Consider the following 52,397-nt stretch of genomic DNA (forward strand, 5'->3'; position numbering starts at 1 on the left):
AATACGATGTGCATTTTGTGAACGACGACGTTGATGCCGGATCGCTAATGACCAAGACGCTGCAACGCCAGGTGACGCCGCCGCGTATCAAGCGCAGGGCGTTGTCGATCCCCGCAGAGTTCGACAGCGATCCTGTCGTATGGGCGGCGTGGCTCTATTACGAAGAGGGCATGACGCAGGAGGAGGTCGCCGATCAACTCGGCGTCTCGCGCGCCTCGGTCGTGAACTTCCTTCAGGAGGCCCGCGACCGCAACATCGTCACGATCGCGGTGTCGTCACGGCATTTGCAAACCATCGGCCTCGCGCGCGAACTGGCCGACGCATATGGGCTCACCAGCTGTCTCGTCGTGCCCGATGACGGCGGCCGCCTGCCGGTGCATGAACGGATCGGCATGGCCGGCGCGAAACTTCTGATCGAGCGGCTGCAGCCCGACGATGTGCTGGGCGTATCGTGGGGCCGCACGGTGCAGGCGCTGTCGACGTCGTTGCCCGAAATGAAGCTTCCGGGCGTCACCGTCGCCCAGATCACCGGCTGCTCGATCGGCACCACGGAATTCTCGCCGGAATTGTGCACCTCCAACATCGCCAACCGGCTTGGTGCGCGCTGCGTCAATCTGCATGCGCCGGGTATCGTTTCGACCGCCCAGATCAAGCGCCTGTTCATGCAGGAGCCGGCGCTGGTCGAAACCTTCAAGATCATTCGATCGAGCAACAAGGTGCTGTTCGGCGTCGGCAGCGTCGACGACGCCGGCACCGCGATGCGCAGCGGCTACATGTCGCCCGAGAATATTGGACCGTATCTGGCGCGTGGCGCCGTTGGCGTGGTCAGTGGACGTTTTATCGGCAGGGAAGGCGAGCCGATCCTCGGCGCGCTCGACAACCAGATGATCGGCCTGACGCTCGACGAGATCGCGAAGGTGCCGGAGCGCATCTGCATTGCCGGCGGCAGCGACAAGGTCGATGCGGTCTACGCCGCGCTCAACAGCAACTACGCAACAATTCTGGTCACCGACGTGGCAACGGCGCGAGCGCTGGTGCCACGCGCGGCCCGGCCTCACCGATCCGGAGTATCACGCCGGCCCTGAAACAAGACAGCGAACTGGGCCGAAAGAGCCCGGCGCCGAGAGAAAAGCGATGCGCGAGGAAACGTCAATGGTGTCGCACCATGCGCGGAGTCTGGCTGTCGACGTGCCGGTATCGGGCACGACGCGGCACAGCGTCTGGCCACGGTTTCTGACCTCGGAACATCCGTTCCCGTGGCTGGCGCCGATCACCGCGCTGCTGCTGGCGTTCGGTGTCTATCCGCTGCTCTATGCGTTGTGGCTCTCGTTCTTCAAGCGCAACCCGGTCACCCGGATGAACGTGTTCAACCCGACCTGGAATTGGGGGAAGCTGTTCGCCGACGATCGGGTGTGGGGTGCGATCGGCCACACCTATATGTACACGATCACCGCGCTGCTGATCGAACTCTGCCTCGGCCTAGCCATCGCGCTGCTGCTCGACAGCGACCGGAAGGGCTACGGATTGCTCCGCGCGCTGATGACGCTGCCCCTGGTGGTGCCGCCCGCGGTCACCGGCATGATGTTCCTGCTGATGCTGGACGGCTCGTTCGGCGTGCTCAGCATGGGGCTGGTCTCGCTCGGGCTGTGGCCACCGCAATATCCGATCCTCGCTTCCAGCAACTCGGCGCTGGCCGGCGTTCTGCTCGCCGACATCTGGCAGTGGACGCCGTTCATGGTGCTGATCATGCTCGCGGGGCTGCGCGCCCTGCCGAAGGAGCCGTTCGAGGCCGCCGCGATCGACGGAGCAACCCCAAGGCAAGCCTTTTTCCGCCTGACGCTGCCGATGCTCTCCAGGATCATCGCGCTCGCGGTTCTGATCCGCGGCGTCGACCTGTTCCGCATCTATGACTACGTCAAGGTGATGACCGACAGCGGACCGGGCACCGCCACGGAGACGCTGACCTCCTACGCCGGCACCATCTACTTCAAGAATGCCGACTTCCCCTACGCCTCGACGATCTCGCTGTTCACGCTGCTCCTGGTGATCGTCACCTCGACCATCTTCATCAAGCTGTTCAAGGTGCGGTTCTGATGCAGGAAACCTTCTGGCAGAAGCGATTGCGCGACGTGGCCGCTGTGCTCGTGGTCGGCATATTCATGTTCCCGCTGTTCTGGTGGGCGCTCACCTCGTTCAAGCCCACGTCGGCGATCTTCGACAAGGACGAGATCGTCTGGTTCAACTTCAAGCCGACGCTGGTGAACTATGCCGTAACCATGCTCGGCAAGTCGCGGGCGGAGCTCGCGATCGAGTCTGGCAATACCTTCGGCGTCGGCGGCGCAAGCTCCTATGACAGCCGTCAGACCATCATCGACTCGCTGCTGATTGCGGTCGGCGCGACCGCGTTGACCCTGCTGCTGGCGGTGCTGGCGGCCTATGCGCTGTCGCGGATGCGATTCCGCTGGCGGCAGGCCTATCTGAACTGGATCCTGTCGCAGCGCTTCATGCCGCCGATCGCGATCATCGTGCCGGTCGTCTTCATGTTCCACTACATGTCGCTGCTCGACACCCGGCTCGGGTTGATCATGGTCGACACGCTGATCAACCTGCCGATCGCCGTCCTGCTGATGAAATCGTTCTACGACGACGTCCCTGTCGATGTCGACGAGGCCGCCATGATCGATGGCGCCACGCGGTTGCAGATCTTCTGGCGCGTCGTGCTGCCGATGGTGAAGGGCGGTGTCGCCGCCACCGCCGTGCTTTGCTTCATCTTCTCGTGGACCGAATTCCTGCTGTCGCTGTTCCTGACCAATTCGATCCGCACATTGCCGGTCAAGATCACGACCTTCGTCACCTCGACGGGCTCGGAATGGGGCTTCATCGCGGCGCTCGGCACCACCGCCGTGATCCCGAGCTTCATCTTCATCTTGCTCGTTCAGAAGCAGCTTGTCCGCGGCCTGACCCTCGGGTCACTCAAGGAGTAGGCGCGCAGACCGAGACCAGAAAGTCAACAAACGTTGGGAGGAGGTATCAATGAGTTTCAAGAAATTCGACCAGCAGACATTCATCGTCGATAGTGCGAACGCATATACCAACCGGCAGATCTCCAAGCGCGAATTCCTGCGCAGGATGGGATTGGCGGGCGTCGGCTTTTCAGCCTTCGGTCTCGGCATGCTCGGCAATCCGCGCGGCCTGCGCCGGGGCAGCAGTTTGATCGGCACCGAGGCCTATGCCGACGGCCTGCCGGACAACCAGGCCAAATGGCTGAAGGATGTCGGCAGCAAGTTCAAGGGCGCCAAGATCCGCTACTCGACCGAATCGACGCCGCCGTCGGTGGTGCTCAACCAGATCAAGAAGGAGTTCACCGATCCGACCGGCATCGAGGTCGAGGTCGAGATCGTGCCGCTCGAGCAGGTGCTCGCCAAGGCGACGCAGGACGTGCAGGGCCAGCTCGGCTCCTACGATCTCTATTATCTCGATCAATCCTGGATTTCGATGTTCCAGCCGGATTGCATCGATCCGGTCGCCTACTACAAGGACAAGCCCGAGCTTGCGATGCCCGATTTCGATTGGGACGATTTCTCCAAGCCGCTGGTCAAGAATGTCGCCCAGGTCGACGGGCAGTGGATGGGCATCCCCTTCGACATTCCGATCTTCACCCTGATGTACCGCAAGGACATCCTGGAGAAGCACAAGATCGCGGTGCCGACCACCTACGAAGACTTCCTGGTGGCCGCGAGGCAGATCAGCGAGGCCGAGAAGAGCAACGGAATCTTCGGCACCGGCTTGCAGGCGAAGTCGGGCCACTATTCGCTGGAATGCGACTGGAGCCAGGCCGTGTGGGGCCATGGCGGCTCGATCTTCAACAAGAACAAGAAATTCTCGGGCAATGATGAGCAGGGCGTTGCCGGATTGAAGTGGTACCAGGAGCTCCTGAAGGTGTCGCCGCCGAACTCCACGGCATCGACCTGGGATGGCCAGTTCGAGATGATGCATTCCGGCCAGGTGGCGCTGGTGCAGAGCTGGGACGAATTCTTCCCGGGTCTCGATGCGGACGACTCCAAGGTCAAGGGTCTGTGGGAGCCGGCCAAGCCGCTGACGGCGAAGAAGCTGCGCGCGCCGGCCGATGCCGGCTTCAACGAGCAACCGAATCTCGGCCATCAGGGCGGCTCGTGCATCTCGCTGTCGAAATACTCCAAGAACAAGGAAGCGGCGTGGATCTTCATGCAGTGGGGTTGCTGCAAGGAGATCATGACACGCTGCACGCTGCTTGGCGGCTTTGCGCCGATGCGGAACTCGTCGTTCGCCGATCCGCGCGTCAAGGCCAAGGCCAAGGTCGGCCCGGGCACGACGCGGCATCTCGAAACGGTGAAATGGGTGATCGACAACGCCATGGCCACCGAGCCGCACATGGCGCTGTGGGCCGGCCTGTCGACCAACGAGATCCCGACCGAGCTCGGCAAGCTGCTCACCGGCCAGGCCTATGGCGGCGATCCGCAGAAATGCATGGACGCCTTGGCGAAGGACATCGACGCCAAGGTGAAGGACGCCGGCCTGCTCTGAGGCCCGCGGTGCAAAAGTTCGCGAAGGCGGCGCAGCTCGCCTTCGCTTCTTTTGAAGCGAGATGGAATGACCCAGGATCTGGTGATCGGTATCGACAGCTCGACCTCCGCGACCAAGGCGATCGCCTGGGACCGCAGCGGCCGTGCCGTCGCGGAAGGACGCAAGGCCATCGGCCTCGCCAATCCGCATCCGGGATATTTCGAGCAGAACCCGGATGACTGGTGGGACGCGGCGGCGGCCGCGCTGCGCAGCATCACCGATCAGGTCGATGCCAGACGGATCGCCGCCGTGGCGATCTCCAATCAGCGCGAGACCTTCAGCGCGTTCACCGAAGACGGGGCCGCGATCAGGCCCGGCATGACCTGGCTCGACGAGCGCGCGCGCGCCCAGGTCGTTCGGTTCGGCCAATCATTTGGGGCCGAGCGCGTTCATGCGATTTCCGGCAAGCCGCTCGATGTTCTGCCATGCCTCTATCGCATCATCTGGATGGCGGAACAGGAGCCCGAGATCTTCGCGCGCGCGGCGCGGTTCGCCGAAGTCCACGGCTATCTGACGCATTGCCTGACCGGCCAATGGCGGACATCGACGGCATCGGCCGATCCGACCGGCTTGCTCGACATGACGAGCGGTCTCTGGTCAGAAGCTATCCTCGATGCCGCGGGTATCGCGATCGGGAAATTGCCGGCGCTGGCCCGGCCCGGAGCCCGGATGGGAGAGGTCACGCACGCGGCGGCCGCCTTCACCGGCCTGTCGGCGGGTACAGCCGTCATCGCCGGCGGTGGTGACGGTCAGTGTGCCAGCACCGGCGCCGGCGTGACGTCTCCGGGAAGCGCCTACATCAATCTGGGTACCGCGGTGGTCTCAGGAAGCTACGGCCGCAACTACGCTTACGACCGCGCGTTTCGTACCGAGAAGGCGGTGTGCGACGATGGCTACATCTACGAGCAGTGCATCCGCACCGGAACGTTTCTGATCGACTGGATGGCGCGGGAGATGCTCGGTGCCGATCCGGCGGCGCAGCGAAACATTTTCAAGGCGCTGGAGGCTGAGGCGGCGGCGTGCCCGATCGGAGCCGGCGGCGTCGTGGTGCTGCCGTATTGGCTCGGTTGCATGACGCCCTATTGGGATCCCTATGCACGTGGCGTGATCGCCGGATTGTCGGGCTCGACCCGGCGCGGCGCGATCTATCGTGCCTTGCTGGAAGGGATCGCGCTCGAGGTCGCCGGCCAGATCGAACGGATCGTGGCGGTGACCGGAGGCGAGATCAGCCAGCTCGCGGCTATCGGTGGCGGTTCGGACAGCGACCTCTGGCTACAAATCCTGGCCGATGCGTCGGGGCGTCCGGTGTGCCGTTCGCCGGCGCGGGAAGCGTCGTCGCTTGGCGCTGCGATCGCGGCCGCCAAGGGAGCGGGCTGGTACGGCACGATCGCCGAAGCCGCCGCGGCGATGACCAAACCGCCGGCAAGGATATTCCAGCCCGAACCGAGGAATGTTGCGCGTTATGCCGAGTTTCGCGCCATCCATGCCGACCTCTGGCCAAAACTCCTCGACTGGAACGCCCGTCTGGCGGCGTTTGCGGAAGACGTGCCGTCATGAAGCCGATTGCAAGTTTTCCTGACGAAGCCGCCCGCCGTGCCGTCTGCGTGCTGACCGACATCGACGATACGCTGACCACCGATGGTCAGCTTCCTGCGGCCTCCTATGCCGCGCTGGAGCGGTTGCGCGGTGCTGGCCTCGCGGTGGTCCCGGTGACCGGCCGGCCTGCGGGCTGGTGCGACATGATTGCGCGGTTCTGGCCGGTCGACGGCGTGATCGGCGAGAACGGCGCGTTCTACTTCCGGCACGATCCGGTGGCGCGGAAAATGGTTCGCAAGTTCATCGCGACCGAGGCGGAGCGCGCCGCCAATCGCCGCAGATTGCTGGCGCTCGGCGAGCGGATCCTGTCCGAGGTCCCGGGTGCGGCGATCTCCGCCGATCAGCTCTACCGCGAGGCCGACCTTGCGATCGACGTCTGCGAGGACGTGCCGCCGCTGCCGCGCGCTGCCGTCGACAAGATCGTCTATCTGTTCGAGAACGCCGGCGGCATCGCCAAGGTCTCCTCGATCCATGTCAACGGATGGTTCGGCCGCTATGACAAGCTGGCGATGACCCGGATATTTCTGCGCGAAAGGCTCGGCCTCGATCTCGACGAGGCGAGGGATCGTATCGTGTTCTGCGGCGACAGCCCGAACGATGCGCCGATGTTCGGCTTCTTTCCCTACGCCTGCGGTGTTGCGAATGTGCGGGATTTCGAGGGCGCGATGGCCGCGGCTCCGGCCTTTGTCGCCAGCAAGCGGGGTGCCGAAGGCTTCGTCGAGATTGCCGAGCGGATATTGTCGGCGAGGGCAGCCGCATAGCGGGAAGGTCAAGGCATGGCATCGGTCACAATCAGCAATGTGCGCAAGTCCTACGGCGGCTTCGAGGTTCTCCACGGCGTCGATCTCTCCATCGCCAATGGCGAATTCGTCGTGCTGCTGGGCCCCTCGGGTTGCGGCAAGTCGACCCTGCTGCGGATGGTCGCCGGCCTCGAGGCGATCACCGCGGGCGAGATCAGCATCGGCAACGTCGTGGTCAACGACCTGCATCCGAAGGATCGCAACATCGCGATGGTGTTCCAGAACTACGCGCTCTACGCGCACCTGACCGTGTTCGACAACATGGCGTTCTCGATGCAGCTCAAGAAGCGCCCGAAGGAGGAGATCCGGCGCAAGGTGGAGTGGGCGGCATCGATCCTCAATCTCACGCCCTATCTGGATCGCCAGCCGAGGCAGCTGTCAGGCGGCCAGCGTCAGCGCGTCGCGATGGGGCGCGCGATCGTGCGCGACCCTTCCGTGTTCCTGTTCGACGAGCCGTTGTCGAACCTCGACGCCAAGCTGCGCGTGCAGATGCGCACCGAGATCAAGGAGCTGCATCACAAGCTTGCGACCACCACGATCTATGTCACGCACGACCAGATCGAGGCCATGACGATGGCCGATACGATCGTGGTCCTGCGCGACGGCATGATCGAGCAGATCGGCAAGCCGCTCGAGATCTACGACCGCCCGGCGAATCTGTTTGTCGCCGAGTTCATCGGATCGCCTGCGATGAACTTCCTGTCCGGCGAGGTTGCCGTGGAGGCGGGACGGCCGGTCGTGCGTGCCAACGGCGTCACGCTGCCGCTGCCTCCCGGCGCGAACGTCACCGCGGGGCAGGTCGTCAAGTACGGGATTCGGCCCGAGCATCTGCGGCCCGGCACCGGCAGCGAGGGCATCCCCGCCAAGGTTTCCGTGGTCGAGCCGACCGGACCCGAGATTCACATCTATGCCGATCTCGGCGGGCAAGAGGTCTGCGCCATCACGCAGGATCGCCTTGAGCTGTCGCCGGACGACGTGATCAGGCTGGTGCCGGCGCTCGACAGGATCCGCCTCTTCGATCCCGCGACAGGCAAGGTCATCAACGGCTCCGACGAGTCCAAGCCACGGACCCTGATGCGAGCCTAGCTCGCCGGGTCGCCTCGCAGAAACGCGAAGAAGAAGATGGAGGAGACCATGGTGGATTACGTCATTGTGGGCGCCGGCTCTGCCGGATGCGTCCTGGCAAACCGCCTGTCGGAGGTTCCCGAGAATCAGGTCGTGCTGCTCGAGGCAGGCGGCAAAGATAGCAATCCCTTCATCCACATGCCGGCGGGATACCTCGCGCTGATGAAATCCGGCAGCGTCGATTGGCACTACCACACCGATCCGCAGCCGCATCTCGACAATCGGGTGCTGTTCTGGCCGCGCGGCAAGGTGCTGGGCGGATCAAGCTCGATCAACGGCATGGTCTACATCCGCGGCCATGCCTCCGACTATGACATGTGGGCGCAGCTCGGCAATCGCGGCTGGTCCTATGCCGACTGCCTGCCGTATTTCATCCGCTCCGAAGGCCGCCAGTTGGGCGCCGACGATTATCATGGCGCCGACGGCCCGCTGCGCACCAGCCGGCTGCCGGAATTGACCCATCCCCTGACCAGGGCCTGGTTCGAGGCAGGCAAGCAGGCCGGCTATCCCGCGACCGATGATTTCAACGGTGCCGAACAGGAAGGCTTTGGTCCGGTCGATTCGACGATCGCAGATAACAAGCGCGCCAGCGTTGCGCGCTGCTATCTGCATCCGGTGATGAACCGTCCCAATCTCACGGTGATCACCAAGGCGCTGGCCTCGCGCATCCTGGTCGAAGGCGGGCGCGCCGTCGGCGTCGAATACATCAAGGGCGGCCAGGTCCACACGCTGCGGGCCGAACGCGAGGTGATCCTGGCCGGCGGCGCGATCAACTCACCGCAATTGTTGCAGCTGTCGGGCATCGGCGACGGCGATCAGCTGCATTCGCTCGGCATCAAGGTCGTGCACGAGCTCAAGGGCGTCGGGCAGAATCTGCAAGATCACCTCGCCTGCGGCGTGAAGCAGCGTTGCACCCAGCCGATCTCGTTCCTCAAGCATACCAAGCCGCTCGGCGCCACCGCGGCCTTCATCCAGTATGTGCTGACCAGGACCGGTCCTGCGACATCGCACGGGCTGGAGGCAATGGCGTTCCTCAAATCGCAGACCGATCTAGTGGCGCCGGATCTGCAATTCTTCTTCGTGCTGCTGATCTATGGCGACCACGGCCGCAAGATCGTCAACGAGCACGGCTTCATGGCCTATTTCAACATCGCGCGGCCCGAGAGCCGCGGCTCGATCATGATCACCTCGGCCGATCCTCTCAAGCATCCCGCGATCCGCCCGAACTATCTTCAGGCGCCGGAGGACGTGCGCAACATGCGCGACGGCATCAGGGTCGGCCGCGAGATCATCGCGCAGAAGGCGTTCGATCCCTATCGCGGCGAGGAATACGCGCCGGGTTCGCGCGCAACGTCGGATGCCGCTATCGACAGCTACGTCCGGCAAAGCTGCGAAACCATCTATCATCCAGTCGGCACCTGCAAGATGGGCTCCGATCCGCTCGCCGTCGTCGACGACCAGCTTCGCGTGCACGGCCTCGAGGGCCTGCGGGTGATCGACGCCTCGATCATGCCGCGGCTGGTGTCGGGCAACACCAACGCGCCGACGGTGATGATCGCAGAGAAGGGCGCCGACTTCATCCTCGGCCGCCAGCCGCTCGCGGCGGCGGCGAACGCCACTATCGCCGGTCCCCGGCAGGCGAGCCTGTAGCCGCACTCAGCGGCTGGCGGTGAGTTGCTGGCGGTAGCGTTCGGCGTCCCAATTGAGGAGGGCGTTCTCGTTCTGCTCGGTCAGATAATGGATCGGAGCGTTCGGCGGCAGGCGGCAGGTCACCAGCGCGAGGCAGCTCAGCATCGCTTCGGCGCCGGCGCTGGCATCCTTGCGGATCACGCTGCCGATCCCGGGGATCAGGACAGCGACCGGCGGCGGCGCATCGGTCTTCTTCAAGTCCGCTGCGCGGAGACTGTCGCCGTGCCCGAGGGTCGGCATCGCCCGCCCCAGGAACACGACATGATCGGGATAGAGCGAGCCGCCGGTGGCGACCGCGAGATTGTGCCGATCGGTGGCGATGCCATGGCAGCGCGGATCGGATGGCACCCGATAGTCGGTGCCGGCGCAGATGCTGCGCAGCGCGTCGCTGTCGGCTGCCAATGCCTCACGCGGTATCAGCGCGAGGCGCTGCTCGACGTCGGCCACCATGGCTTCCGCGGCTTCGCAGGTCGTGGCGCCGACGACGAGGCCGTGATTGCCGAGGATCAGGACATCGACGGGTTCGCGTGCGATCGCCGCGCTCACCGCCTGGGCCAGCGGCAATCCCGGATGACAATAATCGAGATAGCGCCAGTTGAGGCCGGCGAGCCGGCGTGTGAGCTCGGCAGGCGCGTCGGTGCGCACCGCCCAGGCGATCGTGTTGACGGAGTGGACGTGCAGCACCACCGGGTGCGGCATCAAGGCATGCAGCGAGGTCTCGATCGAGGCACGCAATGTCGTCGTGGCGCCCGGCGCGAGCGGCACGCGTTCGTCGCCTTGGTCCAGCGCGGCGAGGGCAGCGGACAGCGCGACCGGGACGAAGATGTCCTTGTCGGTGGCATCGGACAGCCATGTGCCGGAGGCCTTCACCCACAGCGTATCGCCATCCTTTGCCGATGAATTGCCGCCGGCGCCTTGCACCAGCAGCATGTTCCTGCCGACACGCGCCGACATCTCGCGGAGGTCATTGATCTGAGCGGGCTGTTGCATGGTGTGGATCTCACCAGATGAACTGCGTCATGGTCCAGTGCGGCGCGCGTGAATCGTGGTCGGATGATCGTCCGGTATCGTCGCGGTGCACGCCGGCGCGCAGGAACAACGTCAGCATTCCGGCTGCGCGTCCGCCGGCGACGTCGTGGTCGAGGGAATCGCCGACCATCAGCACGCGCGCCGGCGCCGGATGGCCGAGCTGATCGAGTGCAGCGGCGAAGATCGGCGCGTGCGGTTTGCCGACAAAGCTGACGCGGCCACCGAGGCTCGCATAGAAGCGCGCCAGCGCGCCGGGCGCGGGGATCAATCCATGCGCGCCGAACATGGTCAGATCGGGATTGGCGCACAGCATCGGCAGCCCGCGGGTGGCTGCACGGGCCAGGCACTCCCGCCACTGTTCCGGTTCGGCCGCGGCATCGTCGAGGCCCGCGAGCAGGATGAAGTCGGCGTTCTCGACGTCGTCCGCGACGGCAAGATCGAGCCCGTCGATGATGGTGCGGTCACCGCCGCGCGTGATCAGGAAGCAGGTGCGGCCCAACTCGTTGAACGGCGGGTGCGCCCGCGTCTTCAGTCCGATCCAGGTGGCTTCGCCCGACGTGAGGATGCCGTCGTAAGCGTCCGCTTGCAGGCCAAGGGCGGCGAGACGTTTCGCATTGCCATCCGCGCGCTTGCCGGAGTTCGACAGAACCATCACGCGCTTGCCGGCCTGGCGCAGCCGCACCACGCAGTCGAGCGCGGCCGGGAAGATCGCCTGTCCCTCGTGCAGCGTGCCCCACTGGTCGAGCAGCACATGATCGAACCGATCGATGATGCTGTGAAGGCCGTCGATGTCGATCGGACCTTGCTTCATGCCGGACCGCCCCGCAGCGCCAGCAGTGCTGCGCCATAGCTCGCCTCGGTCTGTTCGGCGACCGTCACGGGTACGCCGAGCGCATGGTGCCTGATCTCGGTCCATGCCTCGTTCCTTGCGCCGCCGCCGATGCTGATGACGCGGCGCAGCGCCGGCGCGCCGAGGCGGCCTAGCTGCTGATAGGCCAGCGCCTCGACCGACGCGATGCCCTCCAGCAGCGCCTGAAAGAAGCGATGGTCCTCCGCCGGTCGCGGTGTAACCCGCGGCGGCATCGCCGGATCGGCGATCGGAAAGCGCTCGCCGGGCTTGGCCAACGGATAATAGTCGAGACCGGTCGGTGCCTCCGGTTGCAATCGCGGCGTCAGGCGCTCCATCTCGGCGGCGCTGAAATGGGCCAGCAGTGCGCCGCCGCCGGTGTTGGAGGCGCCGCCGGCAAGCCAGCGCTCGCCGAGCCGGTGCGAATAGACGCCCTGGCTCGCGGCAAAGATCGGCTGTGTCGCCAGCAGCTTCACCACCAGCGTGGTGCCGAGCGAGGTGACGGCGTCACCCGGCGTGTCGGCGCGGATGGCGATGAAGGCTGCGACGCCATCGGTGGTGCCGGCCGCGATCCGAGCCGACGGTGGCAGGCCGAGCGTGGCCGCAATTTTCGGATCGATCTCCGCAAACGTTGCTCCCGGCACCAGCACCTTCGGCAGCAGGTCGCGCGGCACCGCGAGGCGATCGAGCCAGGCCGGCCATGTGCGCGTCACCGGATCGTAGCCGAGCTTGAGCGTGTTGTTCTCGTCGCTGACGCCGTGTTGTCCGGCCAGCCGGCCGGCGATCCAGTCGGCCTGATGCACGGCAAAGCGTGCGCCGCGCGCGCTGTCTTCGTTCAACAGATGCAGCAGCTTGGCCAGCGCGCTGCTCGCGCCATGCGCGCCGCTCTCGGCAGGTGCTATGGCTGCGATGCGGGCAGCTTCCGCCGTGGCGCGCGCATCATTGTACATCAGCCCCGTCGTCAGCGGCCGGCCGTCTTCATCGATCAGCAGCAGCGTGCCCGAGGTTCCGTCGACGGATATGCGCTCGACGTCTGCGAGATCGATCTTGTGGCCGAGCTTGCCGATCGCGGCAATTGTCGCCTGCCACCACAGCTCCGGCTCCTGATCGATCGCGTTGCCGTCCTGTCGCGGCGGCGGCAGCGCAGTCGATTCCATGCCCTGGATATTTCCGCGCGCATCGATCGCGCAGGCGCGCACGCCACCGGTGCCGACGTCAATTCCGAGGAACAAGCCTGCCATCAGACCTCACCACGATCGCTTCGTAACACGGCGCCGGCAGCTTCGTTCGCGAGCAGCGCTGCACTGCAATACGTTTGGGGGATTGACGTCCCGATCTGCGTCTGCAATTTTTTGCAGCATCTGAAGAATTTTGCAAGCAGGCTTTTGCGGCGTGGTGACCTCCTCCGACAGGGTGCCGATGATTGACGGCGAAGCCTCGCTGGCGACCCGCGCGGCGTGGCTGTATTTCGCCGCCGGCCTGACCCAGTCCGAGGTCGCGGAGCGGCTCAACATCCAGAGCACCAAGGCGCACCGGCTGATCGCGCGCGCGAGCCGCGAAGGCATGATCCGCGTCTTCGTCGAGGGGCCGGTGGCCGAATGCGTGGCGCTGGAGAACGTGCTGGCCGAGCGCTTCGGCCTGGGCTTCTGCCGCGTCGCGCCCGATCTCGGCGAAGGCGACTGGCCGCTGAAGGCGCTCGCACTCGAAGGCGCGAGCTTCCTGCGGCAGATTCTCGAGCGCGGCGAGCACAAGATCATCGGCGTCGGTCACGGCCGCACGCTGGCGGCGGTGGTCGAGCAATTGCCGCAGACGCCGGCCCGCGACGTGCAATTCGTCTCGCTGCTCGGCGGCCTGACGCGCAAGTTCGCCGCCAACCCGTTCGACGTGATTCATCGGTTGGCGGAGCGGACGGGAGCCGAGGCCTATCTCTTACCGGTGCCGGTGTTCGCGAATTCGGTCGCCGACCGCGCGGTGCTGATGCAGCAATACGGCATTGCGGAGGTGTATGCACTGGCGCGCGAGGCATCGCTGCTGTTCGTCGGCATCGGGCAGATCCACAGCGACGGCTTCCTGGTCTCGAGCGGAATGATCAAGCCGGACGAGGTCGTCGAGTTGAAGCGGGCGGGCGCATGCGCCGACCTGCTTGGGCGCTTCTTCAGCGCCGACGGCCAGGTGCTCGACCTCGATCTCTCCGCGCGCGCCACCTCGATGGCGCCCGCAGACCTCAGGGCGCATCGCATCGTCGCGATCGGCGGTGGGCTCGCCAAGGTGGCCGCTTTGCGCGCGGTGCTGCGCAGTGGCCTGCTGCACGGCCTCATCATCGATGAAGTGACCGCGCAGGCACTCGTGACCGATAAGCCGGAGACAACATCCGGCAAGACCAAGACCAAAGGTCGTAAGGGAAAGTAAACGCGCACAATGGGAGGTTACAATGTTCGATCGAGAGAAGAACCTATTCGACTCCTACGCCGCCAAGCGCATCAGCCGGCGTGACCTGCTCGATGGCGCTGCCAGGCTCGGCATCGTCGGTGCTGCCGCCAATGCCGGTTTCGCATCCGCAGTGTCACGGGCGATGGCGGCGGATTTCAACTGGAAAGCCTATAGCGGCAAGTCGGTCAAGCTGCTGCTGAACAAGCATCCCTATGTCGATGCGATGATCGGTGACCTCGAAGCGTTCAAGACGCTGACCGGGATGAACGTCACCTACGACATCTTTCCGGAGGACGTCTATTTCGACAAGGTGACGGCGGCGCTGTCGTCCAAGTCGGACCAGTACGATGCCTTCATGACCGGCGCCTACATGACCTGGACCTACGGTCCGGCCGGCTGGATCGAGGATCTCAATGCCTACATCAAGGATCCCGCCAGGACCAATCCGGCGTTTGCCTGGGACGATGTGCTGCCCGGCCTGCGCGCCTCGACGGCCTGGGACGGCGTCGCCGGCTCCGAGCTCGGTTCGGGCAAGGCCAAGCAGTGGTGCATTCCATGGGGCTATGAGCTCAACAACATCACCTACAACCGCAACATCTTCGACAAGGTCGGCGTCAAGCCGCCGAAGAATCTCGACGAGATGCTCGAGGTCGCCGCGAAGGTTACCAAGGACGCCGGTGGTCCCTACGGCATCGGCGTGCGCGGCTCGCGCTCCTGGGCGACCATCCATCCCGGATTCCTGTCGGCCTATTCGAATTTCGGCCAGAAGGACTTCGTGATGGAGGGCGGCAAGCTGAAGGCCGCTATGAACACCAAGGCATCGAAGGATTTCCACGAGAAGTGGGTCAAGATGATCCAGGGCTCGGGCCCGAAGAACTGGTCGACCTATACCTGGTATCAGGTCGGCACCGATCTCGGCGCCGGCGCCTCGGGGATGATCTTCGATGCCGACATCCTTGGTTATTTCATGAATGGCGGCGACAACAAGGAGAAGGGGCATCTCGGCTACGCGCCGTTCGCCGCCAACCCGGCGGCCAAGGCGCCAACGCCGAATGTCTGGATCTGGTCGCTCGCGCTGTCGAGCTTCTCGAAGCAGAAGGATGCGGCGTGGCTGTTCATGCAGTGGGCGGCTTCGACCGAGCACGGCCTGTTCGGCGCCCGCAAGATGGACTTCGTCAACCCGGTGCGCGCTTCGGTGTGGAAGGACAGTGAGTTCCGCGATCGTATCGCCAAATCATATCCGGGCTATCTCGAGCAGCATGACGTCTCCTCGCCGGGCGCCAAGATCTACTTCACGGCGCAGCCGCTGTTTTTCGACCTGACCACCGAATGGGCGGCCTCGCTGCAAAAGATGGTGGCCAAGGAAGTCAGCGTCGACGAAGGCCTCGACAAGCTCGCCGAGAGCATCAACCGCCAGCTCAAGCAGGCGGGCCTCGGGTGAACACCTTGCGTGGTGCCCTGATTCCTCCGCACCACGACAACCCGCCGGTTCGGATCGTACTCCGATCCGAACCGGCGATGTTGCAGCGAACAAGTGAGCTCCCGTTGTCATGAGCATGGCCCAGCTTTCCGAGACCAACACGGTCCCACGCCGCAACCCCCGGCCGCGCGGGCGCCTTCTGCCATATCTGCTGAGCCTGCCGGCACTGCTGGTCTGCATCGCGATCCTGGTGCCGTTCGTGACGGCGGCGGTCTACTCGTTGCAGCGCTACCGGCTGAATCTGCCCTATCTGCGCGGCTTCATCTGGGCCGACAATTACATCGACTTCCTCACCGATCCGGCGTTCTGGAACACGCTGAAGATATCGCTGATCTATACGGCCGTGACCGTGGTGGTGGAGCTGCTGCTTGGCCTCGGCATCGCCCTGCTGTTGCGGCGTCCGACCCGCTTCCACAATGCGGTGTCGATCATGCTGTTGCTGCCGCTGATGACGGCGCCGGCGATCGCGGCGCTGATGTGGAAGCTGATGACCAATCCGAGCTTCGGCATCCTGTCCTATCTGGTCAGCCTGTTCGGCATCCACGATTTCAAATGGGCGTCCGATCCGTCGACCGCGCTGTTTACGGTGGTGTTGGTCGATGTCTGGGTCTACACGCCCTTCATCATGATCCTGCTGCTGGCCGGCTTGCGCTCGCTGCCACGGCAGCCGTTCGAAGCCGCCGCGCTCGATGGCGTGCCGGCGAGCTTCGTGTTCTTCCGCATCACGCTGCCGATGCTGGCGCCCTATATCATCACCGCGTCGCTGTTCCGCCTGCTCGACTCGATCCAGCAGTTCGACATCATCTACGCGATGACGCAGGGCGGGCCCGGCGACCGCTTGATGGTGTTCCAGGTCCAGGCCTATCTCGAATTCTTCCAGTACACCAATGTCGGACGTTCGGCGGCGCTGCTGATGATCCTGTGGCTGATCACCAACATCCTGTCCAACATCTTCATCAAGAACTGGCTGCGGCTGCGGGCGCGCGCCCATAGTCACGCGTGAGCGGCGGGAGGCGACGATGGATCATTCCAGTCTTGCGGGTCGCATCTTCCGGGGTGTCGCGCTGGCGCTCGTGCTGGTGTTCTTCATGTTTCCGATCGTCTGGATCTTCCTGATGTCCTTCCAGACCAACGAGCAGATCCTGCGGATTCCACCGCGCATCCTGTTCGAGCCGACGCTGACCAATTACCAGGCCTTGATCTCGGGACAGTTGCGCACCACGGCCGGCAATCTCGAAATCTCCTTCATGCGCAATTTGATGAACAGCTTCGTGCTGTCGAGCGCGGCGGTGATCCTTGCGCTGCTGCTCGGCGTGCCGGCGGCCTATGCGTTCGCGCGCTTCAAGTTCAGGCTCGGCGAATCCATCGCCTTCACGCTGCTGTCGTTCCGCTTCGCGCCGCCGCTGCTGGTGCTGCTGCCGCTGTCGCTCTACTATCAGCAACTCGGTCTCAGCGACACGTATTTCGGCATCGTCTGGGTCTATCAACTGATCGCGCTGCCTTTGATCCTGTGGATCGTGCGTGGCTATTTCGAGGATATCAGCCCGGACATCGAGCATGCCTACCGCCTGGCCGGGCATTCCTGGCGCGAGACCTTTGCCCGCATCGCGGTGCCGCTGGCCGGTCCAGGCATCGCGGCCGCCGGGCTGTTGTCGTTCATCTTCTGCTGGAACAATTTTGTCTTCGCGCTGATCCTGGCTTCTGCCGACAAGCAGCCGGTGACGGTCGGTGCGCTAGCCTTCGTCACGGCCTCGGGAATCCAGTACGGGCAGATCGCGGCGGCGATCGTGCTGTCGGTGACGCCGACCTTGCTGCTCGCGCTCTACGCCCAGCGCTATCTGGTCGAAGGGCTGTCGCTCGGCGCGGTGAAGGGCTGAACCATGGCGCGTCTCGACATCAACGCTCTCGGCAAGTCGTTCGGCCCGATCCGCTGCGCCGACGGGCTGTCGTTCACGGTCGAGCCCGGCGAGATCGTCGCGGTGTTCGGTCCCTCGGGCAGCGGCAAGACCATGTTGCTGCGCATGGTCGCCGGCATGTACGAGCCCGACGAGGGCGACATTCTGGTCGGCGGTCGCTCGATCGTCGGCGCCCCGCCGGAGCGGCGCGGGGTCGGCATGGCCTTCCAGAACTTCGCGCTGTTCCCGCACATGACCGCACGCGACAACATCGCGAGCGGCGTGCGCGCGGGAGCCGGTGGCGGCGACGTCGCGTCGCGGGTCGCCTCAGTCAGCAAACTCCTGAAGATCGAGCATGTCCTCGGCCACATGCCGCGCGAATTGTCGAACGGGCAGAAGCAACGCACCGCATTGGCGCGCGCGCTGATCGGCAATCCCGACGTGCTGCTGCTCGATGACCCGCTTCGCAACGTCGATGCCAAGCTGCGCTACGAGATGCGGCTGGAATTGCCGAGCCTGCTGCGCAGAAGCTCGGCCGCGGTGCTCTATGTCACGCAGGATTATCGGGAGGCGATGGCGATCGCGGACCGGATCGCGGTCCTGGTCGGTGGCCGGCTGGTGCAACTGGCGCGACCTGAAGAGGTCTATGCGAAGCCGGCGTCCGTGGCCGTCGCGCGGCTGTTCGGCGATCCCAGCATCAACCTCGCCGAGGTCGCGCTTCAGGCCGGGCAGGGCGGCCTGAGTGCCGAGGTTGCGGGGACGCGGGTGCGGCTGGACTCGATCGATCCGTCGACCTCACACGGTCCGTACTGGCTCGGGGTTCGTCCCGGCGACCTCGTGATCGGCCGCAATGCCGGAGATGACGCCATTCCCGCCCGCGTCGTCGCCATCACGCCGATGCATGAGCGCGCCGTGCTGTTGCTGCGGTTCGCCGATGGTTCGGAATGGCTCGCGGCACTGCCGCCGGATGCGCCGGTGGCGAGCGCGGATGACGATGTGTTCGTTCGGTTCGCGCCGCAGGGCGCACTGCTGTTCGATCGCGCAACCGGGCTCCGTGTCGGTCAGCCGGACCGGCGGCAGGCGGCATGAGGCAGGCGAGGTGACTATGGGCATGCTCGAAATCCGCAATGTCGACAAGGTCTATCGCAGCCGCGGCAAGCCGCCGGTTCATGCCGTGCGCGCGCTGGATATGGCGGTCGGACGAGGTGAGATCGTTGCACTGCTGGGATCGTCAGGGTGCGGCAAGACCTCGACCTTGCGCATGGTCGCGGGTTTTGAAAGCGTCAGCTCGGGTCAGATCGCATTGGGCGCGCGGCGGATCGATGAGCTGCCGCCGGCGCGGCGCAAGGTGGCGATGGCGTTCGAAGGCTATTCGCTCTATCCGCCGCTCACGGTGCGCGAGAACATCGCCTTCGCGCTGAAGGCGCAGCAACTATCGCACGCCGAGGTCAATCGCCGTGTCGACGAGATCGCGCGGCTCGTGGAGATCGAGGATACGCTCGACAAATATCCGCGCTCGATCTCGGGCGGCCAGCAGCAACGAGTGTCGCTGGCGCGGGCGCTGGTGCGCGACGCCGATCTCTATCTGCTCGATGAGCCGATGGGACAGCTCGAGCCGCAGCTCCGCGCCGTGCTGCGCGGGCGGATCAAGGGCCTGCTGGCCGAGCGCGGCATGACGGCGATCTTCGTCACCCATGACCAGACCGAGGCAAGCGCGCTGGCCGACCGGATCGCAGTTATGGAAGACGGTGTGCTGCAACAGTTCGCGAGCGAGAAGGAGCTGAAGAACCGACCGGCCAACCTGTTCGTGGCGAGCTTCATCGGCGAGCCGCCGATGAACCTGCTGGAGACCGATGTTGCGGCCGCGGACGGCGATTTCCGCCTGTCCGCGGGGCCTGACATCGCGTTCCATGTTCCGAGTGGCACGCTCGATCCGGCCGCACAGCGAGCGCTGGCGCAGAGCAAGCGTGTTCGTGTCGGGATCCGACCGCAGAAGGTCACGGTCGGGAGCGGCGACGTGCAGGTGCGGGTGATGTCCAATCAATGGCTCGGCGACCAGGCGCATGTTGCGGGCGAATGCGCCGGCAATCAGCTGATCGCGGTGACGTCGAGCCGGGTCGCCGCGCGGCCGGGTGACGTCATCCCATTCGCGCTGGACTCACGGCACCTTCATATCTTCGGCGCCGACGGGGCCTGCATTCGCCATGCGGAGGGGGGCTGACATGTCGATGCCGCAGAGCCGCGATGTGATCATCGGCATCGACGCCGGAACGTCACTGATCAAGACGGTGGCGTTCACGCGCGATGGCCGCCAGCTCGCCGACTTCTCGCTGCCCAACAGCTACAGCACCGCGCCCGGCGGCCGGGTCGAGCAGGATATGGCGCGCACCTGGACCGACACCGTGGCCGCGGTGCGTGGTCTTGTGGCCGCGGTGCCGGACGTCGGATCGCGGGTGGCGGCCGTGGCCGTCACGGGGCAGGGCGACGGCACTTGGCTGATCGACGATGATGGCCATCCGGTTGCGCCGGCGCTGCTCTGGCTCGACTCGCGGGCCGGCGACCTGGTCGAGAGCATCCGTGCCAGCGATCGGAATGTACCGCTCTATCAACGCACCGGCTCGGGGCTGAGCGCCTGCCAGCAGGGCCCGCAGCTCGCCTGGATGCAAACCCACGCGCCACAGGCCCTGGCACGCGCACGGACTGCATTCCACTGCAAGGACTGGCTGTATTTCCTGCTCACCGGCCAGCGTGCCACCGATCCGTCGGAAGCGAGCTTCACCTGCGGGAATTTCCGCAGGCGCAGCTTTGATGCGGAGACCGCAAAGCTGATCGGCATTTCCGACTGCATGCCGCTGTTTCCCGATGTGGTCGACGGCGCGGTGACGACGCATCCGTTGAGCGCGGCCGCGGCGCTGGAGACCGGGCTGCCCGAGGGAATTCCGGTGTCGCTCGGCTATGTCGACGTGATCTGCAACGCGCTCGGTGCGGGACTTTACGATCCGGCGCCCGACGTCGGCTGCACCATCATCGGCTCCACCGGCATGCATATGCGGCTGGCGCCAAGCGCGGATGCGGTGGTGCTCAATCCCGAGGCGACCGGCTACACCATGCCGTTCCCAGTTCCCGGCCACTTTGCGCAGATGCAGTCGAACATGGCGGCAACGCTCAATATCGACTGGTTGATCGATCTGGCGCGAGACCTGCTGGCGGTCGAAGGCGTGACGCGATCGCGGGCCGATCTGATCCGCGGGCTCGACGCGCGCGTGCTCGCGGCGCGGCCGGGCGATTTGCTGTTCCATCCCTTCATCTCCGATGCCGGAGAGCGCGGTCCGTTCGTGTCGCACGAAGCCAGTGCGCAATTCCTGGGGCTGCGCACGCGCCATGGCTATTGGGATCTGATGCGGGCGGTGATGGAAGGGCTCGCCTTTGCCGCACGCGATTGCTACGCCGCGATGGGCTCGCTGCCGCGTGACCTCCGGATCACCGGTGGTGCGTCGCGAAGCCGGGCGCTCGGCGCCATCCTCGGCGCCGCACTCGAATGCAATGTGCGGGTTTGCAGCCGGAGTGAAGCCGGGGCGGCGGGCGCTGCGATGATCGCCGCGGTGGCGACCGGGATCTATCCCGACATGACGGCCTGCGCGGAGGATTGGGTGAGGCCGTGCCTGAACGCGCCGCAGGCGCACGATCCGGAGCTCGCCACGCGCTATTCGCGCCTGTTCCCGGCCTATCTCAATGCCCGCCTCGCGGCGCGGCCGGTCTGGAAGCAACTCGCAGCGTTACGTGCAGGAGGTGGCCATGTCTGATGCCATCAGGTCTGATGCCATCGCGTCTGACACCATTGCCATCATCGGCGATCGTTTCATGCTGCCGTCGGTGTTTGCCGAGCGGATCGTGGCGGCGTGCGGCAAGGATGTCGATATTCGTATGCTCGAGCAGCCGTGGCCGGACCAGCCGATGGAGCACGGCTACGCCGGCTCCAAGCTCGACGGGTTGAAGGAGTTCATGGGCGATCCGGATCAGATCGCCGGCTTCATCGGCGACGCGCCGATGCTGGTGACGCATCTGGCGCCGATCTCGCGGTCGATGCTGGAACGGCTGCCGAACCTCAAATTCATCGCGGTGTCGCGCGGCGGTCCGGTCAATATCGACATGCAGGCCGCGCGCGACCACAAGGTGCTGGTCGTCAACACACCGGGCCGCAACGCCAGCGCGGTGGCCGAATTCACCATCGGCGCCATTCTTGCCGAGACGCGGCTGATCCGCAGCGGCCATGAATCGCTGCGCGCCGGCGAATGGCGCGGCGATCTCTACCGCGCCGATCGCACTGGGCGCGAGCTCGGCGAGATGACGGTCGGGATCGTCGGCTATGGCGCGATCGGCAGCCGCGTGGTGAAGCTGCTCAAGGCGTTCGGCTGCAAGATCCTGGTGGCCGATCCCTATGTCCAGATCAGCGCCCAGGACCGCAATGACGGCGTCGAGCATGTCGGCCTCGCCGATCTGCTCGCGCGCGCCGACGTGATCAGCCTGCATGCCCGGGTCACCGCCGAGACCACCCGGTTCATCGATCGCGCGGCGCTGGTGCGGATGAAGCCGGATGCCTTTTTCATCAACACCGCACGCGGCCCGCTGGTCGACTATGACGCGCTCACCGAGGCCTTGTCGGCGGGGCGGCTCGGCGGCGCGATGCTCGACACTTTCGCGGTCGAGCCGGTGCCGCCCGACTGGCCGCTGCTGCAACTGCCCAATGTCACGCTGACGCCGCATATCGCCGGTGCCTCCGTGCGTACGGTGACCTTCGCCGCCGACCAGGCGGCGGAGGAGGTTCGCCGCTTTCTGGCCGGCGAGCCGCCGCTCAATCCCTGCTGAAGACGAAAGGTGCCTTGATATGACCCGTGAGGAACGACAATTGCGCGAGGCGATCATCGCCAAGTGCCGCTGGATGAACGCGTCGGGTCTCAACCAGGGAACGTCGGGCAACATCTCCGCGCGCTACAAGGACAGGATGCTGATCACGCCGTCGGCCACGCCTTACGATGCGATGAAGCCGGACATGATCGCCTCGATGCCGCTGGAGGGCGAGTATGGCTCATGGGATGGGCCGTTGCAGCCATCGACCGAATGGCGCTTCCATCTCGACATCATGCGCGCCCGGCCCGATGTCGGCGGCATCGTGCACACCCATTCGACCTACGCCACCGTGCTGGCGATCGCGCGCAAGCCGATTCCCGCCTGCCATTACATGATGGCCGCGTTCGGCGGCCACGACATCCGTTGCGCGGGCTATGCGCGCTACGGCACCGCTGAATTGTCGGAGCATGCGCTGGCCGCGCTCGAAGGCCGCAACGGCTGCCTGCTGGCCAATCACGGCATGATCGCCGTCGGCGCCAATCTCGACAAGGCGATGTGGCTTGCGGTCGAGCTCGAAACCATCGCGCGTCAGTACTATCTCTCGCTCGCGCTCGAGACCCCGCACATTCTGAGCGAGGAGCAGATCGCCGAGACCGCGCAGGGCTTCTCCAGCTACGGCTTGCAGGCGCCGAAGCCCAAGGCGGCAAAGGCCGCGAAGAAGGCCGCGAAGAGCCGGTCGACACGAAAGGCCGCGGCACACAGGCGGGTCGAGAAGAAGCGCAGCAGGACGCGATGATTGCGGCTGCACCGGGCGCCGACCACGGGCTCGTCGACATCGCCATCATCGGCGGCGGCATCAACGGCGCCGGGATTGCGCGCGATGCGGCCGGTCGCGGTCTCAAGGTGCTGCTGTGTGAGAAGGGCGACTTCGCCGAGGGCACCTCGTCGCGTTCCGGCAAGCTCGTGCACGGCGGATTGCGCTATCTCGAATATTACGAGTTTCGCCTGGTCCGGGAGGCGCTGATCGAGCGCGAGGTGCTGCTGGCATCTGCGCCGCATATCATCTGGCCGATGCGCTTCGTGCTGCCGCATTCACCCGAACAGCGGCCGGCCTGGCTGATCCGGAGCGGGCTGTTTCTCTATGACCATCTTGGCGGCCGCAAGCAGTTGCCGGCGAGCCGCGGCCTCGATCTGTCACGTGCGCCCGAAGGCAAGCCGCTCCGCGAAGAATATCGCCGCGGCTTCGAGTATTCGGATTGCTGGGTCGACGATGCTCGGCTCGTGATCCTCAACCTGATCGATGCGGCGCGCAACGGCGCCATCATCTTGCCGCGGACCAGCGCGGTGAGCGCGAGGCGGGAGCAGGGCGCCTGGCGTCTGGAGATGCAAGGCGTGGGCCCGCAGGTGGTGCGCGCGCGTGCGCTGGTCAATGCGGCCGGCCCCTGGGTGAGTGATGTCGTGCAGGGCGTCGTGGGATTGAACTCGTCGCACAACGTGCGGCTGGTCAAGGGCAGCCACATCGTGGTGCCGAAATTCTGGAGCGGGCCGCAGGCCTATCTGCTCCAGAACGAGGATCGCCGCGTGATCTTCGTCAATCCCTATGAGGACAGTCTGGCGTTGATCGGCACCACCGACATTCCCTATGACGGCCGGGCGGAGGACGTCGTGATCGATACCGACGAGACCGCCTATCTGCTCGGCATCCTGCGGCGCTACTTTCGCGCGTCTCCGGGGCAGCACGACATCGTGCATGCCTTTTCCGGTGTGCGGCCGCTCTACGACGACAATTCGGACAATCCATCGGCGGTCACGCGCGACTATGTGTTCGAGGTCCACGGCACGCCGGAAGAGCCGCCGCTGCTTACGATCTACGGCGGCAAGATCACGACCTACCGCCGGCTCGCCGAGCACGCGCTTGGTCGCTTGGCGCCCTGGTTTCACAAGATGTCGGCAGCCTGGACGGCGGGGAAGCGCTTGCCCGGCGGTGACATCGGCGGCACGTTCGAGGGCTTCGCGACAGAGCTCGCGCGAGCCTATCCCGATCTGCCCGGCACGCTGACGCATCATTATGCGCGGCTCTACGGCACCCGCGCGCGCGACCTGCTTGGATCGGCCCGCAGCGTCATCGACCTTGGCCGTCACTTCGGCGGAGATTTCTATGAATGCGAGGCGGACTTTCTCCGGGCGACGGAGTGGGCGGAGAAGCCCGCGGATTTTCTCGAGCGGCGCACCAAGCACGGCTTGCATTTGACGCGCGCGCAACGTGACGCCTTCGAAGCCCATCTGTGAGCAGGAGCCAACCTTGATGGGATGCCGTTAGGTGGCAAGCGCGAGCGGGAATCCTCTCATCCGCTTACCGAGTGAAGCTGACCATCCAGTTCGTTGAGCGATCGTCGCACGGTCTCGACCAGGTCCAAGGCCACCGGCGAGGGGCTCCGTTGCGCTGGAAAAACCGCTGCAAACTGGAAGTCGATCCGCGGCAGGAAGCGACGCACCACGACGCCGCGGGTCGCGAACTCCTGTGCGGTGAAAGGATCGCAGAGCGCGACCCCAAGCCCGGACGACACCATGCCGCACATGATCTCCGACAACGCGGTCTCGACCCGCAACACGCGGTGGACGTCGTCGCGTTGGAAGATCTGGTCGATCAGATGCCGGCTGGCCGATCCGGCCGAGAGTGAGATGAACGTCTCTCCCTCGAAGTCGCGCGACTGCAAAACCTCCTTCGCCGCCAGGTGATGGCCGGTCGGGAGAACCGCGACGCGTGGCAAGGCTGGCAGGCGCATGCTTGGCAAGGCGGAATGGGCGATCGGAAGCTCGGCGAAGCCGATGTCGCACTGGTTGTTCAACACCCAATCGATGACGATCGGCGAGATCACGCCGAAGAAGGCAAGGTTGAGGTTGGGGCGTTGCTTGAGGAAATGTCCTGCAAGCCGCGGCAGGTAACCATTCGAGATCGCGGGCAATGCGGCAATCCGCAGCGTGCCGATGCGACGGCCGCGGATCTCCTCGGCTGCCGCGGTGATGCGTTCGAGGCCGACGAATGAACGTTCGACCTCGGTATAGAGCGCAATGGCTGCGGCGGTCGGCACCAGCCCGGTGCCGCGCCGCTCGAACAATTCCATCTTCAACAGCGCCTGGAAGTCGCGCAGCAGCCGGCTCACCGCGGGCTGCGTCACCGCCATCAGCTTCGCCGCTTCAGTGACGCCACCGGTCAGCATCGTCGCCCTGAAGGCTTCCACCTGTCGCGGGTTGATCCGCGGCATCTCGTATCCTTTTCATAACATTTAGGCATACAGAGGTTGCCATTATTCATTGGACGATGGAAGCGTTGGTTGCGATCTTTTTCATCAGCGCTGGAGACAGCCCGTTTTTTCGGCAGATTGGAGGGGTTCAAAGCCCTTCTTGCTAATAGCGACACCCGCTGAGCAGGGGCCGGAGCCCTGATCGAGCGGAATTGGCGCCGATCGAATGCGGATGGCTCCCGCCGGCACGTCACCCCATCCCGGTATTGGAGATCGGTCCCATGAAGAATTTCAGCCTCCTGACTGCGGTCGGCATCGCGGTACTGGCCGCGCTCCCGTCGGTCGCCATGGCCCAGCAGAAAACGCTCTACGTGGCCGGCTATGGCGGCTCGTTCGAGAAGACTATCCGCGAACAGGTCATCCCGGGCTTTGAGAAGGAGAACGGCGTCAAGGTCGAATACGTCGCCGGCAACTCGACCGATACGTTGGCAAAGCTCCAGGCGCAGAAGGGTAATCAGCAGATCGACGTGATCATCGTCGACGACGGCCCGATGTATCAGGCGATCCAGCTCGGCTTCTGCGGCAAGCTCGACGGACTTCCGGCCGATATCTACGACACCGCCCGCTTCAAGGATGATCGCGCCGTGGCGATCGGCATCGTTGCGACCGGCCTGATGTACAACACCAAGGCATTTGCGGAGAAGGGCTGGGCGCCGCCGACCTCCTGGAACGACCTGAAGGATCCGAAATACCAGAAGCAGCTCGTCATCCCGCCGATCAACAACACCTACGGCCTGGAGGCGTTGCTGATGCTCGCGAAGATGAACGGCGGCAGCGAAGCCAATGTCGATGCCGGCTTCAAGATCTTCAAGAACGACATCAATCCGAACGTGCTCGCCTACGAGCCGTCGCCGGGCAAGATGACCGAGCTGTTCCAGTCCGGCCAGGCCGTCATCGCCGTATGGGGCTCCGGACGCGTGCAGAGCTTTGCCAATACCGGCTTCCCCGTCGACTTCGTCTATCCGAAGGAAGGCGCGGCGACGCTATTGACCACCGCCTGTCCGATCGCCAAGCCCAACGCCTCGCCGCTTGCCTCGAGCTTCGTCAAGGGGCTGCTAGATCCGAAGATCCAGCTCGTGATGCTGAAGGACTATGGTTACGGACCGGTGCTGAAATCGCTCGTGATAGCGCCGGAACTCGGCAAGATGGCTCCGCTCGGCGAGCGTGCGGCGAAGCTTTACAATCCGGACTGGACGGTAATCAACGACAAGCGCGAGGAGTGGACCAAGCGCTGGAATCGCGAGGTCGAGCGTTGATCTGATCGCCGCACCGGAGTCAGTCCATGGCCTATCTCGAGCTCGATCGTGTCGCCAAGCAGTTCGGCGCGCAGACTGTCGTCGACGACTTCAGTCTCGCAGTCGGCAAGGGGGAGTTCATCTCCTTCCTCGGCCCCTCCGGCTGCGGCAAGACCACGACGCTACAGATGATCGCAGGCTTCCTCGACCCGACGCGCGGCGCGATCCGCCTCGAGGGCAACGACCTGACCGCCGTGCATCCGGCCAGGCGCGGGCTCGGCATCGTGTTCCAGAGCTATGCGCTGTTTCCGCACATGACCGCGGCGGAGAATGTCGGCTTCGGTCTGGAGATGCGGAATGTGGCGCGAGCGGAGCGCGCCGAACGGGTCCGTGCGGCGCTCGCGATGGTCGGCCTCGCGGGTTACGAGGAACGCCATCCGCGCCGCATGTCCGGCGGCCAGCAGCAGCGTGTGGCGCTGGCGCGTGCGCTGGTGATCCGGCCGAGCGTGCTGCTGCTCGACGAGCCGCTGTCGAACCTCGACGCCAAGCTGCGCGAGGAGATGCAGATCGAGCTGCGCCAGATCCAGCGCACGCTCGGCACCACGACGATCCTGGTCACCCATGACCAGAACGAGGCGATGTCGCTGTCCGACCGTATCGTGGTGATGAGCCAGGGCCGCATCGAACAGATCGGCACGCCGCAGCAGACCTATGAGCGGCCAGCCTCGGCGTTCGTTTCGCAATTCCTCGGCAAGACCAACGACTTTGCCGCGACGATCGACCGCACCAGCACGCCCGCGCGATTGCTCGCGGGGTCGTGGAGCGCGCCGGCGCCTGCCGGGCTCAGCGGTCCCGTGACGATCAGCGTTCGTCCCGAACGGATCGGCTTCGGCGATACCGGCCTCTGTGCAAAAATCGTCACGCGCATCTTCCAGGGCAATCACTGGCTGTTCCAGTGCGAGAGCGAATGCGGCCCGGCGATCGTGATCCGCCAGAACGACGGCCAGACCCAGCCGGCCGAGGGCGACGCGGTCCGCCTCGCCTGGCGTCCGGAGGACATGAGTGCGCGCGCCGGAGCTGCCGCATGAGGACGGCAACGGAGCAACCCAGCATCCGCGCACCCTGGGCGCTGACGGCGCCGGCCCTGATGCTGTTCGTCGGCGTGCTGCTGATTCCGCTGGCGATGACCGTGCTGCTGTCGTTCCACGATTGGGGCCAATACAAGGGCATCGAGCCGGTCTTCATCGTGAAGAACTGGCACGAGATCGTGAGCGATCCGTATTACGCCGAGATGTTCTGGCGCACCTTTCGCATCGCGATCCTGACCACCGTGCTCACGGCCGTGCTCGGTGCGCCCGAGGCCTACATCCTCAATCGCATGAGCGGGCGCTGGAAGAGCTTCTTTCTGCTCGTCATTCTCGGCCCGCTGTTGATCTCGGTGGTGGCGCGCACGCTCGGCTGGGCGCTGCTGTTCGGCGGCAATAACGGGGTGGTCAACAAGCTATTGATGTCGCTCGGACTGATCGGCACGCCAATTCCCTTCATGTTCACCGAAACCGGCATGGTCGTCGCGCTCGCGCACGTGATGATGCCGTTCATGGTGCTCTCGGTGTGGGCCGCCTTGCAGCGGCTCGATCCGCAGATCGAGAACGCCGCGATGTCGCTCGGCGCCGGTTCGCTGACCATCGTCCGCCGTATCATCATGCCGCAGATCATGCCCGGCGTGCTGTCGGGCGCCATCATCGTGTTCTCGCTCTCGGCAAGCGCCTTCGCGACGCCGGCGATCATCGGCGGACGCCGGCTCAAGGTCGCGGCGACGCTCGCCTATGACGAGTTTCTGAACACGCTGAACTGGCCGCTGGGAGCCGCCGTCGCCACGCTGCTGCTGGTCGCGCTGGTGCTGATCGTCGTCGGCAGCAACGCGCTGATCGAGCGGCGCTATGCGGAGGTGTTCCGATGAGACAGAACGGCCCGCTGGCGCTGATCTTCCACACCATCTTCGTGATCGTGATGGTGGCGCCGATCCTCGTCGTCTGTCTCGTCGCCTTCACGCCGGAGGGCTTCCTGTCGCTGCCGACGGGCGGCTTCTCGCTGCGCTGGTTCCGCGCCATCGCGAACTATCCGGAATTCATCCACGCCTTCTGGGTCAGCCTCGGCCTCGGCGCACTGTCGTCGTTCGTGGCGCTGTTGTTCGCGGTGCCGGCGGCACTCGCGATCGCGCGCTATCGTTTCCGCGGCCGCGATGCGCTCGCCGCGCTGTTCCTGTCGCCGCTGATGATCCCGCATGTCGTGCTCGGCATCGCCTTCCTTCGTTTCTTCACCTCGGTCGGAATGGGCGGCAGCTTTGCGGCGCTGATCATCGCACATGTCGTCATCGTGTTTCCGTTCGCGCTACGGCTGACGCTGGCGGCCGCCACCGGCATGGACCTCTCGGTCGAAATGGCGGCGGTCTCGCTCGGCGCCGGCGGGTGGACGCTGTTCCGCCGCGTTACGCTGCCGCTGATCCTGCCTGGCGTGATCAGCGGCTGGGCGCTTGCTTTCATCCAGTCCTTTGACGACCTGACCATGACCGTCTTTCTTGCCGCGCCGGGCACCGAAACGCTGCCGGTGCGCATGTTCCTCTACATCCAGGACAACATCGATCCGCTGGTGACGTCGGTGTCGGCCTGCGTGATCGGAATCACCATGACCGCCCTCATTCTGCTCGACCGCTTCTACGGGCTCGACCGCGTGCTCGCCGGCAAGAGCGACACGGGACGATAGGAGAACTCATGTCCGGAGATTATGACGTCGCCGTCGTCGGCGGCGGACTGCTCGGCTCCGCCATCGCCTGGGGACTGGGCCGGCTCGGCAAGTCGGTCGCGGTGCTCGACGAGGGCGATATCGCCAAACGCGCCTCGCGCGCCAACTTCGCGCTGGTCTGGGTGCAGAGCAAGGGGTTGGGCATGCCAGCCTATACGGTCTGGACGGTTCGCGCGTCCGAGGCGTGGGGCAGGCTCGCCGCGGAGCTCAAGCAGCAGACCGGGCTCGACGTTTGCTTGCAGCAGAACGGCGGCTTTCACCTGACGCTCGGCGAGGACGAGTTCGGGCAGCGCGCCGATCTCGTCAAGCGGATGCACAACCAGATCGGCGCTGCCGACTACGGGATGCAGATGCTGCCGGCGTCCGAGGTCAAGAAGGCGCTGCCGCTGATCGGGCCGGACGTCTCGGGCGGCAGCTATTGTCCACACGACGGCCATGTCAATTCGCTGCGCACGTTCCGCGCGTTCCACACCGGCTTCAAGGCCTTCGACGTCGATTATTTTCCAGAGCGACCGGTCTCGGCGATCTCCAAGCGTGGCGGTGAATTCCAGCTGACGACGCCGCAAGGCGAGCTGCGTGCCGCCAAGGTCGTGCTTGCCGCTGGCAACGCCAACCAGGCGCTTGCGCCGATGGTCGGTCTCCACGCGCCGATGGGCCCGACCCGCGGTCAGATCGTGGTGACCGAGCGCACCATGCCGTTCCTGCCGCACCCGCTGACCACGATCCGCCAGACCGACGAGGGCACCGTGATGATCGGGGACAGCAGGGAAGAGGAGCTCGACGATCGCACGCTCAAGCATTCGGTCAGCGCGGTGATGGCCGATCGGGCGCAGCGCATGTTCCCGCATCTGGCGCGGCTCAACGTGGTCAGGAGCTGGGCCGGGATCCGCGTCATGCCGCAGGACGGGTTTCCGATCTACGACCAGTCGGAGAGCCATCCCGGCGCCTTCGTGGCCTGCTGCCATTCCGGCGTCACGCTGGCTTCCAATCACGCCTTCGACGTGGCGCGCATGGTCGCCCAGGGCGCGCTGGAGCCCGAACTGGTCGGCGCCTTCTCGGCCGGCCGCTTCGGCGGCAACGGCGCGGCCAACCGCAGCGGCTATTAGAGATATCGAGAAAGAGCATTCCATGTTCAAACGTTCCGACCAGGACAAGCGACCGTTGGTGCAGATTTTCGTCGACGGCGTGGCCGTCGCGGCACGCCAGGGCGACACCGTCTCCGCGGCACTGCTGGCCTCCGGACGCGACGTGCGCCGCTCGACCGCGGTCAACGGCACGCCGCGTCTACCCTACTGCATGATGGGGGTGTGCTTCGATTGCCTTGTCACCATCGATGGCGTCGGCAACCGCCAGGGCTGCCTCGTGCCGGTTACCGCGGACATGCAGATCGAAATTCAGAAGGGCAAGCGGGAGATCGGAAAATGACCACAGGCCCCAAGCGCGAAACCTACGACGTCGTGGTGATCGGAGCCGGTCCCGCCGGGCTCGCCGCGGCTGCGACGTCGGCCAGAGCCGGCCTGTCGACGCTGCTGCTCGACGAGAACATCGGCCCAGGCGGCCAAGTGTATCGCGCCATCGCCTCGACGCCCGTGACGGAGCGCGGTCAGCTCGGCGCCGACTACTGGGCGGGCGCCGATCTCGTGCAGGCCCTGCGCGCGAGCAACGCCGAGGTCATTCAGCGCGCGACGGTCTGGAGCCTCGATCGCAACCTCGACATCGGTATCTCGGTCGGCGGCGCCTCGGCCTTCGTCAAGGCGTCGCGCGTGATCCTCGCGACCGGTGCGCTGGAACGGCCGTTTCCAGTTCCCGGCTGGACGCTGCCCGGTGTGATGACCGCCGGCGCCGCGCAGACCATGCTGAAATCGTCGGCGTTGGTGCCGGACGGCCCCACTGTGATCGCGGGGCAGGGTCCGCTGCTGTGGCTGCTCGCGGCGCAGATCCTGCGCCTCGGCGGGCGTCTCGACTGCATTCTCGACACCACCGCGCGCGGAAATTATCTCGCCGCGATCCCGCACGCCTTCGCCTTTCTGACCTCGCCCTATTTCGCCAAGGGTCTCGCGATGATGCGCGAGGTGCGGGCGAAGGTTCGGGTGGTGTCCGGCGTCACCGAACTCGCCGCGTCCGGCGATGGCCGGCTCGCGAGCGTGAGCTATGTCGCGGGTGGCAAGCGTGGGTCGATTGCCGCGGATCTGCTGCTCCTACACCAGGGTGTCGTGCCGAACGTCAATCTCGCGATGGCGGCTGGCGCCGAGCATCGCTGGGACGAGCTGCAATTGTGCTGGGCGCCGGTGCTCGATGCCAATAGCGCGTCGTCGGTCGCCGGCATCGCGATCGCCGGCGATGGTGCCGGCATCGGCGGTGCCGGAGCGGCCGAGGTTCGCGGCCGGATTGCGGCGCGCGCTGCCGTGGAGTCGTTGGCGCCGGCGGCCGCCGCCGGATTGCCGCCGATGGCGGCGTTGCGCGCCGATCTCGCCAAGGCCGAGCGCGGCCGGGCCTTCCTCGACACGCTGTTTCGCCCAGCGCCGCAGTTCCGGATTCCGTCGGGCGATACCATCGTCTGCCGCTGCGAGGAGGTGACCGCGAAGGACATCCTCGACGCGGTCGCGATCGGCGCAACTGGTCCCAATCAGCTCAAGGCTTATCGCCGCACCGGCATGGGACCGTGCCAGGGCCGGCTCTGCGGCCTCACCGTCACCGAGTTGATGGCGCAGGCGCGCGACAAGAGTCCGCAAGAGATCGGCTATTACCGGCTGCGCGCGCCGGTCAAGCCGATCACGCTCGCCGAGCTCGCCTCCGTCGCCAAGACGGACACCGACGTCAAGGCGGTGGTGCGCGGATGACCACAGGCGTGGATGCGATCGTCGTCGGCGGCGGCATCCACGGATGCTCGACCGCGCTGCATCTATGTCTCGCCGGCATGAAGCCGGTGCTGATCGAGAAGGACTATGCAGGGCGGCATGCCTCGGGCGTCAACGCCGGTGGTGTGCGTCAGCTCGCGCGGCACATTCCCGAGATTCCGCTTTCGATCCGCTCGATGGGAATCTGGGAGAGGATCACCGAGCTTGTCGATGACGATTGCAGTTTCGAGAGCCACGGCCAGGTCCTCGTCGCGGAGAACGAGGACGAGCTCGCGACCTACCGCGCGCGCGTTGCGGAGCTGAATGCGCTCGGCTTCATCCATGAGGAACTGATCGGCGCGGCCGAGCTGCGGCGGCTGGTACCGGCGGTCGCCGACAGCTGTCCCGGCGGCGTGGTCTCGCGCCGTGACGGCGCCGCCAACCCGGCGCAGACGACGACGGCATTTCGCCGCAAGGCCGAGCGGCTCGGCGCCATCGTACGCGAAGGCGTGGCCGCCACCAACATCCGGCAGAGCGACGGCCTCTGGCACGTCGATGCCGGCGCCGACAGCTACGTCGCTCCCGTGCTGGTCAATGCGGCCGGCGCCTGGGCGGGGCGGATCGCCGCTGATCTTGGCGAGCCGGTGCCGGTCGAGACCGTCGCGCCGATGCTGATGATCACCTCGCGTGTGCCGCATTTCATCGATCCCGTCGTGATCCTGCGCGGCCGCAAGCTGTCCTTCAAACAGTTTTCAAACGGCACCGTGTTGATCGGCGGTGGACATCTGGCGACAGTCGACCAGGATCGCAACGAGACGGTGCTGGACTGGAAGGGCCTCGCGATCAGCGCGCGCACGGTGTTCGAGCTGTTTCCGGTGATGCGCGATGCGTCGATCGTGCGGGCCTGGGCCGGCATTGAGGCGAAGATGAAGGACGACCTCCCGGTGTTCGGGCCGAGCGCCCGTCACAAGGGGCTCTATCACCAGTTCGGCTTTTCGCTGCACGGCTTCCAGCTCGGCCCCGGCGCCGGCGCCGTGATGGCCGAGCTGATCACGAACGGCGGCACCCAGACCCGGATCGGCGATCTCGGTATCGACCGCTTCCATCCTGCAACGCTCTAACGAGAGGACATCATGAGCATCACCCGCAGCATCCGTACACCCATCATGCATCGTGCCGTCGAAGCGAACGGCTTCGTCTTTCTGGGAGGGACCATCGCCGACGACACCAGCGTCTCGATGGGCGAGCAGACCCGCAACATTCTCGGCAAGATCGCAGGCTACCTGAAGGAGGCCGGCACCGACACGACGCGCGTCGTCAGCGCCTCGATCTTCGTCACTGACCTGGCTAAGAAGAAGGAGATGGATCAGGCCTGGACCGAATTCTTTGGCGACAACCTGCCGGCACGCGCCACCGTCGGCGTAGCCGATCTCGGCGGCGGGGCGTTGATCGAGGTGGTCGTGACCGCGCTGAAAAGCTGAGGCATCTGACCAGGGCATCCAAAGGGTAGCAAACGGCGCCTGGCCGCCGTTCTGTCTCGGGCGACACGCGGCTGCGTGTTGGGCCGGGAGGCGGGGGGCGGCATTGCCGAAACCCCACGCACCCTGTAAACGGAGCCGGCACCGTTGCCGGCCGCCCCCCGCGGCCCGCGAGGCGGCGGGGCCTGTAGCTCAATGGTTAGAGCCGGCCGCTCATAACGGTCTGGTTGCAGGTTCGAGTCCTGCCGGGCCCACCAGCGCATCAATGAATTGCTCAATCCACCGAGACGCCGGCGAACTCGACGACTTTGCGCCATTTCTCGGTCTCGTCGGCTACCAGTTTGCCGAATTCGGCCGGGGTCATCGGCTTCGGGATGCCGCCCACCTCGGCGAGGCGCGCCACCAGCTTGGGGTCCTTCAGGGCCTCGCCGACCGCCTTGTTGAGGATGTCGACGATTTCCGGCGGCGTGCCTTTCGGCGCGGAGATGCCGTAGAAGCCGACCGACTCGAAGCCCGGCACGGTCTCGGCGATCGCCGGCACGTCGGGCACGCCCGGCCAGCGCTTTGGCGAGGTCACGCCGAGCGCGCGGACGCTGCCGCCGCGCGACTGCTCCAGCGCCGACGGCAGATTGTCGAAGATCAGCTGCACCTTGTTGGAGATGATGTCCGGGAAGGCGATCGCCGATCCCCGATACGGCACGTGCTGCATGTCGCATTTGGTCATCGCCTTGAACAACTCGGCCGACATGTGCACCGAGGTGCCGTTGCCGGACGAGGCATAGGCGATCTTGCCCGGATTGGCCTTGCAGTAGTCGATGAACTCCTGAACCGTCTTTACCGGCATCGCGTTCGAGACCACCAGCATGTTGGTGAGCTGCATGATGCTGGCGACCGGGGTGGTGTCGCGCAGGAAGTCGTAGGGCAGCTTCTTGTAGAGCGAGGTCGAGATTGCGTTGTTGGGCGCGACGAACAGCAGCGTGTAACCATCCGCCGGCGAGTTGATCGCGGCGGCGGCCGCGATGTTGCCGCCGGAACCGGCGCGGTTCTCGACCACGAATTGCTGGCCGAGGTGATCCGACAGCCACTGGCTCATGATGCGGGCGACGATGTCGACCGGGCCGCCGGCGGCAAACCCGATCAGCCAGCGCACCGGACGGTTTGGATAGTCGGCTGCGGATGAGGGGCTGAACGAAGCAAGACAGCAGGCCAAACCAAGCAACGCGGCACGTGCGAACCGGATCATCATGTCTCCCGTCATTTTCTTGTGACCGTTGCCGTCATGGTTTCACAAAACGCCGCCTTTGCCTACGACATCGCCCGTGCGACGATAGTCGGGCTCATGTGCAATGCTCGAGGCTCGTGATGAAGTTCGCTGTTATGATCTGCGCCGGCGTGCTGCTGCTGGCGGGCGGCGCGGCGGCGCAAGAGGGGGGCAAGACCATTTCCAAAACCACGATCAGTTTCGCCACGGCGACGCCGGGCGGCGGCTTTCCGCTCTATGGCAACGCCCTCGCCGAGGTGATCAACGCGGCCGACCCGACGCTGTCGATCGAGCCGCGCAACACCAAGGGCTCCAACGAGAACATTCCGCTGCTCGAGGTCGATAGCGTCGACATCGCGACCGTTGCCGGCGAGCCGGCCTATGAAGCCTTCATGGGCATCGGCCGGCCGAAGGCGACGAAACTCAGGATCCTCACCGCGATGTATTCGGCACCCGGCATGTTCGTGGTGCGCGCCGACAGCCCGTACCGGACGATCCAGGATCTGGTCGGGAAACCGGTCGCGTTCGGCGCCAAGGGGTCCGGCATCCCGATCCTGTCGCGCTACATTCTCGACGGCATCGGGTTGAAGCAGGACGAGGATTTCAAATCGATCTATCTCGACCGCGCCGGCGATGGCCCTGCGATGCTGGAAGATGGCCGCGTCGCCGCGCTGTGGGGCGCCGGGATTGGCTGGCCGAGCTTCACCAAGCTGGCCGAGAGCCCGACCGGCGCGCGGTTCATCGCGCCGACCGCGGACGAGATCGCGCGCGTCCGCGCCAAGCACAGCTTCCTCAAGCCGCTGACGATCCCCGCCGGCAGCTACCCGAAGCAGAGTGAGGCGATCGCTTCGATCGGCTCCTGGAGCTACATCCTGGTGCGCGAGAGCCTTCCCGACGACGTTGCCTATCGGCTGGCGAAGACGCTGCACGGCGTCGAGGCTGATTTCTGCAAGAAGCTCGCCCAGGCTTGCGAGACCACGGCGGCGAACACCATCGCCGCCGCGCCCGATCTCAATTTGATCCACCCCGGCGTGATGAGATATTTCCGCGAGATCGGGGTGACGCGCTAGCGCGGCGAAGAGTGAGTGGCGAATAGTCGCATCTATTCGCTGCTCCCTATTCGCCATTCGCTGATCTTATTTCTTCACCATCGGGCAGGCCGGGTCTGGCGGGCCGAACGCATCCTCGCCCGAGATCTTCGCCAGGATCTTGTAGTAGTCCCACGGATATTTCGACTCGGCGGGCGTTTTGACCTGCACCAGCCAGAGGTCGTGCACCATCAGATTGTCCTCGCGCAGTTTGCCGTTGCGGGCGAAGAAATCCTCCACCGGCTTCTCGCGCATCTTGGCCGCGACCTTGAGCGGATCGTCGGTGCCGGTCTCCTTGATCGCGTTGAGATAGGCGGTCACCGAGGAGTAGACGCCGGCCTGCCACATCGTCGGCATCCGGTTCATCTTGGCGAAATAGCGCTTCGACCATTCCCGGGTCTTGTCGTCCATGTCCCAGTAGAACGAGGTGGTCAGTAGCAGGCCCTGCGCGGCCGACAGCCCGATCGAATGGACGTCGGTGATCAGCGCCAGCAGCGCGGCCATCTGCTGGCCGCCGGCGAAGACACCGAACTCCGCGGCGGTCTTGATCTCGTTGGTGTTGTTCGGCGGGCCGCCGGCAATGCCGATGATCTTGGCCTTCGAGGCCTGCGCCTGCAAGATGAAGGACGACAGATCGGGCGTCGCAAATGGCGGCCGCACCGCGCCGAGCACCTTGCCGCCGTTCTTGGTCACGACGGCGGAGGCATCCTTCTCCAGCGAGTGGCCGAACGCATAGTCGTCGGTGATGAAGAACCAGCTGTCGCCGCCGCGCTTCACGACCTCCTGCGCGGTGCCGACCGCGAGCGCGCGGGTGTCGAACACCCACTGCATCGCATAGGGCGAGCAGAACTTGCCGTGGAAGTCGGTCGCGCCGGTCGAGTGCGTGATGAACAGCTTCTTCTTCTCGTTGGCGATGTTCTGCACCGCGAGACCGACCGCCGACACCGGCACGTCGACGATGAGGTCGACCTGATCGACGTCATACCAGCGCCGCGCGATGGTCGCGCCGATGTCCGGCTTGAGCTGGTGATCGCCGACGATCACCGTAACAGGCTTGCCGAGCACCTTGCCGCCGAAATCGTCGACCGCCATCTGGGCTGCGGTCACCGAGCCCTGTCCGGTCGGGGTCGAGGCCGGTCCGTTCATGTCGGTCAGCACGCCGATCTTGACGATGTCGTCGGATACCTGCGCCGATGCGGTCGAGGAGGCCAGCAGCGCGGCTGCGAGCGTCCCGAACATGGCTAGTCTGGTGGCGATCATTCTGTCTCCCTCCTGAACTGGCGCATTGGCCATTATGGTTGTGCCGGGCTTCTGCAACCCGGTCATATTGGTTTCTTTTGCAACTAATTTGGGGTCCGCGTCAACGCGCCATCGGTCTAATGACGGGGATCTGGACCGGCCCAAGCCGGTTTCTTTCGCCACCGATTCAGTCCATAGCGGGCCATGGTCACCGCCCAGCGCCTCCCGGCTTCGCTTACCCCGCTCGATGCGGCGCTGGCGGCCGTGCTGCGCGACGTCGCGGCGGTCGCGCCGATCGAGTTGCCGCCCGCGGACGCATTGCACTGCATCGCAGCCGAAATACCAGCCGCACGCGCCTATCCGCCGCACGATATCGCGGTCAACGACGGTTGGGCGATGCGCGCCAATGATCTGGTCGGCGCGTCCTCCTATGCGCCGTTGGCGCTGACCGAGCTCCCGGCCTGGGTCGCTGCCGGCGCGGCGATGCCCGATGGCACCGATTGCGTGGTCGATGCCGATGCGGTCGACAGCTCCGGTCCATTGCCGCAGGTGCTCGCCGAAGCCATCCCGGGGCAGGGCGTCCGGCGGGCCGGCAGCGACATCGCCGCGGGGCGTACGGTGACGCCGGCAGGCGAGCCGCTGCTGCCGCGTGGTCTGCTGCTCGCGCGGGCGGCCGGACTTGAGCTGCTGCGTGTAAGACGCCCGCGTCTGCGCATCGTCAATATCGGCAATGGCGAGCTGACCGCGCAACTGATCGCCGATACCGCGCGACTTGCAGGCGCTGAGTTCGTCTGCACGACGGTGACGCCGGATGTGGTAGCGATCGCCAACGCGCTCGATCCGGAAGGCTGCGATCTCATCGTCACGATCGGGGGCACCGGCGTTGGTCACACGGATGTGGCGGTCAATGCGCTGGCGAAGCGTGGCACGCTGATCGCGCGCGGCATCGCACTGCAACCCGGGCGCACCGCTGCGGTCGGGCGGATCGATCCGATCCCGGTGGTCGCATTGCCCGGCGCGCCGGATCAGGCCTTCGCGGCCTGGTGGGCGATTGCGCTTCCGGTGCTCGACCAGCTCTCGGGCCGGCGCCCGCGCAAATCGCTGACGCTGCCGCTGGAACGCAAGGTCGCTTCGGGCGTCGGTGTCGCAGAGGTCGTGCTGCTGACGCGCCGGCAAGGCCGCTGGCATGTGCTGGCGATCGGCGACTTGTCGCTCGATGCCATCGCGCGCGCCGAAGCCCTGCTGATCGTGCCTGGCGCAGCGGAGGGTTTTGCCGCGGGCACGGCCGTCGATGCCTATATGTTGCGGGAGTGAGTTCCCGGGATGACCAGTACTTTCACGCCGAACCCCAAGCCGTCCATCGAGCAGGACCAGTTCCTGACCATCCTGTCGCGCGAGGAGGCGCTCGCGCGCTTCGAGGCGGCGCTGTTCCCGCGCCAATTGCCGTCCGAGACGCGACCGCTCGCCGCCGCGCTCGGCCGCGCGCTGGCGCAGGACGTGGTGGCGCCGATCGACGTGCCGCCGTTCGATCGCTCAAATGTCGACGGTTTTGCCGTGCGCTCGGCCGATCTTGCGCGCGCCAGCGAGGGGGCGCCGGTGCAACTGGCGCTGACCGACGAGACCATTTCCTGCGGCATCGCGCCGACCCGTCCGGTGCTCCCGGGCACCGCGACCGCGATTGCAACCGGCGGCCCGGTGCCGCGCGGCGCCGACGCCGTCGTGATGGTCGAGCACACCCAACCCGTCGGCCAGACCGGCGGCAACGACGCCATCGAGGTCCGCCGCGCGGCGTCGCCCGGGCAGTTCGTGTCGTATGCCGGCTCCGACATCGCGCGCGGCGAGGCACTGCTGCGCACGGGAACGATCATCGGCTCGCGCGAGATCGGCATGCTCGCGGCCTGCGGCATCGCTGACGTTCAAGTAACGCGCCGCCCGCGCGTCGCGATCCTGTCGACCGGCGACGAACTGGTGCAGCCGGGTGACAGGCTGCGGCCGGCCGCGATCTACGATACCAACGGCGCGATCGTCACGGCAGCGATCGCCGAGAACGGCGGCGATGCGTCGTTCCTCGGTGCGATCGCCGACAATGAGGCGATGCTGGACGCCGCGATGCGCAAGGCGCTGGCGGACAGCGACATGCTGGTGCTGTCGGGCGGCACCTCCAAGGGCGCCGGCGACGTCTCGCACCGGATCATTGGCCGGCTCGGCAAGCCCGGGATCATCGCACATGGCGTGGCGCTGAAGCCGGGCAAGCCGCTGTGCCTTGCGGTCTGCGACGGCAAGCCGGTGGTCATCCTGCCGGGGTTTCCGACCTCGGCGATGTTCACCTTCCACGACATGATCGTGCCGGTGCTGCGGCGGATGGCCGGCCTGCCGCCGCGTTCCGATGCCAAGGTGGCGGCGAAGGTGCCGGTGCGCATCGCCTCCGAGCTCGGGCGCACCGAGTTCGTGATGGTGTCGCTGGTCGAAGGCGCCGCCGGCCTGATCGCCTATCCCGGCGGCAAGGGCTCGGGCGCGATCACGGCGTTTGCGCAGGCGGACGGCTTCCTGAAGATCGAGGCACTTGCCGACCAGCTGCCGGCCGGCAGCGAGGCCGAGGTGACGCTGTTCACGCCGCATGTGCGGGTGCCCGATCTCGTCATCGTCGGCAGCCATTGCACCGGGCTCGATCTCGTCACCGCGCCGCTGGCGCATGCCGGGCTCGTGGTGCGTTCGATCGCGGTCGGCAGTCTCGGCGGGCTCGCGGCCGCCAGGCGCGGCGAATGCGATCTCGCTCCGATCCATCTGTTCGACGACAAGACCGAGACCTACAACACGCCGTATCTGGCCGACGGCCTCGAGCTGGTGCCGGGCTGGCGGCGCATGCAGGGCATCGTGTTCCGCAAGGACGATGCACGCTTTGCCGGTCTGAGCGCGGAGCAGGCGGTGCATGCCGCGCTCGCCGATCCCGCCTGCATCATGGTCAACCGCAACCAGGGCGCCGGCACCCGCATCCTGATCGACCGCCTGCTGGCGGGCAGCCGGCCCGACGGCTACTGGAACCAACCGCGCTCGCATAATGCGGTCGCCGCCGCGGTGGCGCAGCATCGCGCCGACTGGGGCATGACCATCGCGCCGGTCGCCCACGCGTCCGGGCTTGGCTTCATTCCACTCGCCGAGGAGCATTATGATTTCGCGGTGGTGACGGCGCGCAGGCGGCGGCCCGCGGTGCAGGCCTTTCTCGATGCGCTGGCGTCGGAGGAGAGCCGTGCGGCGTTGGTGAGGGCGGGATTCAGGCCGGCGTAGCGGTGAGCCGTGCCAGATCCACCGCTGTCGTTCTGGCGAAGGCCAGGACCCATGACCACCGCATTCGGTCATGAACGGGATTTGCAGCCCCAGCCTCGTCCAACAGTGGAGATTTGGGGTAATGGGTCCCGGCCTTCGCCGGGATGACAGCGAGTGTGTGGCGCGATCTATGGATCATGCGTCCGCATCCTCGCGACATCATCTGTCCGAGCTTTGCTCGTTCGTTTCGCCCTCTTCACAGAGGGCGCAGGGAAATTAGCTGCGCTCTACCCATCCTACGTTCCCGCGGACGATCGATTCGCCGCAGGCCGCCCGATCACTCGCGCAGCTTGCGGTCCAGGAAGTCGACATAGGAATTGTCCGGCGCCAGCTTGAGGGCCAGGCGAACCGCTGCATCGGCGGCCGATCTGTCGCCCTCGGCCGTGGCCTGGTGCTCGTCCAGGATCGCATTGGCGACCGTGCGCGCGGTGTCGAGACGGGCCTCGTCGACCGACTTGTCGGCGAGGTAGTTTTCGACCGGCTCGCGGAGTCGCTTCAATTCGTCGACGCTGATCGAGCTCAGCGGATACCAGTTGTAATATTCGAGGCGTGGCCGGTCATCCGTCAGGGTCGGCACGTCTCCGACAAAGGCCGCGAGCTTCGCATCGGCGGCGATGAAGGTGGCCAGGAAATCCTCCGGCGAGCGCAGCCCGTTTGCCGTCAGGTCATCGGCCACCGCGGGTTGCGACATCCGCATCGCGAGCATGCGCGGATCGATTGTCAAGGGTTCGTCGGAGGCGATCGCGACGCCTTCCATTCTGGACGGCAGCCACAGCGAGACATGCTTGAACTGGCCCATCATGGCCTTGAGGATCATCTTCGGAAGAATGCCGCGGTTGAAATCGAGCGGCACCCATTGCGCGAGCACGGCGCCAGGACGCATCCTCTGCTTGGCCAGCGCGTAGAATTCCTCGGTGTAGAGGTTGATAACGCCGGCGTCATGCGGTGGCGGCGGCTCGAGCGTGATGACGTCGAATGTCTCGTTGGTCCCGAGCAGGAAGTGGCGCCCGTCGGCAACGATCTGGTGGACTTTGGGATTCTGATAGAACTGCTTGTTGATCGGCACGAAATGCGGCGCGAATTCGAACACCGTCGGGGACAGATCGACTGCGTCGATCGATTGCAGTTCCTGATGGGTGCTGACTGCACCCACCGTGGTTCCGGTTCCGATGCAGATCACGACAGCGGTTTCAACAGGGCCCGGGTGCAGCAGAATGGGATAGTGCCCCATCGCGGCCATGTAGCGTCGGCCCTCGGGGCGGTTGTTGGCATAGCTTTTCGAGTTCACCACCAATTGCTGATAGGTCCCCGCCGCCCCGTCCTGATACTCGACCACAGCAAATGTCGCCTGCCGGGTTTCCCGCAATTCAAGCACATTGGCGCCTTCGATCGCGGTCAGGACCCGCTCCAGGTAATGCGGGGTGAACAGCAGCAGCGACACGGCGATGACGCCTGCGGCGACCGTCCCTTGTCGCCACAGGCTCCTCTCTCGGAGAAGACCCGGTTGCGATACGGCGGTCGCGACAAAGAGCAGGACGTTCAGGGCAATCAGGACCGTGAGCGCCCACTGGCTGCCCAGATAGGGGATCAGCAGGAATCCCGCCGCCAGCGAGCCCAGCACGCCACCGATCGTGTTCAAGGCGTAGAGCGAGCCGATCCTGCGGCCGAGCGCGCTCATCTGCATCACGGTCAGTTCGCTGGCCAGCGGAAAGCTGATGCCGATCAGCGTGGTCGGCAGCAACAGCGCAATGGCACAGATCAGGAAGAATGAAACGTCGCCGCCCAGCAGTTCCTGCGCCGGGACCGGAAGCAGGCTTGAGACGATCGGATGCAGCGCCACGCCCACGGTGCGCGCCTTGCCGAGGATTCCGACGGTCAGCGTGGCGGCAACCGCGATCAGCAATTGCGTGACGGCAAAGTAGCGCAGCAATTGATCCTTGCGGGGCGCGAGCAGCCTGGCGCAGATCAGGGCGCCGATCACCAGCCCCAGTAGGTAGACCCCGAGCATGCCGGAGAACGCGTAGACGCTCGAGGTGCTGACATTGGTCAGGAAGCGGAACCAGACCACCTCATAGGCGATCGACACGAAGCCGGAGCACGCGAAGACCCAGATCAGGATGGTCGTGCTGCCCTGCTGCGATCCTGGTGCTTGCGCCGGCATATTCGTGGTGGCCGGTGAGGGCGGCAGGGGACTCGTGCCGCGCGCAACGAGCAGCGCCGCGAGGCCGACGCAGACATACAGCGCCGCCGCAACCAGGCTCGATCCCGTGATCCCGACGAGACCCATCAGGACGAAGCCGACGGTCAAAGTGCCAATGGCCGCACCCAGGGTGTTGAAGCCGTAGAGCAGGCCGATGCGGTTGGCGAGGTCGGTTTGCGCGCGGGTCAGGTATCGCACCAGAAAGGGCAGGGTTGCGCCCATCAACATCGTCGGCAGCGACAGGATCGCGAGCGACAGCGCGACCATGAGGGGCAGGCGGAGCGGAGACTCCAGGTCCAGCATGGGCGCCAGCCAGCCCACCCATGTCGGCCAATGCGACAGGAACGCGGTCACCGCCAGCGACACCAGCGCGAGCGCGAGTTCGAGAAATCCGTAGACCTTCAGGGGGCGGTCGACGGTGTCGGCGACCCGGCCGCCGACGACGCTGCCGAGCGAAAGGCCGAAGAAGAAGCTCGCCACCGTGACGCTGACGGAGACGGTCGCGCTTCCCAGCACGAATTGCAACTGCTTGAACCAGAGCACCTGAAGGATCAGCGATGCCGCGCCCGACGCCAGGAAGATTCCGGTGACCAGAACCCGGTTCTTCAGACTGATCGCGTCTCGAACATCATCATGATTGGGCACTGGACGGGTCTCCCGTTGAACGGGAGAACAGGTAAGGCAGATGCTGTTAAGATTGCCTTATGAGATGGCGATACGGACCGCCGATTAACCATTCATTTCATGGGGATATCCGAAATTTCAACGAATGCTTCGGCCCCGTCCTCGAACCGGCATTCGTGTTTTGGCTGCGCGCTTTCGAAGCCACCGGCGATGTCGCCTCGCAAAAACTCCCGGCAGCTGCGGACATGGCGCTTCAGAAGTTTCCGAAGGCAGTCCCAAGGCAGATCAGCCGGACGATATCGGAGGCTGGCATGACTTGGCATCAAGGCTGATATAAGCAGCATTGAACGCTGGACGCCTTCGGAGACGCGGATGAAAGTGATTGGCCTCGCGGGTTGGAGCGGTGCCGGGAAGACCACCCTGCTGTCGCGGGTGATCCCCTATCTGCGCGGCCGCGGCTTGCGCATCTCCGTGATCAAGCACGCTCACCACGAATTCGATGTCGATGTGCCCGGCAAGGATTCCTGGGTGCACCGGCAGTCCGGCGCGACCGAGGTGCTGGTGTCCTCGACGCGGCGCTGGGCTCTGATGCACGAACTGCGCGGCGCCGATGAACCGCGGCTGCCGGAACTGCTCGCCAAGATGGCGAGCGTCGACCTGGTGGTGGTCGAAGGTTTCAAGCGCGAGCCGCTCAACAAGATCGAGGTGCATCGCGCCGCCAATGGCAAGCCGCTGCTGTTTCCCGATGACCCATGCATTGTCGGAATTGCCAGCGACGTTGCCATCGAAACCAGGCTGCCGATTGCGCATCTCGACGACATCGCGGCCGTTGCCGAATTGATGCTGCGTTCCGCGATCGGTGTCGATGATGTGCGCGCCTCGGCTGCGGCCGAAAGCTGAACGGGATGGGCCGGCTGGCGTTGACGATGCACGACGGCTTCGCCATGGTCGTACCATGACAACGACGAAACTCGATCTCACAGGCCTGAAATGCCCGTTGCCTGCGCTGAAGACGCGCAAGGCCTTGAAGACCGTGATCGCCGGAGACCTGCTCGAAGTGCATTGCACCGATCCGCTTTCGGTGATCGATATCCCGGCGCTCATTCAGGAGACCGGCGACAAGGTCGAGATCACCGAGCGAAGCGATGTTCGCATCGTTTTCCTGATCGAGAAGGCGAATGGAACGATAGACAATTCAAATGCTGCATCGCCGCGTACACGCTAGTTGCAGCTGAATTTCTACCTTTTGCCTATCGACACCCGTTCCCGCTTCTGCGCGAATTGATAAGCTCCGCCGGGTTGTGGAGATGAACCTTTGCCCGGATGTGGGCACATGGGCGGACGATGGCCGGCATGTGTCCAGATCAGGGGCTGCGAGGTCGGGCATATCCGGTCGTATCGGGGGTTGGCATTTCTGAACATGCGCGTGGTTGGTCCCGGCGCATCGAAGGAATGTGCGGAGCGGCCGGCAGCCGTTGACCGCAAGGGCTGAGACGGGATCGAAGACGCAGACGCGCCTCACGCAATGGCGGCTGCAGGGGAGGTATTAATGACCACAGTGAGCAGTGCCGGACGTGTATCCGCGGCAGGCGCAGGTTTCCTCGACAAGGAACAGACGATCGCGACCGCCGGCTTCAACCGCTGGCTGGTGCCGCCGGCTGCGCTCTGCATCCACCTCTGCATCGGCATGTCCTACGGGCTGAGCGTGTTCTGGCTACCGCTGTCGCGAGCGATCGGCATCGATAAGCCGGCCGCCTGCCAGAATCCTTCGGTGCTTGGCGACCTCTTTACCACGACCTGCGACTGGCAGGTCACCAACCTGCTGATGATCTTCACCATCGGCATCGTCGTGCTCGGTCTTTCCGCCGCGATGTTCGGCGGCTGGCTGGAGCGCGCCGGTCCGCGCAAGGCGGGCTTCGTCGCGGCGCTGTGCTGGTCCGGTGGCTTTGCGATCTCCGCGCTCGGCGTCTACATCCATCAGCTCTGGATCCTGTGGATCGGCCTCGGCCTGATCGGCGGCGTCGGCCTCGGGCTCGGCTACATCTCGCCGGTGTCGACGCTTGTGAAGTGGTTTCCCGACCGCCGCGGCATGGCGACCGGCATGGCCATCATGGGCTTCGGCGGTGGCGCGATGATCGGCTCGCCGCTGGCAAACCTGCTCATCAACTATTTCAAGACGCCGACCTCGGTCGGCGTCTGGCAGACCTTCCTCGCCATGGCGGCAATCTACTTCGTCTTCATGATGATCGGCGCATTCGGCTATCGCGTGCCGCCGGCCGGCTGGCGCCCCGAGGGTTGGACGCCGCCCGCCACCACCAACCGCATGATCAGCTCGGCCAATGTGCATCTCGACAATGCACACAAGACGCCGCAGTTCTGGTTGATCTGGATGGTGCTCTGCATGAACGTGTCGGCCGGCATCGGCGTGCTGGCGATGGCCTCTCCGATGCTTCAGGAGATCTTCGGCGGCGCGCTGATCGGCAAGGCCGGCGTCGGCTTCGCGGCACTTGATGCCGGGCAGAAGGTGGCGATCGCGACGATCGCTGCCGGCTTCGTCGGCCTGTTGTCGCTGTTCAACATCGGCGGCCGCTTCTTCTGGGCGTCGCTGTCGGACAAGATCGGCCGCAAGAACACCTACTACACGTTCTTCATCCTCGGCATCGTGCTCTACGCGCTGGCGCCGAGCTTCGCCCATATGGGCTCGCGCACGCTGTTCGTCGGCGCCTTCTGCATCATCCTGACGATGTATGGCGGCGGCTTCGCGACCATCCCGGCCTATCTCGCCGATATCTTCGGCACGCAGTTCGTCGGCGCGATCCACGGCCGCCTGTTGACGGCGTGGTCAACGGCCGGCGTCGTCGGTCCGCTGCTGGTCGGCTATATCAGGGACGCCCAGCTTCAGGCCGGGATCGAGCGTGCGCTGGTCTACGACCGCACCATGTATATCCTGGCTGGCCTTTTGATCATCGGCTTGATCTGCAATTTCAGAATCCGGCCGGTGGATTCGAAGTGGCACATGAGTGAGGCCGAGGTCGCCAGGTTGCAGGCCGAAACGGCGAGCGCGGCAGCGTCCGGGCCAAGCGGATCGTTCGGGATCGGCAAGGGCGGCCTCGACACCAAGGCGCTGTTGTTCTGGGCCTTCGTCGCGGTCCCGCTGGCGTGGGGCGTTTACAAGACGCTGGAAAGCGCGGTCAAGATTTTCTGACCGGAAGCCGGATGCGCGGGACGTTTGCGTCCCGCGCTCCGCCATGTTGAATTCAATCGATAGTCATTGAACCGATAGTCAAGGGAATTTCCGTCATGCTTCGTCCGGCAATCTGTCTTGCTGCCGCATTGCTCCTCGCTGGCTCACTGCAAGCCGCCTCGGCCCAGGGCACCGCTCCATCCGAAGCCAAGCCGTCGCGCATGAAGCTCACCATGCAGAAGCTGAAGGACATGAAGGCGAAGTGGGTCGCCAACAAGCCCAAGCTGAAGGCCTGCCGCGCCGAGGTGAAGTCGAAGGGCCTGACCGGCGACGACCGCTGGTTCTACATCGAAGATTGCATGGAGAAGAGCTGAAGCCCGCTCGGCCGTGTAGGATGGGTAGAGCGAAGCGAAACCCATCATTCGCGACATGTGGCACAGGCGATGGGTTTCGCTTAGCTCTACCCATCCTGCGAATCTAATCCAGGGGGCGTGGCAGAGATTGCTGCACGCCCCCTGCTGTTGATAAAGCAGTCACTCCGCCGCCGCCGGAGTCGTCTTGGCGGGCTCCAGCGCGGCGGCGATCGCGTCGTCGACGCGCTCGAGCCAGATGAATTCCAGCTTGGCGCGGGCGCCGGCGGGGATGTCGTCGTAATCGCGCTTGTTGCGGGTCGGCAGCATCACGCGGGTCAGGCCCGCGGCCGCGGCGGCGACCACTTTCTCCTTGATGCCGCCGACCGGCAGCACGAGGCCGCGCAGCGAGATCTCGCCGGTCATCGCGGTGTCGCTGCGCACGGTGCGATCGGTCAAAAGCGAGGTGAGGGCGGTGAACATCGCGACACCCGCGCTCGGGCCGTCCTTCGGCGTGGCGCCGGCGGGAACGTGGATGTGGATGTCGTTCTTCTCGAACATGCCGGGGTCGATGCCGAGCTGGGAGGCCCGGCTCTTCACCAGGGTCATCGCGGCCTGCACGCTCTCGCGCATCACGTCGCCGAGTTGTCCGGTGATCATCAGCGCGCCGCGGCCCGGCGTGCGCGAGGCCTCGATGAACAGGATGTCGCCGCCGACCGGGGTCCAGGCGAGGCCGGTGGCGACGCCGGGGACGCTGGTGCGCATCGCGATCTCGTTCTCGAAGCGCGGCTGGCCGAGCAGCGAGATGATATCCTTCGGCGCGATCGTGACGTGACTCGTGCTGCCTTCGGCGATCTGCACCGCGACGTTGCGCAGCACCTTGCCGATCTCGCGCTCCAGATTGCGGACGCCGGCCTCGCGGGTGTAGCTCTTGATGATCAGCCGCAGCGCGTCCGGATCGAGTTCGACCTGTTCGGCCTTCAGGCCGTTGGCCTCGAGCTGGCGGCGCACCAGATAGCGCTTGGCGATCTCGAGCTTCTCGTCCTCGGTGTAACCGGCGAGGCTGATCAGCTCCATGCGGTCGAGCAGCGGCCCGGGGACGCCGTCGAGCATATTGGCGGTGGCGATGAACACGACGCGCGACAGGTCGAACGGCACGCCGAGGTAATTGTCGCGGAAGGTGCCGTTCTGCTCGGGGTCGAGCACCTCGAGCATCGCGGCCGACGGGTCGCCCTGGACGCCGCGGCCCATCTTGTCGATCTCGTCCAGCATCATCACGCAATTGCGTGCGCCGGCCTTCTTGATCGCCTGGATGATGTTGCCGGGCAGCGCGCCGATATAGGTGCGGCGGTGGCCGCGAATCTCGGCCTCGTCATGCACGCCACCGAGCGAGACACGAACGAACGGCCGCGACATCGCGCGCGCGATCGACTGGCCGAGCGAGGTCTTGCCGACGCCGGGCGGCCCGAGGAAGCACAGGATCGGCGCCTTGCCGCCCGGCGCGAGCTTGCGCACCGCGAGGTACTCGATGATGCGGCTCTTGATCTTTTCGAGGCCGTAGTGGTCCTGGTCGAGGATCTTGCGGGCTTCCGCAATGTCGATCGGCTTCTCCTCGGGCAGGCTCCACGGCAGGTCGATCAGCCAGTCGAGATAGCTGCGCACCATGCCGGATTCGGCGGCGGCCTCCGGCATCCGCTCGTAGCGGCGTAATTCCTTCTGCGCCTGGCTCTCGGCCTCCGGCGGCATCTTGGCCTCGACGATCGCCTTGGTCAGCTCGGCAACTTCCGCCGCCTTGCCGTCGCCTTCGCCCAGCTGGCGCTGGATGGTCGCCATCTGCTCGCGCAGGATCGCCTCGCGCTGCCGTTCGTCGAACGCGGCCTTGGTCTTCTGGCCGATCTCCTGGCTCAGGCGGAGCACCTCGATGCGCTCGGCGAGATGCCGCGAGACCTTCTCCATGCGCGGCACGAGATCGATGGTCTCGAGGATGTCCTGCTTCTCAGGCGACTTGATGTCCATGTAGGAGGTCGCAAGGTCGGCGAGGGTGGCCGGCGAGGTCGTGCCCTGTAACGCGGCGATCAATTCGGGCGGCGTCTGCGGCAGCAATTGCGCGGCCTCCAGCGCCTGGCGCTGCAGATTGAGGAAGCGGGCCTCGATCTCGGGCGAGGTGGTGGTCGGCTCCGGGATCTGCAGCACGCGCGCGGCGAGGAACGGGGTGCCGGGCAGATAGTCGAGCACGCGCATGCGCTGCACGCCCTGGCAGACCAGGTGATGGGTGTCGTCGGCGCCGGTGATGTAGCGCACGATGTTGGCGACGGTGCCGACGCGGTAGAGCCCGTCCGGGCCGGGATCGTCGGCCTCGGGATCGCGCTGCAACAGGATGCCGATCTGGCGCTGCTCGCGGACCGCCTGCTGCGCCGCCGCAATGGATTTGGCGCGGTTGATCGAGATCGGGATGATGACGTCGGGAAACAGCACCGTCGAGCGCACCGCGATGATGATCAGTGCGTCGCTCGGGATCGGCGCCGATGCCGTGGTCGAGCTGGAAATGTCCGAAGCAGCCATGTCGAAATCCCTCAGCTCGATTTTCCGAGCCGCAGGCCGACGCAGCCATGCGCGGCAAAGCGGCTGATGGTGTAGCGGCCGGTCGGCAGCGCGATGCGGCGCTCGAACCGGCCCTGCGGCAGTTCGAGACGCAGGATGCGGGCGTCGCGCAGTTCAGCGGGCAGGATGCGGCGGCCGGAGATCACCAGCGTCCCGCCGTCGAGCGCGGCCTCGACCTCGTCGGGATCGACCCCCGGCAGCGCGACCAGGATCAGGATCTCCTCGTCGGTCTCGATCACATCCATCGGCGGTTCCCAGCTCGGCTCGCTGCTGCCTGCCCGCGGGTGCAAATTGAGGAAGCTCTGGTGCAATCGTTCGGCCCGGGCGAGCGCCTCGATCGCGTCTGTCAGCATCCAGTTGATCTGATCCTTTGGCCGCATCGGCACTCTCCACGTCGCACTGGGAGGCAAGGTTACCGGTCTTGCCCGCGACCGTAAACCGGCACCAGGGAAAGGCGGCTCAAAGGTAAAATCGGCCGAATTGTCCCGATTTGCGGCATTGCGGCGGCGCGCTGGACGCTTATGGCGCGCCTATGTCATGACGCGGCGGGTCCTCTCGAATTCCTACGCCGTCCTCAGCATCTTCCAGCTTGACGCGGTGCGCTCGCGCGCCGCCAACAGGAAGGTGGGACATGACCCTGCTTCATTTGCACGATGTCCGGCCCCATGGCCCGGCCGGTGCCATGCAGACCGCGCTGCGCCGGACGGTCCGGCGGATCGGCCTGGCGTTCAAGACGATCCACCGCGCGATCGCGGCGGCTAAAATCCACCGGCTGCGCAACGAGCTGCTGCTGCATCGCGGCCACGAGCACTGGGCGCAGACCAACCTCCATGTCGGCATGCTGGGCGGCGATGCCGAGAAATATCCGCGGGCACCGGCCGTGCTCGGCGAGAAGTGGGATTATTGAGATGCGCGCGGCTTCGTCGATCAGGGCCCTGCTGCGCGGCGCCGCAGAGCGGATGTTCAAATTCCTCGCCTGGATCGGCGAGCAGCCGATCAGCGCCTATCGGCCCGAGGCGCATTACATGCGCGGCCCGGGACCGGCGTGGCGCGCCAAGCATTTGCCGGGTCAGGTGACCTCGCTGCGCCGCGTCAGGTGATCGAGCAGGTTCATCGCCAGCGGCAACACTACGGTCGAGGCTCACCGGCGATTTCATGCAGCGCCGCGAAATGGCGTAGCGATGTTGGCTCGCGCCATTGTGCATTGCGATGGCTTACGCCGCGTCGGCCTGTCTCACTGTGCCGCTGCAAGATATTCGTCGGCAAGTGCGGCCATCGCCCGTGCCACTTCGGCCTTCGCCGCCGTCCCCAATTGCACGATCGGCAGCCGCGTCGCCGGTTGCATGAAGCCCAACAGCGCCAGCGCGAACTTCAGCGCGGCCGGATGCTCGCGTTCCAGCAGGGTCGCCAGCGGCACCAGCCGCTGATGCAACTCGCGCGCCTGGTACAGCCGGCCCGCGCGGAAGTGCCGGTGCACGGCGACATACAGGTCGGGCGCGACGTTCGTCACCGCGGAGACGCAGCCATCGCCGCCGGCCGCAAGCCAGGCGAGCGATGAATTGTCGTCACCGGTCAGCATTCGGAACGTCGCGGGCAGGCGTGCGCGCAGCCGCGCCAGCCGGGCGACGTCGGCACCGCTGTCGCGCAATCCCGCGAACCGTGGCGAGGTCGCGAGTTCGAGCAGCGTCTCGTCGGCGAGTCCCTTGACAGTCCGCGACGGGACGTCGTGCAGGATCACCGGCAGCGTGGTGGCGGCGGCCACGGCGCGGAAATGCGCCGCCATGCCCTGCGGCATCGGCTTGTTGTAATAGGGCACGACCGACATGATGGCATCTGCGCCCGCCGCCTCGGCGGCCCGCGTGAACGTGACGGCACGATCCGTCGCGTTCGATCCGGCGCCGGCGATGATGCGGACCCGCCTGCGCGCGACGCGGGCTGCGATGGCAACCAACTGCGCGCGCTCGGCGGGCTCCAGCGTCGAGCTTTCGCCCGCGGTCTCGCCGACCACCAGCGCGGTGGCGCCGGCTGCGATCTGGCGCTCGCACAGCCGGCCGAACGCATCGACGTCGATTTCGTCCTGGTGGTTGAAGGGGGTCGGAAGATCGGGGATGAAGCCCGACAGCCATTCGGTCGAATCGGCCGGCGCTGCCCATCTCGATGCTGTCTGCGCGATCATGGGGCGGCTCACGCCACGCGGCTCGCGGGAATATCAGCGGTCTGGCTGCGCATATCGAGCTCGATCTCGCGCGACAGTTCGACGATCATTTCGGGGTGCTGGCCGTTCTCGAACAGCGCGTATTTGACAGCCTGGGCGCGGTTGACGAACAAGCGACCATAGAGGCCGTTCTGTTGCTGGGCGACCCACTGGCCGCGGTGGTTGCGGCCGATGAAGACGATGGTGGACGCAGCGCTGCACGAGGGAGGTTCGACGAGTTTCACGTTAGTCAGTCCTTCTTCTTTTTCTGACGCGTTTCCTTCGGGCGAACCGGTATGCATCCCGGATCAAGTGCGGGGCAGGCTTCGCTCGA

At 65.5% G+C, this 52,397-nt stretch carries 47 protein-coding genes and 1 tRNA gene; 37 read left to right on the forward strand and 11 right to left on the reverse strand.

Going from position 1 to position 52,397, the window contains the following annotated elements; genetic code table 11:
* The first annotated feature begins 47 nt into the window (after nt 1-47).
* The 8 genes from B2W55_RS05985 to B2W55_RS06020 all read left to right on the forward strand — a co-directional run bounded on the left by B2W55_RS05985 (nt 48) and on the right by B2W55_RS06020 (nt 9,773).
* The gene (locus B2W55_RS05985; protein ID WP_024579817.1) at nt 48-1,085 is read left to right on the forward strand and encodes a sugar-binding transcriptional regulator; all 1,038 of its coding nucleotides are present in this window, start codon (nt 48-50) and stop codon (nt 1,083-1,085) included.
* Nucleotides 1,086-1,152: 67 nt separating this feature from the next.
* Entirely contained in the window at nt 1,153-2,094 is a 942-nt protein-coding gene (locus B2W55_RS05990) for a carbohydrate ABC transporter permease (RefSeq protein WP_024579818.1), read from the forward strand.
* Entirely contained in the window at nt 2,094-2,984 is an 891-nt protein-coding gene (locus B2W55_RS05995) for a carbohydrate ABC transporter permease (protein WP_024579819.1), read from the forward strand. Before B2W55_RS05990 ends, B2W55_RS05995 begins: the two co-directional genes overlap by 1 nt.
* A gap of 49 nt (nt 2,985-3,033) precedes the next feature.
* Nucleotides 3,034-4,563 carry an ABC transporter substrate-binding protein gene (locus B2W55_RS06000; RefSeq protein ID WP_024579820.1) on the forward strand — a complete coding sequence of 510 codons (1,530 nt, stop codon included), beginning with the start codon at nt 3,034-3,036 and terminating at the stop codon, nt 4,561-4,563.
* Nucleotides 4,564-4,629: 66 nt separating this feature from the next.
* A complete protein-coding gene (locus B2W55_RS06005; protein ID WP_024579821.1) occupies nt 4,630-6,159 on the forward strand; it encodes an FGGY-family carbohydrate kinase in 1,530 nt (509 codons plus the stop codon).
* Nucleotides 6,156-6,959: an HAD-IIB family hydrolase gene (locus B2W55_RS06010; RefSeq protein ID WP_024579822.1), complete on the forward strand. Its 804-nt coding sequence runs from the start codon at nt 6,156-6,158 to the stop codon at nt 6,957-6,959. Before B2W55_RS06005 ends, B2W55_RS06010 begins: the two co-directional genes overlap by 4 nt.
* A 15-nt stretch (nt 6,960-6,974) precedes the next feature.
* Nucleotides 6,975-8,084 (forward strand): ABC transporter ATP-binding protein, encoded by a 1,110-nt coding sequence (locus B2W55_RS06015; protein ID WP_024579823.1) that lies wholly within the window; start codon nt 6,975-6,977, stop codon nt 8,082-8,084.
* Nucleotides 8,085-8,132: 48 nt separating this feature from the next.
* Nucleotides 8,133-9,773, forward strand: a complete 1,641-nt coding sequence (locus B2W55_RS06020) for a choline dehydrogenase (RefSeq protein ID WP_024579824.1) — start codon at nt 8,133-8,135, stop codon at nt 9,771-9,773.
* A 6-nt stretch (nt 9,774-9,779) separates the two neighbouring features.
* Here B2W55_RS06020 and B2W55_RS06025 read toward each other — a convergent pair whose 3' ends face one another.
* The 3 genes from B2W55_RS06025 to B2W55_RS06035 are packed head-to-tail and all read right to left on the reverse strand — an operon-like array spanning nt 9,780 to nt 12,929.
* Complete coding sequence (locus B2W55_RS06025; protein ID WP_024579825.1) at nt 9,780-10,802, reverse strand: class II aldolase/adducin family protein; 1,023 nt, start codon at nt 10,800-10,802, stop codon at nt 9,780-9,782.
* 10 nt (nt 10,803-10,812) lie between these two features.
* Nucleotides 10,813-11,652 (reverse strand): TIGR01459 family HAD-type hydrolase, encoded by an 840-nt coding sequence (locus tag B2W55_RS06030; RefSeq protein WP_024579826.1) that lies wholly within the window; start codon nt 11,650-11,652, stop codon nt 10,813-10,815.
* Nucleotides 11,649-12,929, reverse strand: a complete 1,281-nt coding sequence (locus tag B2W55_RS06035; RefSeq protein WP_024579827.1) for an FGGY-family carbohydrate kinase — start codon at nt 12,927-12,929, stop codon at nt 11,649-11,651. Before B2W55_RS06035 ends, B2W55_RS06030 begins: the two co-directional genes overlap by 4 nt.
* Before the next feature lie 178 nt (nt 12,930-13,107).
* Between B2W55_RS06035 and B2W55_RS06040 the strand changes: the two genes are divergently transcribed.
* From B2W55_RS06040 to B2W55_RS06085, 10 genes are all read left to right on the forward strand, one after another.
* Complete coding sequence (locus B2W55_RS06040) at nt 13,108-14,097, forward strand: sugar-binding transcriptional regulator (RefSeq protein ID WP_029878892.1); 990 nt, start codon at nt 13,108-13,110, stop codon at nt 14,095-14,097.
* Between the two features lie 22 nt (nt 14,098-14,119).
* Nucleotides 14,120-15,559: an extracellular solute-binding protein gene (locus B2W55_RS06045; protein ID WP_024579829.1), complete on the forward strand. Its 1,440-nt coding sequence runs from the start codon at nt 14,120-14,122 to the stop codon at nt 15,557-15,559.
* Nucleotides 15,560-15,674: 115 nt separating this feature from the next.
* Nucleotides 15,675-16,601 (forward strand): carbohydrate ABC transporter permease, encoded by a 927-nt coding sequence (locus B2W55_RS06050; protein ID WP_192827267.1) that lies wholly within the window; start codon nt 15,675-15,677, stop codon nt 16,599-16,601.
* 16 nt (nt 16,602-16,617) lie between these two features.
* Nucleotides 16,618-17,475 (forward strand): carbohydrate ABC transporter permease, encoded by an 858-nt coding sequence (locus tag B2W55_RS06055; protein ID WP_024579831.1) that lies wholly within the window; start codon nt 16,618-16,620, stop codon nt 17,473-17,475.
* Between the two features lie 3 nt (nt 17,476-17,478).
* On the forward strand, nt 17,479-18,582 hold the full coding sequence (locus B2W55_RS06060; RefSeq protein WP_024579832.1) for an ABC transporter ATP-binding protein: 1,104 nt from the start codon (nt 17,479-17,481) through the stop codon (nt 18,580-18,582).
* A gap of 22 nt (nt 18,583-18,604) precedes the next feature.
* Nucleotides 18,605-19,714: an ABC transporter ATP-binding protein gene (locus tag B2W55_RS06065; RefSeq protein WP_024579833.1), complete on the forward strand. Its 1,110-nt coding sequence runs from the start codon at nt 18,605-18,607 to the stop codon at nt 19,712-19,714.
* A 1-nt stretch (nt 19,715) separates the two neighbouring features.
* The gene (locus B2W55_RS06070) at nt 19,716-21,296 is read left to right on the forward strand and encodes an FGGY-family carbohydrate kinase (protein WP_024579834.1); all 1,581 of its coding nucleotides are present in this window, start codon (nt 19,716-19,718) and stop codon (nt 21,294-21,296) included.
* On the forward strand, nt 21,289-22,359 hold the full coding sequence (locus B2W55_RS06075) for a 2-hydroxyacid dehydrogenase (protein WP_035635445.1): 1,071 nt from the start codon (nt 21,289-21,291) through the stop codon (nt 22,357-22,359). Before B2W55_RS06070 ends, B2W55_RS06075 begins: the two co-directional genes overlap by 8 nt.
* Nucleotides 22,360-22,378: 19 nt before the next feature.
* Nucleotides 22,379-23,137, forward strand: a complete 759-nt coding sequence (locus B2W55_RS06080) for a class II aldolase/adducin family protein (RefSeq protein ID WP_024579836.1) — start codon at nt 22,379-22,381, stop codon at nt 23,135-23,137.
* Nucleotides 23,134-24,630 (forward strand): glycerol-3-phosphate dehydrogenase, encoded by a 1,497-nt coding sequence (locus B2W55_RS06085; RefSeq protein ID WP_024579837.1) that lies wholly within the window; start codon nt 23,134-23,136, stop codon nt 24,628-24,630. Before B2W55_RS06080 ends, B2W55_RS06085 begins: the two co-directional genes overlap by 4 nt.
* Nucleotides 24,631-24,686: 56 nt before the next feature.
* On the opposite strand, the gene B2W55_RS06090 is transcribed toward B2W55_RS06085, so the two are convergent.
* Nucleotides 24,687-25,607, reverse strand: a complete 921-nt coding sequence (locus B2W55_RS06090) for a LysR substrate-binding domain-containing protein (RefSeq protein WP_024579838.1) — start codon at nt 25,605-25,607, stop codon at nt 24,687-24,689.
* A gap of 260 nt (nt 25,608-25,867) precedes the next feature.
* On the opposite strand from B2W55_RS06090, the gene B2W55_RS06095 reads away from it, so the two are divergent.
* The 10 genes from B2W55_RS06095 (at nt 25,868) to B2W55_RS06140 (ending at nt 34,255) form a co-directional block, all read left to right on the forward strand.
* Nucleotides 25,868-26,902 (forward strand): ABC transporter substrate-binding protein, encoded by a 1,035-nt coding sequence (locus B2W55_RS06095; RefSeq protein WP_024579839.1) that lies wholly within the window; start codon nt 25,868-25,870, stop codon nt 26,900-26,902.
* A gap of 26 nt (nt 26,903-26,928) precedes the next feature.
* A complete protein-coding gene (locus tag B2W55_RS06100) occupies nt 26,929-27,969 on the forward strand; it encodes an ABC transporter ATP-binding protein (protein ID WP_024579840.1) in 1,041 nt (346 codons plus the stop codon).
* Nucleotides 27,966-28,841 carry an ABC transporter permease gene (locus tag B2W55_RS06105; protein ID WP_024579841.1) on the forward strand — a complete coding sequence of 292 codons (876 nt, stop codon included), beginning with the start codon at nt 27,966-27,968 and terminating at the stop codon, nt 28,839-28,841. Before B2W55_RS06100 ends, B2W55_RS06105 begins: the two co-directional genes overlap by 4 nt.
* On the forward strand, nt 28,838-29,644 hold the full coding sequence (locus tag B2W55_RS06110; RefSeq protein WP_024579842.1) for an ABC transporter permease: 807 nt from the start codon (nt 28,838-28,840) through the stop codon (nt 29,642-29,644). The genes B2W55_RS06105 and B2W55_RS06110 overlap by 4 nt, the downstream gene beginning before the upstream one ends.
* An 8-nt stretch (nt 29,645-29,652) precedes the next feature.
* The gene (locus B2W55_RS06115; protein WP_024579843.1) at nt 29,653-30,789 is read left to right on the forward strand and encodes an NAD(P)/FAD-dependent oxidoreductase; all 1,137 of its coding nucleotides are present in this window, start codon (nt 29,653-29,655) and stop codon (nt 30,787-30,789) included.
* Nucleotides 30,790-30,811: 22 nt separating this feature from the next.
* Nucleotides 30,812-31,108: a (2Fe-2S)-binding protein gene (locus B2W55_RS06120; RefSeq protein ID WP_024579844.1), complete on the forward strand. Its 297-nt coding sequence runs from the start codon at nt 30,812-30,814 to the stop codon at nt 31,106-31,108.
* Nucleotides 31,105-32,523: an NAD(P)/FAD-dependent oxidoreductase gene (locus B2W55_RS06125; protein ID WP_024579845.1), complete on the forward strand. Its 1,419-nt coding sequence runs from the start codon at nt 31,105-31,107 to the stop codon at nt 32,521-32,523. The genes B2W55_RS06120 and B2W55_RS06125 overlap by 4 nt, the downstream gene beginning before the upstream one ends.
* Nucleotides 32,520-33,641, forward strand: coding sequence for an NAD(P)/FAD-dependent oxidoreductase (locus B2W55_RS06130; protein WP_024579846.1), 1,122 nt, complete (start codon nt 32,520-32,522; stop codon nt 33,639-33,641). The genes B2W55_RS06125 and B2W55_RS06130 overlap by 4 nt, the downstream gene beginning before the upstream one ends.
* Nucleotides 33,642-33,653: 12 nt before the next feature.
* Nucleotides 33,654-34,001 (forward strand): RidA family protein, encoded by a 348-nt coding sequence (locus tag B2W55_RS06135; RefSeq protein WP_024579847.1) that lies wholly within the window; start codon nt 33,654-33,656, stop codon nt 33,999-34,001.
* 178 nt (nt 34,002-34,179) lie between these two features.
* Nucleotides 34,180-34,255, forward strand: a tRNA-Ile gene (locus tag B2W55_RS06140).
* A 17-nt stretch (nt 34,256-34,272) separates the two neighbouring features.
* On the opposite strand, the gene B2W55_RS06145 is transcribed toward B2W55_RS06140, so the two are convergent.
* Nucleotides 34,273-35,241: a Bug family tripartite tricarboxylate transporter substrate binding protein gene (locus B2W55_RS06145; protein WP_029878895.1), complete on the reverse strand. Its 969-nt coding sequence runs from the start codon at nt 35,239-35,241 to the stop codon at nt 34,273-34,275.
* Between the two features lie 119 nt (nt 35,242-35,360).
* On the opposite strand from B2W55_RS06145, the gene B2W55_RS06150 reads away from it, so the two are divergent.
* On the forward strand, nt 35,361-36,329 hold the full coding sequence (locus B2W55_RS06150; protein WP_024579849.1) for a TAXI family TRAP transporter solute-binding subunit: 969 nt from the start codon (nt 35,361-35,363) through the stop codon (nt 36,327-36,329).
* Nucleotides 36,330-36,395: 66 nt separating this feature from the next.
* On the opposite strand, the gene B2W55_RS06155 is transcribed toward B2W55_RS06150, so the two are convergent.
* Nucleotides 36,396-37,607 carry an ABC transporter substrate-binding protein gene (locus B2W55_RS06155; RefSeq protein WP_024579850.1) on the reverse strand — a complete coding sequence of 404 codons (1,212 nt, stop codon included), beginning with the start codon at nt 37,605-37,607 and terminating at the stop codon, nt 36,396-36,398.
* Between the two features lie 183 nt (nt 37,608-37,790).
* On the opposite strand from B2W55_RS06155, the gene B2W55_RS06160 reads away from it, so the two are divergent.
* Complete coding sequence (locus tag B2W55_RS06160; protein ID WP_024579851.1) at nt 37,791-38,900, forward strand: molybdopterin-binding protein; 1,110 nt, start codon at nt 37,791-37,793, stop codon at nt 38,898-38,900.
* A gap of 9 nt (nt 38,901-38,909) precedes the next feature.
* Nucleotides 38,910-40,871 (forward strand): molybdopterin biosynthesis protein, encoded by a 1,962-nt coding sequence (locus tag B2W55_RS06165; protein WP_024579852.1) that lies wholly within the window; start codon nt 38,910-38,912, stop codon nt 40,869-40,871.
* 316 nt (nt 40,872-41,187) lie between these two features.
* On the opposite strand, the gene B2W55_RS06170 is transcribed toward B2W55_RS06165, so the two are convergent.
* A complete protein-coding gene (locus B2W55_RS06170) occupies nt 41,188-43,755 on the reverse strand; it encodes a fused MFS/spermidine synthase (protein ID WP_024579853.1) in 2,568 nt (855 codons plus the stop codon).
* Between the two features lie 321 nt (nt 43,756-44,076).
* Here B2W55_RS06170 and mobB point away from each other — a divergent pair, with 321 nt between their 5' ends.
* From mobB to B2W55_RS06190, 4 genes are all read left to right on the forward strand, one after another.
* Nucleotides 44,077-44,634 (forward strand): molybdopterin-guanine dinucleotide biosynthesis protein B, encoded by a 558-nt coding sequence (gene mobB, locus B2W55_RS06175; RefSeq protein WP_256372061.1) that lies wholly within the window; start codon nt 44,077-44,079, stop codon nt 44,632-44,634.
* Between the two features lie 55 nt (nt 44,635-44,689).
* Nucleotides 44,690-44,959, forward strand: coding sequence for a sulfurtransferase TusA family protein (locus B2W55_RS06180; RefSeq protein ID WP_024579856.1), 270 nt, complete (start codon nt 44,690-44,692; stop codon nt 44,957-44,959).
* 324 nt (nt 44,960-45,283) lie between these two features.
* Complete coding sequence (locus tag B2W55_RS06185) at nt 45,284-46,939, forward strand: OFA family MFS transporter (protein WP_024579857.1); 1,656 nt, start codon at nt 45,284-45,286, stop codon at nt 46,937-46,939.
* A gap of 95 nt (nt 46,940-47,034) precedes the next feature.
* Nucleotides 47,035-47,292, forward strand: a complete 258-nt coding sequence (locus tag B2W55_RS06190; RefSeq protein WP_024579858.1) for a hypothetical protein — start codon at nt 47,035-47,037, stop codon at nt 47,290-47,292.
* Nucleotides 47,293-47,451: 159 nt separating this feature from the next.
* Here the strand turns inward: B2W55_RS06190 and lon are convergent, their stop codons facing one another.
* Together lon and B2W55_RS06200 are read right to left on the reverse strand one after the other, a co-directional pair.
* A complete protein-coding gene (lon, locus tag B2W55_RS06195) occupies nt 47,452-49,830 on the reverse strand; it encodes an endopeptidase La (protein ID WP_024579859.1) in 2,379 nt (792 codons plus the stop codon).
* Nucleotides 49,831-49,841: 11 nt separating this feature from the next.
* Nucleotides 49,842-50,249, reverse strand: a complete 408-nt coding sequence (locus B2W55_RS06200; protein WP_024579860.1) for an Hsp20/alpha crystallin family protein — start codon at nt 50,247-50,249, stop codon at nt 49,842-49,844.
* Between the two features lie 251 nt (nt 50,250-50,500).
* Between B2W55_RS06200 and B2W55_RS06205 the strand changes: the two genes are divergently transcribed.
* Both B2W55_RS06205 and B2W55_RS06210 read left to right on the forward strand, forming a co-directional pair.
* Nucleotides 50,501-50,776, forward strand: a complete 276-nt coding sequence (locus B2W55_RS06205) for a hypothetical protein (protein ID WP_029878896.1) — start codon at nt 50,501-50,503, stop codon at nt 50,774-50,776.
* Between the two features lies 1 nt (nt 50,777).
* Nucleotides 50,778-50,969 carry a hypothetical protein gene (locus B2W55_RS06210; protein WP_024579862.1) on the forward strand — a complete coding sequence of 64 codons (192 nt, stop codon included), beginning with the start codon at nt 50,778-50,780 and terminating at the stop codon, nt 50,967-50,969.
* Between the two features lie 134 nt (nt 50,970-51,103).
* On the opposite strand, the gene dapA is transcribed toward B2W55_RS06210, so the two are convergent.
* Complete coding sequence (gene dapA / locus B2W55_RS06215; protein ID WP_024579863.1) at nt 51,104-52,045, reverse strand: 4-hydroxy-tetrahydrodipicolinate synthase; 942 nt, start codon at nt 52,043-52,045, stop codon at nt 51,104-51,106.
* An 8-nt stretch (nt 52,046-52,053) separates the two neighbouring features.
* Complete coding sequence (locus B2W55_RS06220) at nt 52,054-52,308, reverse strand: hypothetical protein (protein WP_291532192.1); 255 nt, start codon at nt 52,306-52,308, stop codon at nt 52,054-52,056.
* Nucleotides 52,309-52,397 lie beyond the last annotated feature (89 nt).

Source organism: Bradyrhizobium sp. UBA2491 (assembly GCF_002341725.1).
GTDB lineage: Bacteria > Pseudomonadota > Alphaproteobacteria > Rhizobiales > Xanthobacteraceae > Bradyrhizobium.

What these genes read in the sequence shown, in the direction of transcription:
- B2W55_RS05985 (WP_024579817.1), top strand. Translation starts at nt 48, where the DNA reads ATGACCAAGACGCTGCAACGCCAGGTGACGCCGCCGCGTATCAAGCGC.
- B2W55_RS05990 (WP_024579818.1), top strand. Translation starts at nt 1,153, where the DNA reads ATGGTGTCGCACCATGCGCGGAGTCTGGCTGTCGACGTGCCGGTATCG.
- B2W55_RS05995 (WP_024579819.1), top strand. Translation starts at nt 2,094, where the DNA reads ATGCAGGAAACCTTCTGGCAGAAGCGATTGCGCGACGTGGCCGCTGTG.
- B2W55_RS06000 (WP_024579820.1), top strand. Translation starts at nt 3,034, where the DNA reads ATGAGTTTCAAGAAATTCGACCAGCAGACATTCATCGTCGATAGTGCG.
- B2W55_RS06005 (WP_024579821.1), top strand. Translation starts at nt 4,630, where the DNA reads ATGACCCAGGATCTGGTGATCGGTATCGACAGCTCGACCTCCGCGACC.
- B2W55_RS06010 (WP_024579822.1), top strand. Translation starts at nt 6,156, where the DNA reads ATGAAGCCGATTGCAAGTTTTCCTGACGAAGCCGCCCGCCGTGCCGTC.
- B2W55_RS06015 (WP_024579823.1), top strand. Translation starts at nt 6,975, where the DNA reads ATGGCATCGGTCACAATCAGCAATGTGCGCAAGTCCTACGGCGGCTTC.
- B2W55_RS06020 (WP_024579824.1), top strand. Translation starts at nt 8,133, where the DNA reads ATGGTGGATTACGTCATTGTGGGCGCCGGCTCTGCCGGATGCGTCCTG.
- B2W55_RS06025 (WP_024579825.1), bottom strand. Translation starts at nt 10,802, where the DNA reads ATGCAACAGCCCGCTCAGATCAATGACCTCCGCGAGATGTCGGCGCGT.
- B2W55_RS06030 (WP_024579826.1), bottom strand. Translation starts at nt 11,652, where the DNA reads ATGAAGCAAGGTCCGATCGACATCGACGGCCTTCACAGCATCATCGAT.
- B2W55_RS06035 (WP_024579827.1), bottom strand. Translation starts at nt 12,929, where the DNA reads ATGGCAGGCTTGTTCCTCGGAATTGACGTCGGCACCGGTGGCGTGCGC.
- B2W55_RS06040 (WP_029878892.1), top strand. Translation starts at nt 13,108, where the DNA reads ATGATTGACGGCGAAGCCTCGCTGGCGACCCGCGCGGCGTGGCTGTAT.
- B2W55_RS06045 (WP_024579829.1), top strand. Translation starts at nt 14,120, where the DNA reads ATGTTCGATCGAGAGAAGAACCTATTCGACTCCTACGCCGCCAAGCGC.
- B2W55_RS06050 (WP_192827267.1), top strand. Translation starts at nt 15,675, where the DNA reads ATGGCCCAGCTTTCCGAGACCAACACGGTCCCACGCCGCAACCCCCGG.
- B2W55_RS06055 (WP_024579831.1), top strand. Translation starts at nt 16,618, where the DNA reads ATGGATCATTCCAGTCTTGCGGGTCGCATCTTCCGGGGTGTCGCGCTG.
- B2W55_RS06060 (WP_024579832.1), top strand. Translation starts at nt 17,479, where the DNA reads ATGGCGCGTCTCGACATCAACGCTCTCGGCAAGTCGTTCGGCCCGATC.
- B2W55_RS06065 (WP_024579833.1), top strand. Translation starts at nt 18,605, where the DNA reads ATGCTCGAAATCCGCAATGTCGACAAGGTCTATCGCAGCCGCGGCAAG.
- B2W55_RS06070 (WP_024579834.1), top strand. Translation starts at nt 19,716, where the DNA reads ATGTCGATGCCGCAGAGCCGCGATGTGATCATCGGCATCGACGCCGGA.
- B2W55_RS06075 (WP_035635445.1), top strand. Translation starts at nt 21,289, where the DNA reads ATGTCTGATGCCATCAGGTCTGATGCCATCGCGTCTGACACCATTGCC.
- B2W55_RS06080 (WP_024579836.1), top strand. Translation starts at nt 22,379, where the DNA reads ATGACCCGTGAGGAACGACAATTGCGCGAGGCGATCATCGCCAAGTGC.
- B2W55_RS06085 (WP_024579837.1), top strand. Translation starts at nt 23,134, where the DNA reads ATGATTGCGGCTGCACCGGGCGCCGACCACGGGCTCGTCGACATCGCC.
- B2W55_RS06090 (WP_024579838.1), bottom strand. Translation starts at nt 25,607, where the DNA reads ATGCCGCGGATCAACCCGCGACAGGTGGAAGCCTTCAGGGCGACGATG.
- B2W55_RS06095 (WP_024579839.1), top strand. Translation starts at nt 25,868, where the DNA reads ATGAAGAATTTCAGCCTCCTGACTGCGGTCGGCATCGCGGTACTGGCC.
- B2W55_RS06100 (WP_024579840.1), top strand. Translation starts at nt 26,929, where the DNA reads ATGGCCTATCTCGAGCTCGATCGTGTCGCCAAGCAGTTCGGCGCGCAG.
- B2W55_RS06105 (WP_024579841.1), top strand. Translation starts at nt 27,966, where the DNA reads ATGAGGACGGCAACGGAGCAACCCAGCATCCGCGCACCCTGGGCGCTG.
- B2W55_RS06110 (WP_024579842.1), top strand. Translation starts at nt 28,838, where the DNA reads ATGAGACAGAACGGCCCGCTGGCGCTGATCTTCCACACCATCTTCGTG.
- B2W55_RS06115 (WP_024579843.1), top strand. Translation starts at nt 29,653, where the DNA reads ATGTCCGGAGATTATGACGTCGCCGTCGTCGGCGGCGGACTGCTCGGC.
- B2W55_RS06120 (WP_024579844.1), top strand. Translation starts at nt 30,812, where the DNA reads ATGTTCAAACGTTCCGACCAGGACAAGCGACCGTTGGTGCAGATTTTC.
- B2W55_RS06125 (WP_024579845.1), top strand. Translation starts at nt 31,105, where the DNA reads ATGACCACAGGCCCCAAGCGCGAAACCTACGACGTCGTGGTGATCGGA.
- B2W55_RS06130 (WP_024579846.1), top strand. Translation starts at nt 32,520, where the DNA reads ATGACCACAGGCGTGGATGCGATCGTCGTCGGCGGCGGCATCCACGGA.
- B2W55_RS06135 (WP_024579847.1), top strand. Translation starts at nt 33,654, where the DNA reads ATGAGCATCACCCGCAGCATCCGTACACCCATCATGCATCGTGCCGTC.
- B2W55_RS06145 (WP_029878895.1), bottom strand. Translation starts at nt 35,241, where the DNA reads ATGATCCGGTTCGCACGTGCCGCGTTGCTTGGTTTGGCCTGCTGTCTT.
- B2W55_RS06150 (WP_024579849.1), top strand. Translation starts at nt 35,361, where the DNA reads ATGAAGTTCGCTGTTATGATCTGCGCCGGCGTGCTGCTGCTGGCGGGC.
- B2W55_RS06155 (WP_024579850.1), bottom strand. Translation starts at nt 37,607, where the DNA reads ATGATCGCCACCAGACTAGCCATGTTCGGGACGCTCGCAGCCGCGCTG.
- B2W55_RS06160 (WP_024579851.1), top strand. Translation starts at nt 37,791, where the DNA reads ATGGTCACCGCCCAGCGCCTCCCGGCTTCGCTTACCCCGCTCGATGCG.
- B2W55_RS06165 (WP_024579852.1), top strand. Translation starts at nt 38,910, where the DNA reads ATGACCAGTACTTTCACGCCGAACCCCAAGCCGTCCATCGAGCAGGAC.
- B2W55_RS06180 (WP_024579856.1), top strand. Translation starts at nt 44,690, where the DNA reads ATGACAACGACGAAACTCGATCTCACAGGCCTGAAATGCCCGTTGCCT.
- B2W55_RS06185 (WP_024579857.1), top strand. Translation starts at nt 45,284, where the DNA reads ATGACCACAGTGAGCAGTGCCGGACGTGTATCCGCGGCAGGCGCAGGT.
- B2W55_RS06190 (WP_024579858.1), top strand. Translation starts at nt 47,035, where the DNA reads ATGCTTCGTCCGGCAATCTGTCTTGCTGCCGCATTGCTCCTCGCTGGC.
- lon (WP_024579859.1), bottom strand. Translation starts at nt 49,830, where the DNA reads ATGGCTGCTTCGGACATTTCCAGCTCGACCACGGCATCGGCGCCGATC.
- B2W55_RS06200 (WP_024579860.1), bottom strand. Translation starts at nt 50,249, where the DNA reads ATGCGGCCAAAGGATCAGATCAACTGGATGCTGACAGACGCGATCGAG.
- B2W55_RS06205 (WP_029878896.1), top strand. Translation starts at nt 50,501, where the DNA reads ATGACCCTGCTTCATTTGCACGATGTCCGGCCCCATGGCCCGGCCGGT.
- B2W55_RS06210 (WP_024579862.1), top strand. Translation starts at nt 50,778, where the DNA reads ATGCGCGCGGCTTCGTCGATCAGGGCCCTGCTGCGCGGCGCCGCAGAG.
- dapA (WP_024579863.1), bottom strand. Translation starts at nt 52,045, where the DNA reads ATGATCGCGCAGACAGCATCGAGATGGGCAGCGCCGGCCGATTCGACC.